A 57,671-nucleotide genomic window follows, 5' to 3' on the forward strand; every position below is an offset into this window, starting at 1 on the left:
AAGTTCTTTTTGGCTCAATGAATACTGACTCTAAATTACCTAGCTCCTATAAATAGAAGCGTAATTCAAAGCTATTATCGTTCCAACAGAACGATAATGAATTGACTGTGCCGATAGTGCTAAAAGCGCTATCAATTTGGTCACTCAGTTCATTGAAACCGAAGTGCTTATTGCTAAGCATTTTGATTATCATCAACGAGTGCCCACACAGATTGATTGGTTTAAATTGTTAAAGAGCTAGCTTGCGAATCTCTCGTTGAGCTTCGAAGCGGAGGTGAATTCTAGCGAGTTAATTTGAAGAGTCAAACACTTTTTCAAATTTTCTTTTTTAGAAGCTTTCCCTCAACCAACACTGCTTGAAGCCTTGCGGCGTCTGCCGTGTCAGTGAGGGCGCATTATAGGGAGTTCGTTTGGCTTGGCAAGTGCTTTTTATCAAAATATCTTTAAAAAACGCACAAGCGACCAATTATTGAACATCACTGTACGCATTTTAATCAATCGATGTCTTTTCTCATATAAACGCATAAGCATCGGCGAACATCCGCTCGCTGATTGCTTGTTTATGTTGGGTAAATTGATCTCTCGCTGCACCCGCCATATCAAATCGACCTGCTATATAGATATCAAATTCTGCTAATGAGTCAAAATCTGCCATCACCGCTTGTAATACATTGCCAATTTTGCCTGACCATTCTGCCGGTGCTTTTTCAACAACAGGAACAAAGTGAACATGGGCATATTGATCTGTTATCGTTTGTAGCTCTTGCAAAGCATAGAGCTGCGCTTCATCTCTGGCTCCCCAATAAAGATAAATCGGTGTGATATTGCCCAGTGCTAGACAGCGATCTAAAATCGAGCGAACATAACTAAATCCTGTGCCGCCTGCGATCAAGAGTAATGGTCGTTTCGCATCTTCTTGTAACCATGCCTCTCCGTGAGGCGCATCGATCGTTACTTCGCCTTGCTGTTCAAGTGCTTGTTGCATAACCTGCACCACTTCCTGTGCGTAAGCATTATGTTCGGCAGCGCCAATATGAAGTTCCAGCTCTCCATTATCACGGCATGGACTACTGGCTATTGAGAAAGGCCGCTTATCTTTTTCACCCATTACCACCATAAGGTACTGACCGGCTTTAAAAGCAACTGGTGTAGTCGGTTGCAGTAAAATCTGATAGGTATGATTGGCCAAAGGCTGAATCAACTTCACTTTACATTGAATGGTCATGACTTCCTCTTCCTTACTTAACCAAAGTAAGTGCTATATGACGTAAAAAGATTGAGCCAGTAACCTTTTACCTCAGCGACCTTTTCTTGGTAGGCATCCTTACTGAGGTGATGACTGACTTCACCGATAAAAATAATGAATGTTTGATAACCAGACCTGACAAATACGCAGACGATAGGTTAATCGATCTTTAACAAAGGCCACATTTGATCGACTTTAGCAACTAACTGAGGATCCTTCTTAATCGGAGTCCCCCATTCACGCTCGACTTCTCCAGCAAGTTTATTAGTGGCATCGAAACCTAACTGACTGACAAAGGTATTGTGATTCTTATCGCTCACCGTATCACGTGCAGGATCCATACGGGTGGTAATCGCCCAGATAACATCATTCCAATCACGAACATTAACATCATCATCACAAAGTACCACAAATTTAACGTGAGCAAACTGAGATAAAAACTGCCATACCGCTTCAAGTATCCGTTGAGATTGTCCAGCTTGGACTTTTTCCATTGCCACGAGCGCAAATTGATTGTGAGCACTTTCAGGCAAATACAGATCGATCACTTGTGGATACTGCTCTTTAAAAACCGCAATGTCTTGTTCTGTTAACGATGCAAAGGTATTGGATGGATTGGGTTTATCACTGACTGATTCTGCTGGCCATTTACGAGTAGCATCTAAGCCCATTTTAGAACCCAACCCCACCACCGGCGAAGCAAAATCTAGCGAATCGATGGGGGTGTTTTCAATCATCAAACTGTCGCGAACCGGATCCATATGCTCACACATCGCTTGAATGACCGACGACCAATTTCGAGCATCAACGCTTTCATCACAGACAATCACAAACTTCGTATACATAAATTGACGGAGAAACGACCAAACTCCCATCATTACTCGCTTAGCATGACCTGGATATTGTTTTTTAATCGTGACTATCGCCATGCGATACGAGCAACCTTCCGGAGGCAAATAGAAATCAACAATTTCAGGAAACTGTTTTTGTAGTATCGGGACAAACACCTCATTTAATGCAACCCCTAGTACGGCAGGCTCATCAGGTGGGCGTCCGGTGTAAGTACTGTGGTAAATCGGTTGTTGGCGCATGGTTACATGAGTAACCGTAAAGACGTGATGACGCTCAACTTCATTGTAATAACCGGTATGGTCACCATAAGGTCCTTCGTCAGCAAACTCATTAGGGTCAATATAACCTTCAAGGACAATTTCAGCACTCGCAGGGACCTCTAAGTCATTACTCACCGATTTAACCACTTCTGTTTTGCTACCACGTAATAAACCAGCAAAAGCATATTCAGATAGCGTATCAGGCACCGGAGTAACCGCACCAAGAATCGTTGCAGGATCAGCGCCAAAAGCGACCGAAATAGGAAAAGGCTCTCCCGGATGTGTTTCCATCCAATCTCGCAGATCGAGTGCACCACCACGATGCGCTAACCAACGCATAATAACTTTATTTTTAGCAATTTTTTGTTGACGGTAAATGCCTAAGTTCTGACGTTTTTTATTGGGGCCACGAGTAATCGTTAATCCCCAAGTTAATAAAGGTGCGACATCATTAGGCCAACAACTCATGACTGGGATTTTATCTAAATCAACCTCATCACCCTGCCAGATGATTTGTTGGCATGGTGCTTTTCGTAAACGCTTAACGGGCATATTAAGTACTTGCCGGAAAACGGGCAGCTTATCTAAGGCATCTTTAAAACCACGCGGAGGCTCAGGCTCTTTAAGATAAGCGAGCAATTTACCAACCTCACGCAAATCCTGTACACTTTCTCGGCCCATCCCCATGGCAACACGTTCGGGAGTACCAAATAAATTGGTCAATACTGGCAAGTCATAGCCAATTGGATTTTCAAATAACAGCGCTGGTCCGCCCGCTCGCAGTGTACGGTCACTGATTTCGGTCATTTCATAATGAGGATCAACCGGATGAGCAACGCGTTTTAACTCACCACGCTGTTCAAGATAGTCAATAAAATCACGTAAATCCTTAAAATTCATAAGCTTTCTTGTCGTTGATTACCTTGAACTTAGTATAACAAAAAAGCGCTTTATTTCAGCGCTCTTTCCACCATCTCTTTGTCTATTTAGTTAAAATCAACGTACGAGGTTGGATTTTTCCAAAAAAAAACACCACGCTAATAGTGTGGTGTTTTAGAGGATTTTACTTCACTTTATTGACGGCGCATCGCATCAAAGAATTCATCGTTGGTTTTGGTCATGGCCAACTTATCAATCAGGAATTCCATCGCATCAGTTTCACCCATTGGATGAACAATCTTACGTAGAATCCACATTTTTTGCAGCTCATCCGTCTTCGTGAGCAACTCTTCGCGGCGCGTACCTGAACGGTTAAAATCTATCGCTGGGAAGACGCGTTTTTCAGCAATTTTACGATTAAGGTGCAGTTCCATGTTACCTGTCCCTTTAAATTCTTCGTAAATCACTTCATCCATTTTTGAGCCTGTATCGACAAGAGCGGTAGCAATAATGGTTAAGCTGCCTCCCTCTTCAACATTACGCGCGGCACCAAAGAAACGTTTAGGACGATGCAAAGCGTTAGCGTCAACACCACCCGTCAGTACTTTACCTGATGAAGGGACAACCGTATTGTAAGCACGAGCTAAACGGGTAATGGAGTCGAGTAAGATAACGACATCTTTTTTATGCTCAACCAAACGCTTGGCTTTTTCGATTACCATATCAGCCACTTGTACGTGACGCGATGCTGGTTCATCAAAGGTAGAAGCAATCACTTCACCTTTAACAAGGCGTTGCATTTCCGTGACTTCTTCTGGGCGTTCATCAATCAGTAATACCATCAAAACACACTCAGGGTGATTGTTAGCAATACTCTGGGCAATATTTTGCAATAACATGGTCTTACCCGCTTTTGGCGGAGCAACAATCAAACCACGTTGTCCTTTACCAATCGGAGCGGCAAGATCAAGAACTCGAGCAGTAATGTCTTCCGTAGAACCATTACCACGTTCCATCACCATGCGTTCATTAGCATGTAAAGGTGTTAAGTTTTCGAAAAGAATTTTGTTGCGGGCGTTGTCAGGTTTGTCGTGGTTAACCGTGTTCACTTTAAGCAGTGCGAAGTAACGTTCACCTTCTTTGGGTGGACGGATTTTCCCAGCAATCGAGTCACCCGTGCGCAAGTTAAAGCGACGAATTTGGCTCGGTGACACATAGATGTCGTCAGGGCCAGCCAAGTAGGAGCTGTCTGCACTGCGTAAGAAACCAAAACCGTCTTGAAGAATTTCCAAGACCCCGTCGCCAAAAATATCTTCACCGCCTTTTGCATGTGCTTTAAGGATAGCGAAGATGATGTCTTGTTTTCTTAGACGCGCGAGGTTTTCAAGGCCTAGGCTCTCACCAAGTTTCACAAGATCAGACACAGGTCTGCTCTTCAATTCTGTTAGATTCATTGTGGTGGATACTTGTTTAGTCAAAATAGGATCTATTTTCTAGTTAAGATGGATTTGGTCTCAGGATTGACCAAGAAGTGAACACTTGTTTAATTAACGTGCGATAAACTAACACTAAAAATAAGCGTAGTCTAGAAAATGTTTTTTGCAAAAGAAAACCGCACGTGAGGTGCGGTTTTACACTTTGCGCTACAGATTGGCGTCCAAAAACTCTTTCAATTGAGTTTTAGACAACGCGCCAACTTTAGTTGCTGCAACACTACCATCTTTGAATAAAAGAAGGGTAGGAATACCGCGAATACCGAACTTAGGTGGCGTTCCTGCATTGTGGTCGATATTCAATTTACCGATAGTGAGTTTGCCTTGGTACTCTTCAGCGATTTCATCAAGAATCGGGGCGATCATTTTACATGGTCCGCACCATTCTGCCCAAAAATCGACTAGAACCGGGCCTGCAGCTTTGATCACATCGTTCTCAAAACTTTCATCAGAAAGCTGCAAAATTTTATCACTCATCTTCCACTCCAATGTGTTTTTCTGAACTGATTGCATAACAACCAGTAAATTAGATGCTCTATTGGAATGTATTTACTTCCGTATTGCAAGTGTAAGCTGATATTCTATAGCAATGAAAAAGACACACATCACAGAGCAAAAGTTCGCCGACTTCGGTTTACACCCGCAAGTCATTGAAGGATTGGATAAAAAAGGGTTTGAATATTGTACCCCGATCCAAGCCTTGGCGTTGCCGGTCCTGCTCACCGGCCAAGACATTGCAGGCCAGGCCCAAACGGGCACTGGTAAAACCCTTGCGTTTCTTACTGCTACCTTCAATCACTTACTGACGACCCCTGAAGCGGAAGGACGAAAACCTAACCAGCCTCGCGCCATCATCATGGCCCCGACGCGTGAATTAGCGATTCAAATTTATAACGATGCAGAATCATTAATTGCAACTACGGGCATAAAAACCGCGCTAGCGTATGGTGGTGAAAGCTACGATAAGCAACTGGCTAAAATTCAAGAAGGCGTCGATGTATTAATCGGTACCACCGGACGTATCATCGATTTCTATAAACAAAAAGCGTTCAACCTTAACCATATTCAAGCCGTTGTGTTGGACGAAGCCGATCGGATGTTTGATTTAGGCTTTATTAAAGATATCCGTTTCTTATTCCGCCGTATGCCCGAGCCTAAAGAACGTCTCAATATGCTCTTTTCTGCCACGTTGTCTTATCGTGTTCAGGAACTGGCCTTTGAGCACATGCATAATCCAGAGCATGTGGTCGTGGAAGCGACCCAAAAAACCGGCCACCGCATTAAAGAAGAGCTGTTCTACCCTTCAAATGAACATAAAATGGCCCTTTTACAAACCATTATTGAAGAAGAATGGCCAGATAAAGCGATTGTTTTTGCCAATACTAAACATCGCTGTGAACAGGTTTGGGGAAGTTTAGCCGCTGACGGACATCGAGTGGGTCTACTGACTGGTGATGTACCCCAGAAAAAACGTGAACGTATCTTAGAACAATTTACCCAAGGTGAATTAGACATTTTGGTCGCTACCGATGTTGCTGCTCGTGGATTGCATATTCCTTTAGTGACTCATGTTTTTAACTATGATTTACCTGACGATAGCGAAGATTATGTCCACCGTATTGGCCGGACAGGTCGAGCGGGAGAAAGTGGTTCTTCGATCAGTTTTGCCTGTGAAGAGTACGCCGTCAATCTACCTGCGATTGAAGAGTATATTGAGCACTCGATTCCGATGTCGGATTACGATCCAACCGCGCTATTGACCGATTTACCCAAGCCATTAACTCTGCGTTCTTCATCGCAGCAACGTCGGACTAACACCACAGGATCACGTTCAGGTAACCGAAAGCCACAACGTCGTCCACGTGCACCACGACCGAAAAAGGATTCGTAATTTATCTATGAGTCACCACACTTCTTCACCGCTCTATGCGGCTATCGACCTAGGTTCTAACAGCTTTCATATGTTGGTGGTTCGTCACGTCGATGGCAGTGTGCAAACCCTAGCGAAAATTAAACGCAAGGTTCGCTTAGCTGCTGGATTGGATGAACAGAATGCATTAAGTCAAGAAGCGATGCAGCGTGGCTGGGATTGTTTAAGTTTGTTTGCCGAGCGCCTACAAGATATTCCTGCACCACATATTAAGATTGTCGGTACCGCGACGCTACGCACGGCAATCAATGCTGAGCAATTCTTGCAAAAAGCAAATGCCATTTTAGGTCACCCTATCGAAGTTATTACCGGAGAAGAAGAAGCGGCAACCATTTATAAAGGTGTAGCTCATACCTCTGGAGGTATGGGTCGGCGATTAGTGGTTGATATTGGTGGTGCTAGCACAGAGTTGATTATTGGTGAAGGGTTTGAAGCTAATGCGTTAACCAGCTTAAAAATGGGCTGTGTTACGTGGTTAGAGCGACATTTTAAAGATCGCCAACTCAATACCAGTAACTTTAACAATGCCATTTATGCGGCAAAGCAAATGCTAGACCCCATCTTGGATACTTATCGCCAATTGGGTTGGAATGTCTGCGTCGGAGCCAGTGGTACCGTTCAAGCGCTACAAGAGATCATGTTGGCGCAAGGGATGGATGAGATCATCACCCTCCCGAAACTCAAACGCTTGCAAAAGCAGGCGATGCTAGCGGATCACCTTGAAGAATTGGATATTGAAGGTTTAACTTTAGAACGTGCTTTAGTCTTTCCGAGCGGCTTATCGATCTTAATCGCTATTTTTGAGTCACTCAATATTGAAGCCATGACACTGGCCGGTGGCGCATTACGTGAAGGGTTAGTCTATGAGATGGTCGAGACTCTTCGTCAAGAGGACATCCGCGCTCGCACCATTCAAAGCATCCAAAAACGCTATCAGATTGACAGTCAATACGCTCAACAGGTGGCCACTCTCGCCAGTCGACTGCTTGCCCAGTGTGGCGGAGAGAGCTGGGCTCCTGAACCACAAGCGGAAATGTTATTACGCAGTGCTGCACAATTGCATGAAATTGGTTTAGCGATTGATTTTCGCAAAGGGGGCGAGCACAGCGCGTACTTGCTACAACATCTCGATTTACCCGGTTACACCCGTGCGCAAAAACAATATTTAGCCGAGCTCACCCGTCGTTACCGAGAACAACTGACCTCACTACCCGAGCAGCATGCTCTTTCTGGAACCACGGGAAAACGTTTATTACGTTTGTTGCGTTTGGCGGTGCTGCTCAGCCACCGACGTCATCCGGCCTTAGAGCCTGAAGTGCTGCTTGAGGCGCAAGGCGATAATTTAACGTTAACCATCAATCAACAGTGGTTACAAGACAATCCGCTCACTCGTAGTGAATTGGAACTGGAAGCTAACCGTCAAACCGACATTGGTTGGCCATTAACGATCAATAGCGACCAGTAGCGCGAGCACTCCGTCAACTCATCCTACCCCCGACGACTCAGGGGTAGGATGATTTATCGGCACTGATTCAATAAAGCACGCAATTTCAAAGGTTTGATTGGCTTAGCCATAAAACTAAAACCTCCAGCTTGAATGCCTTCGACAATGTCTGGGTTACGATCAGCACTGATGATCACCCCAAAAAAACAATCGCCTAACCTTAAGCGGCACTGTTGCAAAACTTCTAAGCCGGTTCGGCCATGATCGAGTCGATAGTCGGATAAAATAACATCAGGAACCCATTGCTGTTCTAATGCTTGCAAGCTTGACAACAAATCAACGGCGGTTTTTACTTCACAGCCCCAACGCTCTAATAATTGTCGCATCCCGACTAAAATATCCGGCTCATTATCAACGCATAACACTCGCAGATAGCTCAGATCAGATAACGTTTCCGTCGCTTTCAGCCTAGGCGTTGGTACAGAGATCGCTTGCGAACGAGGTAAAGTAAGCGAGAAAACGCTGCCTTTACCTGGCCAAGAACGCATGGTAATAGCATGATCTAATGCCTGAGCAATGCCTTTTGATATCGCTAAACCTAAGCCGAGACCTTGATCAGAACGAATCTGCCCACCGCGATTAAACTCTTCAAAAATTTCCTGCTGTTTATCTTCAGCAATCCCAAAACCATTATCCCATACTTCAATACGCACCATGGTTTGACTGCGACGCACCCCAAGTACGACTCGCCCTTGCGGACTATAGCGAAAAGCATTAGTGAGAAAATTTTGAATGACGCGACGCAGTAACTTCGGATCCGACTGAACATATAACGAAGACGGCACCATATGAAATTGTACCTGCTGTTGCTTAGCCAACGCACTAAACTCGGCCTGTAAATGAGTTAACATGCTATGGATTGGAAACGTATGCTGATGAATATCTAACTTACCCGACTCTAAACGTGAGATATCCAGTAAATCACCAATTAAATCTTCCGCAGCGCTAAGCGCGCTTTCGATATGATGCGCTAACCGTTGAGACTCTTGCTCTTTAGCCACTTCAGATAAAGACGATGCAAATAAACGAGCCGCATTTAATGGCTGCATTAAATCATGGCTCACCGCGGCTAAGAAACGCGATTTCGATTGTGATTCACGCTCTGCTTTTTGAGTGGCGACAACCAACTGTTGGTTTAGTTTTTCTAACTCTCGCGTCCGCTCAACCACTCGCTCTTCCAAGTGTTCGTTGGCCTCTTTTAAGTTACGTTCAGCATTGCGAAATACCGTGATATCACTAAAGCTCATCACAAACCCACCACCGGGCATCGGATTGCCTTGCACTTCAATCACTCGCCCATCACTGCGCATTCTAGATGAGGTATGCCTTGAACCTTGTTGTAAATACTCGACGCGCTTTCGAACATGATCTTCAGGATCACCCGGCCCACATAATCCCTGTTGAGCATTATGACGAATAATATCGGCAATCGGCCGCCCAACTTGGATTAACCCAGCAGGAAAATGAAACAACTCTAAATAACGTTGGTTCCAAGCCACTAGCCTAAGCTGTTTATCGACTACCGCAATCCCTTGTCCGATATGCTCAATCGCGCCTTGTAGCAAACCCCGACTAAAATCATACAGCTCAGAGGCTTCATCAACGATGGTCGCCACTTCTTCCAACTGCATTTTTCGACCTTGTAGAGCCGAAGTCAGGACTAACTTAGCCGAAGAAGCACCAAAAACCCCCGCTAGCACACGTTCTGTATGGCGAATCAATCCTGCGGGCGCTTGTTGATTGGGCATTAAACTGACGTTTTGCTGAGCCCAAAACTGAGCAAAAGCACTGCGCACCCGGGAACGTCCGACAAAACGCGCCGCAAGCATTTCTAACTCAGCCACCGTAACCCGACTTTGGTAGAGGCTCATGTTTTCATTTTCAGGCAGTGGCGTGCCAATAAATGAAGCCGCTTGTAAGCGCTCACTTAAGCTGGAGCGAGTCACTAACGATACGACAACATAACACAGCGTATTGAGTGATACGCTGAGTAGCATTCCCCAATCGACGCGACTCATTCCCAGCTCATATAACCATGAAGGCGGAGTGATCAACCATAATAAAACGTTATTTTGCGCATCCCCAGCGAGCATTTGTGTTGCGCTCATGAGAGTGATAAGCCACAAGGTGAACCCAACCACTAACCCCACATAAACGCCTTTGCGATTGCCATCTCGCCAGTACATTCCGCCAAGCAAAGCTGGGGCAAATTGGGTAATGGCCGAAAAAGAAAGAAAGCCAATCGCAGACAGAGAAGGAATGCTATCGAGGGCAAGATAAAATCCCCACGCGCCCAATAGCAAGAATAAAATCAGGGTGCGACGAATAATCACCAATAAACCAGAGAAATGACGGTGGTTACGATGTGTTAAGCGCATGCGGCGTAACAACAGAGGCATAACAAGATCATTCGAAACCATGATCGCCAACGCTATCGTCGATACAATCACCATCCCCGACGCAGCCGAAGTACCGCCTAAAAAAGCCAATAAGGCAATCTGCTCAGCCCCGACGTGCATAGGAATACTCAGCACTAACGTATCGGCAGGAGCATTAGGTAGTAGCGCTTGGCCAACCCAAGCTATCGGTAAAACAAATAACCCCATCAACATTAAATACAGAGGAAAAAGCCAGCGGGCGGTGTGCAAATCTTGCGGTCGCTCATTTTCTACCACCATGGTATGAAATTGGCGTGGTAGGCAGACAATCGCCAGCATGGTTAACAGAGTATGAACCAATAATGTCGGCCAATTGGGGGCTTGATACGTTTGCTCGGCAATCGCCAACACGTCGATGTTGTGATCCGAAAAAATCACATAACCAACAAACAAGCCCACCGCCAAAAAGGCCACCAATTTCACTATCGATTCAAACGCAATGGCCATCATCATGCCACGATGATGCTCGGTATTATCAATATGGCGCGTACCAAACAACATGGTAAATAACGCCAACGCCAAAACCACAAACCAAGAAATATGGTCATCTTGATAGCCAAATTGAGCGTACAAATCTGGAGCAACCACATTCAGTCCCATGGTGATGCCACGTAACTGCAAAGCGATATAAGGCAATATTCCGGCAACCGCGATTAAGGTCACCGTGACGGCTAACCCTTGCGACTTGCCGTAACGTGCACCGATAAAATCGGCAATCGAGGTAATGTGCTCACGTTTAGCAATCAAGATCAGCCGTGCTAATACCCGCCAACCAAAAATAAACACCAGCATCGGTGCAAGATAGATAGGTAAAAAAGACCAAGGATTGGCACTGGCTTGACCGACCGTGCCATAAAAGGTCCATGACGTGCAATACACCGCAATCGATAGACTGTAAATCCAAGGCCGCCAGTGCGCTAACCAGCGCGTTTGTCTATCGCCATACCACGCAATCAAAAAGAGTACGCCTAAATACATCAGCGAAACTGGGATTACGATCCATCCATGCATTAGGAATCCTTTTTTCTGCGCCTAAAAAAACCTCTCCTTAAGGAGAGGTTATTTAACAAAGGATTCACTCACAACTCAATCACTGAGCATCAATTCTGTGCTTCAGGCTCAGCTTTAACCGCTTGTCCATCTTGTATAACTGAACTCGGTAACTCAACCTTAATCAATAGTGCTACCCCACCCATTGCTGCCATGACCCAAAACACTCCCGCACCAAAGTGATCGTATCCCCAGCCACTGAGCGTGGTTAGCAACGCAATAACCGCACCAAGAGGAATGGCGTTATACAGCGCTTGTAAAGCCACCATTTTATTTTGAGGCGAATGCTGAATATATTGAATCGCGGCAATATGCGCCATCGCAAATGTGACGCCATGCAGCAGTTGAATCGCGACTAACGCGATGATCGCCGTTGTCGAAGCAGTCAGCCCCCAACGCAACATGACCCCTAGGGCGGCCACCACGAACAACGCTCGTAGACTCCATCCGGCAAATAAACGCTTACTTAAGGCGAACACCAGAACCTCAGCGACTACCCCCAAGCTCCATAAATAGCCGATGATCGCTTCCGAGTGCCCAGCTTGCTTCCAGTGAATCGCACTAAAACTGTAGTAAGCGGCGTGGCTGCCTTGAATCAAAGCCATCAATAACAAAAACTTAATCACAGGTAATTCACGCAGTAACTGCGTTAATTTAGGGCGCACAGCGTGAGCGTGACTTTCAGTAACAGGCATCACCTGCGGGTTACGCAGACTGAACAGCAAAGTGATTGCCGCACCAAATAAGGCGGTATAGAGAATCATGCTACTGCCGTATAACGCCACCAAATAGCCAACTACTGTCGACCCGGCAATAAAAGCCACCGATCCCCATAAACGAGAACGACCGTAATCAAGTAATTGATGTTTCGCGTAAAAATTAGCCATCGCATCAGAAAGCGGAACAATCGGCCCACAACAGAGGTTAAATAACACCGTTGCCAAGGCCATTAGCCAAAAACTGCCGCCAGTAAAAAAGTGAAACGCGATAAATAATAACGCCGCTAAACTGAGCCAACGTAAAGCAGGTAACAAATGTTCGACTTTATGGATCCGTGGTGTAAACAGTAAATTCGCCACACAGCGGGTTGCAAAACCAATCCCAACTAATACGCCAATATCCGTCGCCGACACACCTTGATCGGCAAACCACAATGACCAAAACGGTAAATAAACCCCGTAAGCAAAAAAGAAACCAATAAAGTATTGGGATATCCACCCAAAAGGGGAAGGGTTCAACATAACAGATCCTAAATAATTCATCGCCCAAAGCGCAGGGTCCCTGCCAACGCGTCACTCGCCGCTAACCGCACTGAACATCACCCACAGAGAAAGCACATCGGACACCGATAATAACCGGCGATTATGCAATAAGTCCCTAAAACTAAAAAGGGATCTTTCATCGCCTTGACGATTTCCCTGTTGTTTGACAAACGCTAAGCGGTCAATGATTAGGGTCTGTTTATCTTTCGAGCTGATTTTTGCAGCAGTTTGTGGCTGCTTTATACAAGGCAGAGGCTTTGATATGTAGTAACTCTACCTGAGAAGCCGATAACGCCGTAGAAAGGAGCCACAAACGCTGCCCGAAGGGTTCGGCTAAAAGTGTTTTACTCTTTGTTGAGAGGTGTTTTGCCTAGAATAACTAGGCTACAAACCTCTCGCCGCGATTAAAACACTTTTATCTCGAACAAAATTTAACCGCGAAAGATAAACAGACCCTAGAATCTCAGAGGAGAAAAACAGATAACTGTCGATAGTCCATCGATTGTCGCCAATTCGATTGCACCAACATTAGACCAAAGTCGTCTGGAGAGCTTGAGAAAAGCAGCCACACTTATCGATAAGTGCGGCGGATTGATTCGCGTCGTAAAACAGACAGAACAAAGAGCAAGCATCCCACTTATCAAGGTGAGTTAACTATGCCGGACAAATTTAACATGCTCTCGCCTCCCTTTAGCAGCTTAACCGAGGCCCAACAACAGCGATTGCGCGCCGCTTTAGATATTGCTTACTATCGTGAGCACGACGTGTTGATCCAACAGGGACAAGCGTGTCATCAACTGTGGATTCTGATCAAAGGCACGGTAGAAGAGCGCTCGGTGGACGGTAAAACGCTCTATGCTCACTACACTAATGAAGATATGTTTGACGTGCGAGCTCTGTTTGAAACCTCCGCCAAGCATCAATACGTCGCACTAGAAGACACCTTAAGTTATTTGCTACCCAAAAAACTTTTTCTGGCTCTGTGCCGTGAAAATCACCAATTTTCGGCGTATTTCGAAACCAACTTGGCCAAGCGTCAAGAGCTGATTGAAGTCGCCCAGCAGCAGAAAAATCTGGCTGAGTTTATTCTGACCAAAATAGAACCTGAGCTCTACCTTGCGCCAACGTTGGTCAAACCCGATCAGACCTTAGCTGAAGTCACTCAAGAGATGAAAAGTCGCCGCGTGGATGCGGCCTTAGTCGAATGGCCTATCGGTGACCGACGCGCAGACTCCTCAGATACTCCCCCCTATGGCATCGTTACCCGCAGTAATCTTTTACATGCAATTATGTTAGAAGGTCATACACAACAGACTGAAGTCGGCGAGATAGCCACCTCTCCCATCCTGCATATCCAACAAGGGGATTTCCTGTTTAACGCAATGATCAGCATGACGAGGCACAAGGTCAAACGCTTGGTGGTCTGTGAAGGACGTAAAGCCGTGGGTATTTTATCGATGGTCCAAATCTTAAGTGCTTTTTCGACCCACTCCCACGTTTTAACGCTAACCATTGCTCGCGCCACGAGCATTGATGAGTTGGCTTTTGCGGCGAACAAGCAGCAGCAACTGGTCGAAAGCCTACTCAACCGAGGAATAAGAACGCGCTTTATCATGGAACTGATCGCGGCAGTTAATGAGCAGATCATCGAAAAAGCCTTCCAACTGATCGTACCCAGTGAAGCGCAACAGCAGTGCTGCTTTGTCGTCTTAGGCTCAGAAGGGCGCGGTGAGCAGATCCTCAAAACCGATCAAGACAATGCATTAATCATCGCCGATGAAGCTCAATGGTCTCACTCTACACCATGGCTAGAAACGCTCACCCACACTTTAGTCCAGCTTGGCTACCCACTGTGTCCAGGGAAAGTCATGGTCAATAATCCTGACTGGGTACAATCACAAACCGATTGGCGAACGACCATCAGCCATTGGATTCAGACAAGGCGACCCGAGCACATGCTCAACCTCGCTATCTTTGCTGATGCCTACCCAGTAGCAGGAAATAAAGCCTTACTCGCACCAGTAAAACACCATTTACAGACCCGCATCTACGGGCAATATGCGGTATTGGCTGAGTTTACTCGTCCAGCACTGAATTTTTCGCTACCCCTGACCTTATTTGGCCACCTTAAATCGAGTAAATCCGGCTTGGACATTAAGAAAGGGGGGATTTTTCCTATTGTTCATGGCGTGCGGGCGCTAAGTCTTGAATATCAAATCAGCAGCACGAATACCTTTCAACGCATTGAAGCACTGCAGGCACAACAGGCATTAGAAAAACAGACCGCTGATAACTTAAGAGAAGCGTTAAAACTGTTTTTAAAATTGCGTCTAGCGCAACAAATCACTAACCAACATCACGCCAATCATATTCAGCTTGGTCAGCTCGATCGCACTGAAAGAGACTTACTGCGTCACAGCCTGCATGTCGTGAAAAAGTTTAAGCAATGGTTGAGTTATCATTACCAAATTAGGGAGTAACGCTAATGAACTGGCTGGCGAGATATTATTGGCACCACAAATTAGCGGGGTCACCTTATCAAGATCTGTTTACCGCGCCCCTCAAAACCGAACTGATCTCTTTAGACTGTGAAACCACCAGCCTTGATCCACAACGTGCCGAGCTAGTCAGTATTGCCGCAACAAAAATCATCGACAATCGAATTCTTACCAGCCAAGCTTTCCATATTCGTCTCGCCGCTCCAACGTCCTTAGATTCGGGTTCGGTGCGCATTCATCAGTTACGTCATCAAGATCTCGCTAATGGTTTGTCGGAGCAGCAAGCCTTACAACAGTTGCTCGCGTTTATCGGTAATCGTCCATTGGTCGGTTATCACATTCGTTATGATAAAACGATTCTTGATATCGCCTGTCGTAAACAACTGGGCTTCCCACTACCTAATCCATTAATCGAAGTCAGCCAGCTTTATCATCAACAGTTGGAAAAACAGTTACCCAATGCCTACTTTGATCTAAGCCTTGCAGCGATTTGCCATCATCTCGACTTGCCAATGCAAAACAAGCACGATGCCTTGCAAGATGCGATTACCGCTGCATTAGTTTTTGTACGCCTCAGTAAAGGCGGATTACCGAAGCTAAAAAGCCCTTATCAGCACAGCCCAGCTCTTAGCTAATCGAGGCCTCATCCTAAAGTCTAATTGTGTAAATCTTGCTGGTGACTAACAGTTAAAGGCATAAAAAGCTTCCCATTAATGATGTTCAACCAGCCAGTTAAAGCGCTTTGATCAAACGACAGCACGGATCCTCAAGTTGGTCTCAGAGCACAAGGGAATTTACCGCTTACACAAGGAGAGTTAGTCATGAGTGATGCCCATATTTATCCGGTCAAAGAGAGTGTCAAAGCGTGTACCCATGCCGACAACGACACTTATCTCGCTATGTATCAACAATCGGTTACCGATCCGGAAGGATTCTGGCGTGAACATGGCAAAATTGTTGATTGGATAAAACCCTTCAGCGTAGTGAAAAACACCTCGTTTGATACCGGACACGTTGACATTCGTTGGTTTGAAGATGGCACCTTGAATGTCTCGGCAAACTGCCTTGACCGTCATTTAGCAGAGCGTGGCGATCAGGTTGCCATTATTTGGGAAGGCGACGATCCCGCGAATGATACCACCCTGACTTATCGTCAGCTCCATCAACAAGTTTGCCGATTTGCTAACGTATTAAAAGCTCAAGGAGTACGTAAAGGCGATGTGGTGTGTTTATACATGCCCATGGTACCGGAAGCAGCTGTGGCGATGTTAGCCTGTACCCGAATTGGGGCCGTACATACTGTCGTTTTTGGCGGATTTTCGCCGGAAGCCCTCTCTGGACGGATCATCGACTCCGATGCCACCTTAGTGATCACCGCCGACGAAGGCGTGCGAGCTGGCCGCGCTGTCCCCTTGAAGAAAAACGTCGATGAAGCGCTGACTCATCCTGAGATTAAAACCATTAATAAGGTGATTGTTTTCCAACGCACCGGCGGTCAAGTCGACTGGCACGAACATCGAGATGTCTGGTGGCATGAAGCCATGGCTAGCGTCTCTGAACACTGCCCAGCCGAAGAGATGAAAGCCGAAGATCCACTATTTATTCTCTATACGTCAGGCTCGACAGGAAAACCAAAAGGTGTATTGCATACCACTGGTGGCTATTTGGTGTATGCGGCGATGACCTTTAAATACATCTTTGATTATCAGCCCCAAGAAACTTTCTGGTGCACCGCCGATGTGGGTTGGATAACTGGACACACTTATCTCCTCTATGGTCCATTAGCCAATGGTGCCAAAACCCTTTTATTTGAGGGTGTGCCAAATTATCCCGACACTAACCGTATGAGCCAAGTGGTCGATAAACACCAAGTCAATATCCTTTATACTGCACCAACCGCGATTCGGGCTTTGATGGCAAAAGGTGATGAGGCCATTAAAGGGACGCACCGTAGCAGCTTACGCATCATGGGCTCGGTGGGTGAACCGATTAACCCTGAAGCTTGGCAGTGGTATTACAAAACGATTGGTAACGAGCAATCTCCGATTGTCGATACTTGGTGGCAAACGGAAACAGGCGGCATTCTGATCAGTCCTCTACCTGGCGCGACCGCTTTAAAACCGGGTTCAGCTACACGTCCCTTCTTTGGTGTTCAACCCGCATTAGTCGACAATATGGGTAACCTTATCGAGGGCGCAAGTGAAGGTAACTTAGTGATCCTCGATTCATGGCCAGGGCAAATGCGCACCGTCTACGGCGATCATGAACGCTTTGAACAAACCTACTTCTCTACTTTCCAAGGTATGTACTTTACTAGCGATGGCGCACGTCGTGATGAAGATGGCTATTATTGGATAACCGGACGAGTCGATGATGTCTTAAACGTATCTGGCCACCGAATGGGTACCGCAGAGATCGAATCGGCCCTAGTTGCGTTTGATAAAATTGCCGAAGCGGCGATTGTGGGCATCCCACACGATATTAAAGGGCAAGCGATCTACGCTTACATTACCCTTAATCATGGCGTCTACCCTAGCGCTGAGCTACACAAAGAAGTCAAAGATTGGGTGCGTAAAGAGATTGGCCCTATCGCCACACCAGATGTACTGCATTGGACCGACTCACTGCCGAAAACTCGCTCAGGTAAAATCATGCGCCGTATTTTACGTAAAATTGCCACTGGAGATACTAGCAACTTAGGCGATACCTCAACGCTTGCCGATCCAAGCGTGGTCGATAAGTTGATTGCCGAGAAAGCGCAGCTTTAGGTTCTAGGTCCTAGGTTCTTTGGCTCTTTAGGTTTGGAGTTTTGGGTTCTGGTGTTGTTTTTCCCCTAGGATCTAGGACCTGATTTTCCTAGGACCTGATCTTCCCTAGAACCTTGATCTTAATCTTTTTTTCCTAGGACCTAGGACCTGCTTTCCCCTAGGACCTAGTTCTTGATTTCCCTAGAACCTGCCTTTCCTAGACCCAGCCCTTTCCAAAGTTCTAAATTCCAGTCTCAGCCAGCAATAGTCGTTCAAAAAAACACCCGCCATAGTCATTAGACCAGTAAATTGCTGCCATTTGCGACGAATTAGCTATAATCGTGGTCAATTTCATAAAAACAGCGAACTTTTGACAAAAAAAGTAGGTCGAAAGTGCCATAATATGAAATTATCAGGTTACATCTCACGATAGAGGACGATAGCTACATAATGACCGCGAAATTACGCATTCTTGTCCTTAATGGTCCAAACTTAAACCTGCTGGGTTTACGTGAACCGGAACATTACGGCGCACAAACACTCAACCAGATCATCGATAAGTTGCGCCAACAAGCGGCACAGGCCGATGTAGCGTTAGATCACCTGCAATCGAACCGTGAGTATGAATTGATTGAAGCGATTCACCAAGCGCACAATAAGGTGGATTTCATCATTATCAATCCAGCCGCTTTTACCCATACCAGTGTGGCACTCCGTGATGCTTTACTGGGTGTCGCTATACCATTTATCGAAGTGCATCTCTCTAACGTGCATGCACGCGAACCGTTTCGTCATCATTCCTATTTGTCTGATAAGGCACAAGGCGTGATCTGTGGTCTAGGTGCACAAGGCTATGAATTTGCTCTGTTGGCAGCGATTCACGCACTGCAAACAAAGTAACGCACAACATTCTACAGTCCTAATAGGGCTGTCTTACTCACAAGATAAAAGAGAAAGAACCAATGGATATTCGCAAAATAAAGAAATTGATTGAATTAGTGGAAGAGTCTGGCATTTCTGAGTTAGAAATCTCTGAAGGCGAAGAGTCGGTACGCATCAGCCGTCATAGCCCAGCTCCAACCACTCAAGTTCATTATGCTGCAGCACCGGCTGCTCCTGTCGCTGCACCCGTAGCGGCTCCCGTTGCAACGGCTGAAGCGGCTCCTGTCGCCAAAGTGCCAACGGGTCATCAAGTATTGTCACCAATGGTTGGTACCTTCTACCGCTCACCAAGCCCAGAGTCAAAAAGCTTTATTGAAGTCGGCCAAAGTGTTTCCGCGGGTGATACCTTGTGTATCGTTGAAGCGATGAAAATGATGAACCAAATCGAAGCAGATAAATCTGGCGTCGTTACCGCAATTCTTGTCGAAGATGGTCAACCCGTTGAATTTGATCAACCTCTTGTCGTCATCGAATAATCGAGGCCAATGGTTATGCTAGATAAATTAGTTATCGCGAACCGAGGCGAAATTGCGCTTCGTATTCTTCGCGCTTGTAAAGAATTAGGGATTAAAACGGTCGCGGTTCACTCCACCGCAGACCGTGACCTAAAACACGTTCTCCTCGCGGATGAAACGGTCTGTATCGGCCCAGCAAAAGGCATCGATAGCTACCTCAATATCCCACGCATTATTTCTGCCGCAGAAGTGACGGGGGCGGTTGCCATTCATCCCGGTTACGGATTTCTGTCTGAAAACGCCGACTTTGCTGAGCAAGTCGAGCGCAGTGGCTTTATCTTTGTCGGCCCAAGAGCAGAAACCATCCGCTTAATGGGTGATAAAGTATCAGCCATTAACGCCATGAAAAAAGCCGGCGTACCTTGCGTACCTGGCTCGGATGGTCCTCTCGATGGTGACGAAGCAAAAAATAAAGCCCACGCGAAACGCATCGGCTATCCCGTGATCATCAAAGCCTCTGGCGGCGGCGGCGGTCGAGGCATGCGCGTGGTACGCTCAGAAGCCGAGTTGATCACCGCGATCAACATGACTCGTGCAGAAGCCAAAGGTGCCTTTAATAATGACATGGTTTATATGGAGAAATTCCTCGAAAACCCACGTCATATTGAGGTTCAAGTACTGGCCGATGGTCAAGGTAATGCGATTCATCTTGGTGAACGCGATTGCTCAATGCAACGTCGTCACCAAAAAGTGGTCGAAGAAGCGCCAGCACCGGGCATCAATGAAGAAGTACGTAAATACATTGGTGAACGCTGTACGCGTGCTTGTATTGAAATTGGCTATCGCGGCGCTGGTACTTTTGAGTTTCTGTATGAAAACGGCGAGTTCTACTTCATTGAAATGAACACCCGAATTCAGGTTGAACATCCCGTAACCGAAATGATCACTGGGGTTGATTTGATCAAAGAGCAATTACGTATTGCCGCTGGCCAACCACTCTCCTTTACGCAAGACGATATTAAGATCCGCGGCCATGCCGTCGAATGTCGTATTAACGCTGAAGATCCAGAGCGATTCTTACCTTCTCCGGGCACGATCACTCGTTTTCATTCTCCAGGTGGCATGGGCGTTCGTTGGGAATCGCACATTTACGCAGGTTATACCGTACCGCCTTACTACGATTCGATGGTCGGCAAACTGATCACCTATGGTGAAAACCGTAATGTCGCGCTAGCCCGCATGCGTAATGCGCTCGATGAAATGATTATTGAAGGGATTAAAACCAATATTCCTTTGCAAGAAATCATTATGAATGACGAAAACTTCCAAAATGGTGGCACCAACATCCACTATCTTGAGAAGAAACTCGGTATGAAATAATAGCCTCGCGCCTCAATTGCTATCATGCCCACTTCGGTGGGCATTTTTTTGCAGGCTACCACCCTCTTATCTCCCCTCGTAGGATGCTCATCAATCCCGTCCTTTCCGTCGAGATAACTTCAGGTAGGAAGCGAGCCGACAAACCTGCTAAACTCTGCGCCAATAACCGCGAATAAAAGAGAGCCCATGCCATGCCTTGGATTCAAATCAAACTGAATGCTACTAATGAAAATGCTGAAGCGATCAGCGATATGTTAATGGAAGAGACCGGTGCTTTATCGGTGACCTTGCTCGATGCAAAAGATACCCCTGTCTTTGAACCGCTACCGGGTGAGACTCGTTTGTGGGGCGATACTGACCTATTAGCCTTGTATGACGCCGAAGTCGATACCCCAAGTATCCTTGCTCAAATCCGTGACAGCCAACTCCTTGCCGACGACTTCTCGTATAAAATCGAGCAAATAGAAGACAAAGATTGGGAGCGGGAATGGATGGATAACTTCCATCCGATGAAGTTTGGTGAACGGTTATGGATCTGCCCAAGCTGGCGCGATATCCCCGATCCTAACGCCGTCAATGTGCTACTTGACCCGGGCTTAGCGTTTGGTACCGGTACACACCCAACAACCGCACTGTGCTTACAATGGCTTGATTCACTCGATCTGAGCGGAAAAACCGTGATCGACTTTGGCTGTGGCTCCGGTATTCTTGCGATTGCTGCGATTAAACTCGGTGCCGCGAAAGTGATCGGTATTGATATCGATCCGCAAGCACTGCAAGCATCCAGAGACAATGCTGAGCGCAATGGCGTCGCCGATAAAATTGAGGTTTACCTACCGCAAAATCAACCAGAGAATTTAGTCGCTGATGTTCTTGTTGCCAATATTTTAGCGGGCCCATTACGTGAGCTTTCTGCGGTAATTAAAAGCTTAATTAAACCTGGCGGACTGTTGGCAATGTCTGGTGTGCTGAACACACAAGCCGAAGACGTGGCGACCTATTATCGTGATCAATTAGACATAGACCCAATTATTGAGCAAGAAGAGTGGTGTCGGATCACTGGCCGCAAGCAAGATTAATGAAGAGTTTATCAGTTAATTGATTGAAATATGGGCAATTTACAAAAACAATTGCCCAATGCTCAAATATTAGTCTTTTCACACCGTAAAAAAATGCGTAAAATGCGCGCCCTTACTGGTATGAAGCTGTGAAGACGTTTTGAAAATCGGAAATCATCAACTTAACAATAACCTCATCGTGGCTCCGATGGCTGGAGTAACCGATAGGCCGTTTCGTGAGTTGTGTCTCCGTTATGGTGCAGGAATGGCCGTCAGCGAAATGATGTCCTCCAATCCCGCACTATGGAAAACCGATAAATCGAAAAACCGCATGGTGCATCAAGGCGAATCGGGCATTCGCTCAGTACAAATTGCAGGTAGCGATCCACAGCAGATGGCAGAAGCAGCACAGTTCAGTGTTGAAAACGGTGCGCAAATCATCGATATCAATATGGGCTGTCCTGCAAAAAAAGTGAATAAAAAGCTCGCGGGTTCTGCATTACTCCGTTATCCGGATGTGGTTGAACACATTCTTAAAGCGGTCGTCGATGCAGTCAAGGTTCCTGTCACCCTCAAAACCCGAACGGGCTGGGACACAGACAATAAAAACTGTGTTTATATCGCTCAATTAGCCGAAAACTGCGGCATACAGGCGTTTGCGCTTCATGGGCGAACTCGTACTTGTATGTACAAAGGAGAGGCAGAATACGACAGTATTAAAGCCGTTAAACAGGCGATCAGCATTCCTGTCATCGCGAACGGAGACATTGATTCTCCGCAAAAAGCGAAACAGGTGCTGGATTATACCGGTGCTGACGCTTTAATGATTGGTCGACCTGCCCAAGGTCGTCCATGGATTTTTCAGGAAATCCAACACTATTTGGAAAGCGGTACCACCATGCCTGAACTTCCGGCTCAGGAAGTAAAAGACATTTTGCTTGGTCATGTGCACGCTCTCCATCAGTTTTATGGTGAGTATTTAGGTCCTAGAATTGTGCGTAAGCATGTAGGCTGGTACCTAAAAGAACATGAACAAGCCAGTGAGTTTCGCCGTATCTTCAATGCCCTTGAAGCAGCTCCGCTGCAGATAGAAGCACTTGAAGGTTATTTTGATAACGTTGCATCATAATTAAGAGAAGAGCTAGACCGAATATGTTCGAACAAAATCTGACTTCAGAAGCTTTAACCGTAACTACCGTAACTTCACAAGATCAAATCACGCAAAAACCATTGCGCGACTCCGTTAAAGCGTCTCTTAAAAACTACCTTGCCCAGTTAAATGGTCAGGAAGTGACTGAACTCTACGAATTAGTTCTAGCCGAAGTTGAACAGCCACTATTAGACATCATCATGCAATACACTCGCGGTAACCAAACTCGCGCAGCAACCATGATGGGTATCAACCGCGGCACTCTTCGTAAGAAACTGAAAAAATACGGCATGAATTAATTTCAGCATCAGGCTACAAAATTCATCAAGGCTTACCACGGTAAGCCTTTTTTATTGATTCTTCACTTGCTCTGATAAGATAAATATTGTTATAACAATCCCTTATCTATATAACTGAAAAGCATGCCAAGAACTGGCGATGCCCGATGATACAGCCGAGTCAACCTCAGGAGATCACCCATGAAATTACAGCAACTGCGCTACATCCGAGAGATACAGCGCAATGGCTATAATATCTCGTTAACCTCAGAAAAACTGTTTACCTCACAGCCGGGGATCAGTAAACAGGTGGCATTACTTGAGGGGGAGCTCGGCGTACAAATTTTTGAGCGACAAGGTAAGCATCTGTCTGGTGCCACCGAAATTGGTCAACAAATTATTCAAGAAGCGAGCAAAATGCTCGAAATTGAAGAGAAAATTAAAGCCATTTCGGCCAGCGTTACCGCACCCGATCGCGGAAGAATGAACATTCATACCACCAACGCTATCGCGAAATTTTTACTGCCCGAAACCGTGCGCTACTTTATGAATAAATACCCTAAAGTCTCGCTGCACATGGGCACCATCGAACCTGATAGCCGTGGTAATACCCTACCAACAGGCCCGTATGACTTCTCTGTCGTTGCCCAAGAAATTGACGAGCAAGCCGATTTAACCGTGCTACCCGCCTATAAATGGTCACTGAGTTTAATTTTGCCACTCAACCACCCTTTGGCTGACGTCGAAAACATCACTCTTGAGCAACTGGCTCAAGAAAAATTAATCAGCTACGAATTAAAATCAACCGGTCGTATGGCCATCGATGACGCATTTGCCAAACGTGGGCTGACTCCGACGTATATCGTTACCGCCATGGATGCCGAAGTGATCAAAGAGTACGTCAGGCTGGGGGTGGGAGTCGGGCTTATCGCCTCTGTTGCTACCCACACGATGAGCGATAGTATTGTCGTTCGCTCTCTCGAAGGCTTAGTACCAGACTGCTATGCTTGGTTGTGCTACAGCAAAAACCTGTTTTTACAGCAATACATGTATGATTTTATTGCTAAATTCGCCCCTCACTTGACTCGAACAATGATCGAGCAAACCGCTCACCTTTCCAAAGCGGAGCTGACCAAATGGTTTGAAGATATGAATCTGATGACCTACCGCTAATGTTTCTCTGAGTCACGCAGCTCGGTGGTGTCGGCGCAAGATGCCACCGGATGTCGATATCATTGCCGCTTGATCATCACTCCCCCCTTGTCATCCATACACCGATCGTATTAATTAAGCCGCAAAGATAAATTAATACTTGAAATGTAAATAATAACAATTATTATTCACAACCTTATTATTAACCCGTTGATCATTACTCTTACACTACGTCGATAACTCATGACGTTAATACTTAGGCGAGTCAATAATCCTCACTCGTCGTCGATGACGTGGGTAAGAGATAAACAACTTTTTAGTCAGTACTTATATGCACTTTATCTCTCATTATCTTCGCCCAAGCTTGCTGTGCCTTGCGATTGTCGCAACCTTCACGCAAGCGGACACTCAACCTGAAACCATAACGATCACCAGTCAAAGTAGTCAACATCCAATCGTATCAACGGCGACGCGTACCGAAACCCCCGCTAAGTTGATACCACAGACCATCAATAGTGTATCTGCCGAGCAACTCACCGCCTTTGCACCAGCCTCGTTAAGTACCGCACTGGTTGGTACTCCTGGTATTGATGCGGTCAACGATACTCGTTTTGATAGCGTAATGATTCGCGGCTTTGGCGCCAGTAACGATTTTTATCTCGATGGTTTTCGTGATGATATGCAATACACCCGAGATTTAGGCAACATTGAAAGTGTGGAAATTCTGAAAGGGCCAGCGGCGGTACTCTATGGTCGAGGCAGTAGTGGCGGTATCATCAATCGGGTCAGTAAAACACCCCACAAAGGCCAAAAGTCCAGTATTCATGCTCGGATCGGTAGCCATGATTATCAACGTTTAGCCGTCGATTTAAACGGTGAGTGGCATGATGATGTACAAGTGCGTTTAAACATGGCGCAAGAGGATAACAACAGCTTTCGTGATGGCGTCAACAGCAAACGCACGCTCTTTGCGCCTTCGTTGGCTTGGACCATTAACGACGATCTTAACTGGTTAATTCAATATGAGCGCAACGCTCATGACCGAACGCCAGATCGCGGCATTCCTAGTGTTAATGGCCGCCCAGCAGAGGTCGCTAACCGTGCCGTATACAGTGATACCTCACGTGACTTTATTAACGACGTTAGTGAAGCGACTCGTTCACGTTTAACCTGGCAGATCAACGATAGTTGGCAACTGCGCCAGCAACTCAGTTACATCAAGCTCGATAGTGAATTTGATAACACCTATGTCGTGCAAGTCAAAGGCGATCAAGTGGTGAGAAACCGCTGGCAACAATTTCTCAAGGCGAACACTTTAACCAACCAACTCGAAATGGAAGGCCAATTTACGACAGGGCCAATCCGTCATCGTCTATTAACAGGTATTGAGCACAGTTGGCAAGAACGCACACCGACACTCTATCGTAATAAGCAATCCATCCCCGCTGGCGATCTCTACCAACCGGATCAATTGCCCACTTACCAAGGAGAGATGGCCTTATCGAGTGATGCTAAGCACAAGGTTCGTACCAGTGGCGTGTATGTGCAAGATCAGCTCAGTATCAACGATTGGCACCTATTAATGGGCCTGCGCTACGATGAGTTTTACGTCAATACACAACGTATTGATACCAACAAACAAGAGACCCAAACCTCTTATACACTCAGCCCTCGCTTAGGTTTGGTGTGGAATCCCGTCACCGATCACGCCCTGTACGTTTCTTACAGTAAAACCTTCTCACCGGTTGGCGGCGGATTGATTGGTATTACTCCGGGTAACCCAGCCAATGAACTCGATCCCGAGAACAGTCGCTTGTATGAAACGGGAGTAAAAAGTGATTGGCTCAATGGCCGAATCGCCACCACGTTATCGGTATATCGTTTAGAAATGTACAATCGGCGCATGAAAGATCCACTCGATCCTGAAGTGACCATCCTCACTGGTTTACAACGCACTGATGGCGTCGAGTTAGACATCAAAGCTTATCTTAACGACCACTGGTCACTGCGCGGCGGGATCGGCTGGCAAGATGCCAAAATCATCAAATCAGAGGCCAATACCCAAGGCAATCGCCCAAGTGCGGTATCCAAACTTAATGGGCAGCTTTTCCTTGCTTACCAACATGGGCAAGGTTGGTTTGGTGAAACCGGCATAACGGCAGTAGGCGATCGTTTTGTCGACACCAATAACACCACCACGTTGCCCGGTTACGCCCGCCTTGACGCGCGCATCGGTTATCAATGGCAAGATTGGAAAACGCAGTTGAGTGTCGAAAACCTATTGGATAAGGACTACTACGTCAGTGCCACCGGAGCCACGCAAATCATGCCCGGCGCACCACGTCAGTTTTACTTAAGTGCTCAATACTCTTTTTAACCATCTGAAATAGCGCACTAACTCTGCCCCTCTTTCCTCGACTGCACGGTTTAGCGTGCAATCGAGGAAACCTGAAAAGTCATTACATCATCATAAAACGGTTATGGATAAAGCTGGGGAAGAGCACTAAAAGTGTTTATGATAAACTCTCCAACCACCACTATTGAGGCAAAGAGAGTGAAGATCATTGCGGTAACGGCGTGCCCGACAGGGATAGCTCACACTTATATGGCGGCTGAAGCACTGCGTAAAGAAGCCACGAAACGTAACATCACCATCAAAATCGAAACCCAAGGCGCAATGGGCATTGAAAATCCGCTCACCCTTCATGACATCATGCATGCCGATCGTCGACTGATCGTCTCTGATATTGAGATCGATGAAAAAGAACGCTTCAAAGGCTGCGAAACCCTGACATTTTCAATTGAAGAAGTGCTGACCAATGTGCAACTTGTTATCGATCGGTGTTTAAAGTCTTAATGATGGTCAGTCGGATTAGTTTTATCCTTGAGGGAAATGGCTTTACAGCTTGGCAGCTCCATCAAATCAAGCAATTAACGAGTTACTTTCGCTCGATGTTTGTTTTATACAATATTACTCGCGATCAACAAGCAACGCTGAGTGATACTCTTCATGTATTAAGTATTGGCAGTTGTCGACATGATGTTTGCCAAATTGCGATTGAAGGGCTAGATGCCGAACTGGCTTGCATGGTGCTCACGGAATATCTACGCCAACATACAACGCTCTTTGCTAGCTCACATACCAAAAACGCATCGGCAGAAGCCATCTTGGCCAACCACTCAACGTTTAGCTTACCCTTTACCATACAATGGCACAGCTTATTAAAGGCTGAATTCGCCAATCAAAAAGACTGCTTACACTATATTGCCCAGCAAGCCAATTCTGCCGATGAGCCAGCGCTAATCCGTCAGCTCCTTGCCAGAGAAGCGATTGCCGCCACAACACTACCTCCGAGTATTGCGCTACCTCATGTTATTAGTGAACACATATCAACACCTTATCTTTGTGTACTCACGTTAGCTCAAGCGATTAATTGGGGGAGCACACAGGCAAAGACCCGATTCATTATTGGTTTAATTTTACCAAAGCGGAATCCCATCAAAAAAGAAGAAATCATGGCCGCCACTCGATTAACACGCTGGCTGATTGAGAGCCACCACCAACAATTGCTTTTTCAGCAACCCAACGAAGCCCATTTAAAAGGTCTTTTGTTACATATCATGGCTCATTGAATACGCGCCCGATATTGAGATGGCGTCATCCCTGTACGCTCTTTAAAGACCCGGAAAAAATAGTTCACATCTTGAAAGCCACACCGAGTGGCCACTTCATGCAGACGAAAATGATATTTTTTAAGCATAAATTTCGCGCGTTCCATGCGTACCCAAGTCAAATAATCAACTAACGTCATATGACCCTGCTGTCGAAAAAGGCGCGATAAATGGTTGGGGGAAATATTAAACCGTTGCGCAATACTATCTCGGGTGATCGTGCGGTGAAAATTCTCCTGGATATAGATGCAGATACCCTGATAAAGATCTTCTCCACGCTTTTTCGGCGCACCTTGTGAAGGCTCAAGAATTCGTAACGTATAGGCAAGCAGAGCACATAACAAATGCTCATCGATCGGCGACTTTTTAGGTTCCCTAGCGATGGCATTTAAGCTTTCTAAAATATTGTCCATCGCATAGCCAGTCCGAGTTTTGATACTGAATTTTTGGACATCGTAAAATCCGCTCTCTCCTTGACGTTTCGCAACAAAACTAAAGCCTAATTGTCGTCGACCAAATAATAGACTTAATACTGAGCACTCTTCTTGCCAATCGGGTTTATTCCAACAGTTGGGCGGAATATAAAGCGCATCCCCTGTAAAAATATCTACAGATTCAATGCCATGCACATCATCTTCGATCAAATTACGATAGCACCCTTTCAGCACGAGCTCTAAGCGAGGGAAATTGACCTGATAGCTAAAAGCAGGCGGCGTGTGATGATCACCAGCAAACCAAATTCTCTGGCCCTGCTCCCTCTCCGCCAAAATGGCTTCAATAATGTGACTGAATACCTGACTCATAGGCTACTCGAATAATGAAACAATAATCCTATTGTTTATTTTATTTAATGCGTTAAATTTCGCAGATACATTAAAAACAAAGAGAAAAACGACATTAAATAACTGTTTTATAAAAAATTAATACCATTAGACAATAAGAATATAACTATCAATAAAAATGGATTTGGATCACAGTTAATCAATGAAGTTACAATAATCCAGTAAATGTATTTTTAGGAGACTATAGCCGATCACTCTCTAGGTGCAAAATGTGACGACTAAAACAACATCTAGGTAAGGGAAAAACATGATCACTGAACTGATTAATCAACAGTTGATTAAGCTCGACCTTTCTGCGACCGATAAAAATGGCGTGCTGGAAGAGCTGGTCGAAATACTGGCGTCACAAGGACGTCTGTCTGATAAACAGCAATTTTTAGCCGATATTCATGCCCGAGAAGCGCTCGGTAATACTGGCTTTGAAGAAGGGGTTGCGATTCCACACGCGAAAAGTGCAGCAGTAATCCACCCAGCACTAGTGATCGGCGTCAGTCGTCAAGGGATCGATTATGGCGCAGAAGATGGCCTGCCCTCACAATTGTTTTTTATGATTGCCTCCCCTGATGGCGGTGACAATCACCATATTGAGGTGCTCGCTGAACTGTCCTCAAAACTGATTGAAGAAGGGTTTATTGAACGCTTTCTCGATGCAAAAACCGAGCAACAAGCTCTTGAACTGCTACTCGCCAAATCTCAACCTACCACCAGCATAACCGCCAATAAAGGCTTTCTGATTGGCGTCACTGGCTGCCCGGCTGGCGTTGCTCATACCTATTTGGCGGCCGAAGCGTTAGAAAAAGGCGCAGCCGAATTAGGCTATACGATTAAAGTTGAAACCAACGGCTCGATAGGGGTTAAAAATAGCCCATCGGCGGAGGAAATCGCTCGCGCGGAGGCGATCATTGTCGCTTGCGATAAGCAGGTCGATCTTTTGCGTTTTGCTGGTAAAAAACTGATTGAAACCGGTGTAAAAGAGCCGATTCGTAATAGCAAAGCCTTGATTGAGCGAGCCTTAGAAGCCCCTCATTATCAAGCGGATACTCGTGGTCATCATTCTCAAGATAATAAGAGTAAAGCATCGCAGGCACGCTCCGACCTGTATCGTTATTTAATGAATGGGGTATCACACATGATCCCCTTTGTCGTCACGGGCGGTCTACTGATCGCATTATCGTTAGCGATTGGTGGCCAACCCACCGAAGCGGGCATGGCGATTCCTGCCGATAGCATGTGGAATAAGGTGCTGGATGTCGGCGTTGTCGCCTTCACCTTAATGATCCCTATTTTAGCAGGTTATATCGCCTATGCGATTGCCGATCGCCCAGCGTTAACGCCCGGTTTAATTGGTGGTTGGATCGCCAATAATGGTTCTTTTTATGGCGCAGAAGCGGGCACTGGCTTTATCGGAGCGATCATTGCGGGCTTATTGGTCGGTTACTTTGTGAAATGGCTCACCAGCATTCACTACCATAAGTTTATTCAACCTTTAGTACCCATCATGATCGCCCCCATCGTCGGCTCCCTATTCATTTCCGGCTTATTTATCTTTATTATTGGCGCTCCTATTGCCAGTTTGATGGACAGCTTAACGGCGCTTTTAACCTCCATGAGTACAGGTAACGTCGTATTATTGGGTATTGTTCTTGGCGGCATGGCAGGTTTTGATATGGGTGGGCCTTTTAATAAAGTGGCTTTCCTCTTCTCCGTGGGAATGATCGCCAGTGGTCAAACGCAATTTATGGGCGCAATGGCTTGTGCGATTCCGGTTGCACCACTGGGTATGGGTCTGGCAACCGTATTAGGACGTAAATTGAATCTGTTTGAAGCGTCTGAAATTGAAGCCGGAAAAGCGGCGGGCGCAATGGGGTTGGTCGGCATCTCTGAAGGGGCAATTCCTTTTGCCGCGCAAGATCCGATGTCGGTGATCCCAGCTAACGTGATCGGCTCGATGGTTGCCGCGGTGATGGCCTTTTCTTTTGGCATCACCAATAGCGTTGCACATGGAGGCCCCGTTGTTGCGCTACTTGGCGCGATGAATAAGCCCCTACTAGCCATTATTTGTATGTTAGCTGGTACACTGGTCACCGCGATTGTCTGCCTTAGCCTGAAAAAAATGCGTCACTCGCAACGCTTAGCGGCCGCGGTTTAGCTTTTTAAAACTGATTCTCACGATGGTTAGGCCTCATTACTGGCATCAATCATCCACTGAATCGAGCAATAACAAAGAATCTCGGCGAGTGAAACCGTTGAACGCTCCACCAGCATAACCAGTAATCAATGATAGAATGTGGTTAAGTTTTCTTAACCACATTCATCACATTTAAACCACCAGCAAAAGCAACACCATCCGTTGTACTTCTGTTTCATCCCAGGAGTTTTTTTTCATAGGATTCAAACCAATGAGTGATATCGAAACTAAGCCTTTCTTTTTAATGAGTAATACCATTCAGCATTATGCTTGGGGTAGTATTGATTCATTCTCACAACTTTTTGATATAGCTAACCCTCAGCAGCAGCCGCAAGCTGAATTATGGATGGGAGCACATCCTAATGGTTGTTCACAAGTAGACTACCAAGGCCAAAAAACACGACTTAGCGACTTGATTGCTAGCGATCCAGCGTATTTTTTATCCGCTAACACCGAGCAAACCTTTGGTGAACTTCCCTATCTGTTTAAAATACTCGCCGCAGAACAAGCACTCTCCATTCAAGTTCACCCGAGTAAATCAGAAGCTGAACAAGGATTTGCTAAAGAAAATGCGGCGCAAATACCACTCACCGCCGCTAACCGTAATTACAAGGATCCCAATCATAAACCTGAATTGGTGTACGCACTGACCGATTATCAAGCGATGAACGGCTTTCGGCCGATAAACGAGATTGTTGAACATTTTCAACGGGTAGCGATTGAGACTTTGCAGCCTTTGCTTGAGCACCTACAACAACAGCAAACGGAAGTCGGATTAAAAAGCTTCTTTACCGAGCTGCTATCGTTTTCAGGTTCGGAAAAACAAGTGGCTATCGAACAACTCATGGCCTATGCGCATCGCCATCAGGAGCAGGCGCTTTTCCAGCTCATTCTCACCTTGGCAGAAACTTATCCTCACGATATTGGTTTATTTGCCCCATTAATACTGAATGTTCTCACCTTGAAACCTGGACAAGCGATGTATCTTGACGCTCGAACCCCTCATGCGTACCTGAAAGGCACGGGATTAGAGATTATGGCTAACTCAGATAATGTATTGCGAGCCGGATTGACCCCTAAACATATCGATATTACAGAGTTAGCGAAATGCACACGATTTGCCGAAAAGCCAGCATCCACATTACTCCTAACCCCGAAAATCACCGATGGTGCCTTACTTTTTCCGGTACCCGTCACCGACTTTAAATTTGCCATTTATCCGCAGCCAAAGCAGTGCCGAGTCAACGTATCAAGTGCGCAGATTCTGCTTGCGATTGACCATGACGCCACCTTAACCGCTGCTGATGGACAAAGTGTCACCATCCATAAAGGAGAATCGGTATTTATCCCTGCTTATACCGAGCACTACCAGTTAAGCTCTTTAGGTCGAGTAGCTAAAGCGTATAATTAAAGCAAAAAAATAACCAAGAGCCTGAAAAGACTCTTGGTTATATAAAAGGCCCTTCCTTAGTGGCTAGCGACCGCATTCACCGTCAATAGCCACCAAGGCATAAAGCTAGCTCACTAGGCTTTTAATACTTTCACCGTGTAAGTACCATCTTTTTGACGATACAGACCATGAATATCGGTATCAAACCCGGGATAATGGGCACCAATTTCACAGAGCATTTCCAAAAACTCTAAAACTGGACGAGAGTCTTCTGTCACCATCTCACCAGGCAGTACCAAAGGCACACCAGGAGGATAAGGTAGGATCATATTGGCACTAATCCGACCGACCATCTCATTGAGCAAAATCTCTTCCGTTTGACCACGTAACTCTTGTTGCCATGCCACGTGAGGCGTCAATTTCATTTCTGGTAAAACATCAAACGCCTTGTACATCAATTCTGGTAGTGAGTATTTATTGATCAAATGATGAATGCCTTGAGCCAATTCTTGGATACGCATTCCTTCATAAAAACTCGGGTCCTCTTGATACAATGCCGGTAAAATCGAGCGAATGGTTAAATTCAAATCATAACCACGTTTAAACTCAGTTAACGCACGTAACAGTTGCATCGCCTTGGATTTATCGATACCAATAGAAAATAAGAAGAGCAGGTTATACGGGCCCGTTTTCTCAACCACGATGCCGCGTTCATCAAGAAACTTAGCCACTAAAGAGGCAGGAATACCTGAGGCCTCAAGCTCACCTTGTTGATTCATTCCCGGGGTTAGCAACGTAATTTTAATTGGGTCAAGGTACATATGATCATCATCAATGCCCTTAAAACCATGCCAGTTATCGTTAGGGTCTAGCTTCCAACATTCTGTCGTATCAATATTCTCTGGCTGCCATACATCGAAGAACCAACTGTCACTTTCGCCTTTTAACCGTTTGATCTCTTTACGAAAACGCACTGCTCGATCAATAGAGTCTTGCATCAACTTGCGCCCCGTATTGCCGCGCATCATCGCCGCCGCCGTTTCGGTTGACGCCACAATCCCGTATTGAGGTGAGGTCGAGGTGTGCATCATAAAGGCTTCATTAAACGACTCTTTATCAAACTCGCCTTTGATGTGAATCATCGAAGCCTGTGAGAATGCGGCCAGCAGCTTATGGGTTGATTGTGTTTCATAGAACACTTTACCCGGCATCGCTTGCCCACTCATACCACACTTGCCGTCATAAATAGGGTTAAAGTTAGTGTAAGGCACCCAAGCACTGTCGAAATGAATGTGTTTACAATCTAACGACTCTTTGATGAATTGCGTGTTATAGAGTAAGCCATCATAAGTGGAGTTGGTAATAACAGCATAGCTTGGCGCGCTTGCACCCGGAGTTTTCGCCACTTTTTCTGCGATCACTTCGCGGCTAAATTCGCGTTGTGGAATACCACCTAAAATACCGTAAGCATTACGCGTCGGACGGAAATAAATCGGCGTGACATCGGTCATCATCATCAAATGGGTCAGAGATTTATGACAGTTACGATCCACCAACACCGTACTTCCTGCTGGTGCAGAATACATACCTACGATTTTGTTCGATGTCGACGTTCCATTCGTTACTATGTATGAACTATCCGCATTAAAGGTACGAGCGATATACTCTTCAGCTTCTTTATGTGGGCCAGAGTGATCTAATAGCGAGCCGAGTTCAGGCATCGAAATAGAGACATCCGCCTTAAAGGTATTCGGGCCATAAAAATCATAGAAAATGCTGCCCGCAGGGCTTTTTTGAAATGCCGTTCCGCCCATATGCCCCGGAGTACAGAAGGTATATTTCCCTTCTTCGACATATTTAAACAGCGCTTTGGTAAACGGAGGCATAATCGCATCTTTGTATTCTTGCGTCGCCTGATTAATTTTGATCGCGATATCATCGGCCATGCCTAATGCGTACTCAAAAAAGCTGACATTCAAACGCAAATCCGTCAGTGAAATATCCAAGGTGGATTGTTCGTTAGCAAAAGCGTGCACAGGCAGTTTTTCATTGACGTCGCTGATCCGCTCACAAAGCTCTAGAGAGTATTTATCCCAGTCAAATAGCACCCCACAAATTCGAGGATTCATCTCAATCAATTTGATCAGATCTTTATCATCAACCGGATAAACCACGTCATAACCAGCCTTTTCTAAAGCCGCATGCAGCTGACGAACTGGCTCTTCTTTAAAGAACACACCCATGTGGTTCAAAATAGCAAAAATATTCATTTGGACATCTCCAAGACGAAGAAAGGCGCTCCCTATCCGTTGTGATAGTGAGGAGAAGAAGCACCAAGGGGTAAATGAACGCTAGCTGTGGATGTTAACCATGACCTAGCGTGAGAAATTAAGCCGCTGACACGGGCTGATCGTTTTTATGTAATTCCATATACTGAGCCAGCCCTGCTTTTTTGCTGTAGAACATCAAAATGACCAGTGACATGATGAACGTGGCCGTTAGGGTCGTTCCTTCCGCTCCGGCTAACGCCACCATACAAAATGCGCAAGCCACACCGGAGAACAACATCACAAAGCCATTGCGAGTCGTCATACCTTCAAAACGAATCAAGTTAATGCTGGAATAGAAATACGGCAGCATGGTGAGTAACACCGCATCGGTTGTGAGTTGACTAAAGATATCGGCAGCGTGAGCCGTTTGAGAACTAAAGGTCATTAATACACACATCAGAGCCGTCATCTTAATTGATGCGAGAATTAAGCCTTTCTTCGGCACACCATTGTTATCAGTATCACCGTAAATTTTCGGGAAGTTGCCATCACTCGCGGCGCGTTTTCCCGCTTCGCCAACCAACATCATCCAAGAGCCTAATGACGTAAAGCACGCTAATGCGGTAAACGCAGAAACAAATGGCGCAGACCAACTGCCGAAGAGTGCTGTCGTGGCAAGCGCAAAAGGAGCACCGGATGCAGCCACTTCAGCAGCGGGGAACATACCACTGATCATTTGTGTAGAGAGAATATAAATAACCCCTGCTAACGCCGTACCCAACATGGTCGCTAATGGCACAGTGCGTTTAGGATTATGGACCATACCCGATGACACCGCGGCCGATTCGACACCGACAAAAGACCACAAACAAATCAGCACCGCACTAATAATGGCATGGTTATCGCTGCCAGCAGAGACGTTCCAGTTCTGTTGATAGGTCGCCATATCAAAGTGAGTCCAGCCTAGTAAAGCGGTGCCTAATACCGGAATAAGAATTAATGCCAAACCAAAGGTACATAAACGGCTAACCCAGCTCCCGCCTAATAGATTCACTAAGGTAAATAACCATACTGCAGCAATGGTCGCTAGACCGGCAGGAACAGGGTTGTTCAAAACGGGGAAGAAAACGGAAAGATAAGAGACCCCAGTGATGGCAATCGCTAAATTACCAATCCAGTTTGCATGGTAATAAAGCACCCCAGCTTGAAAACCAAACACCGGTGAGACTTCACCTGCATAGGCAATCGGACCACCTTGTTGTGGGTTTTTGGTCGCTAAGCGAGCAAACACAAACGCCAAACTCAGCGCACCAATAATACAAATGATCCAACTGAATAAAGAAATAGAGCCAACCGTAGCAAGACTTGAGGGTAACAAGGCAATACCACTGCCCATCATGTTACCCGCTACTACCCCGGTACAGGCGATGACGCCAATTTTTTTGGTATTCGATGACATAACGTCTCCCGATATTTTCTACGAGCGATGAGCTCAAACCATAATGAGCAAGAGTCGTGATTGGCGAATAAGCCACTGCAACGCCTTACTGAATTTGGCTGCAGCTTACGCCGAAAAGTCGCAGAAAAAATAAGGATATCGTTATCAATAAAACAATGACTGAATCCGTATGTTTTTAGATAAAGACAAGAAAAATAAAAATAAAAATCTATATTTTTCAAATAGATAATCACAATAACAACCAAGCCTCACAAAAGGTAAAAAGATAAAGATCAGGATAAAGGTCTTGCGCTACTGAGATAAGTTGACGTGATCAAGCGATTGAAAGGACAAAAAGGAAAATCATGTTCACCAAAACAAAACCGAACCGCGTTTTTCTGATGAGCATGATTTAGCGAAGAGAGATTAAGAGATAAGAGATAAAAGATAAAAGATAAAAGATAAGAACAAAGTAGAGAAAGGACAGCCGACGCCATCCCTAGGGTCTGTTGACCTTTCGCGATTAAATCGACGGTTTATCTGCGTTCGCCAATAATGGCCTCGCCGTAAAATCAACCGCCGAAAGCTCGGCAAATGCCTCTTGAGCCGGAATAATTTGCAGCTCCCATTCTCCACACTGCGCAGTGGCTTTTAAAACACGATAAACCGCATGATTACACAGCTCGAATGATTTCACAGGATCATGATTATTCAGATAATGCCCAGTAAACAGCGATGTGATTAAATCACCTACACCAACGGGTTGACGGGCAAAGTCCAGTAACGGCCGAGTAACAATAAACAATCCATCCGCACAGCCCATCAACATCGTAAATTCATCTTCTGATGCACTATGCAGATGTTTGACTAAGACAATTTTCGGGCCCATGGTCAAGGCGCGTTGACACGCCTTGATCGCCGACGACAAATCGGTAATTTCGAGCCCAGTAAAATGGGTTAACTCAAACTGGTTAGGTACAATAATATCCGCTTGTTTCATGATCCGCTCACAGAGCGCTTCCGTTACCTCAGGACTGACCACACAGCCCTTCATCGGATCACCCATGACGGGATCGCAGATATACAAAGCGTGAGGATTCGCCGCCTTCACGCGCTCAACGGTCTCTAAAATTTCATCAGCCTGCGTGCCGCTTCCCATATAACCAGAAATGATCGCTTTCACGTCGCGGGTCACATCAATACTGATTAATCCATTAATCAGCTCCGTGATGCAGCCCAATGGCATCACCTGGCCTGTCCAGCCCTGCGCGTATTGGGTGTGGTTGGAAAATTGAACCGTATGAATCGGCCAGACGATATGCCCTAAGCGTTGCAAAGGAAACACCGCCGAACTGTTACCGGCGCAGCCATAGACCACATGAGATTGGATAGAAAGAATACCTTGCATCATCGCCTCAAAAAGAGCACATCGCTCCTAATATAAATACATCAACATCACAATATACGTACTGACAACAGTGGCGATAAAGTCATTATTCATTGTGTTACTTAAATCTATGCCTTGTATTTATAGCACCGTCGTCACCGAAGGATGCACCGCACGATAAAGCGCATAATCTATCGATTTAAGGTTGCTATAAAAAGCTAAATTTTCACATAACAGGTACGTTTCGAGCGAAATATCCATATAAAACGCCTCACTGTAAGCTTCACTGGCACGCTCGGTATCGCCTTGTAATTCAGCAAGCTTACCCAATAACACATTACCAAACACCGATTCACGAACACTGAGCGCTTGTTGCAAATACGCATCGGCCCGCAGTGGATTGTCGCGGATAATTTCATGCAATGCTAAAGCTTCAAAAATACGTGGTTGCGACAAAGGGTGGCCCTGATCGACAGCAAGTAGTAACTGTTGGGTTAATTGATTAGCACGGTCAACACTCAGTGATTGTCTAGGGTCGAGGGCCGTTTGTACGTAATAGGCAACCAATAATTCCGCTTGTAAATAGTGATTGATTGGCTCCATTTGCAACGCCTCTTCGAGTAGTCGGATCCCCTCTTTAAAAGACGAAGGTTGAGAAACGTTCAAATAATGATGAGCACGAACAAGCTTCAGTAATGCTTGCTGGTTCTCAGGCATCGCCGCCATCAATAACGATGCTTTATTCTCTGCATCGGGTACGGCCAAAGCCTGCATTAATTCCGATGAGGCTTTCTCAATCACCTGCCTGATTTGCGGTAAGACCAATGGATATTGACGACTAAAAAGCGTAGTCCCTGAAGCATTATTTCGATACTCCACATCCAGATAAGTATGCCCCGCCTGATCCTGAATCTTCACCGTGACGGTCTTACCCGGTAAAACGCCCGCCACAAAACGAGCCTTACTCAGTCGCACTCGATAATGACTCACCTGGGCGATATCAGCCGCGAGTTTTTGGACTAAACCATCCGATAACTCGATATGGTCTTGATCCTGAATCAACGTCTCTTGGAAAGTAAACTCAATTAAGTGAGTATCCATTGCTTGAGTGATGTTGGTTTCGGATTGGTAGTAGGTAAATACCCCAAAAGCGATAATTAAGGCGCTGATCCAAAGTACATCAAAAGCTATTGATTTCCAGCGACGAATCTCAATTTTATCTCGCCGAGTGGCGGGCTTGCGGCTGTTTAATGCTCGAGTTAATGGCCCTGCTGGAAAGATCATATCCGTAGACCCAATATCCAACTCTTGATGCTGATGCGGTTCGACATCACGCTCTGAGTCATCATCTACAAGGGTATGATTGTCGTCAACGCTCGGCTCTGGGGCGATTTCAGTGACGCTGGCAACCAGTTTATAACCACGTTTGGGAACCGTGATCAAATAGTGAATACTTTCTTCTCGACCATCACGTAATAGCTTTCTTAACTCAAAAATAGATTGCGTGACCACCTGATCGGTGACAATCGCACCGCCCCAGACATGCTCTATTAACTGCTCACGACAAAAGACTTCCCCTGGATTTTTTGCAAGAAAATACAGAAGGTTAATTAATCTTGGCTCGACCGAAACTTCCCTATCTTGGCGATACAATTTATTTTCATCAACGTTTAATCTCCAATCGTTGATTTGAAAATGCATTCCAACCATGTGTGTACCATGAAGTATCAGTATCCCCCGTGGCTGTGGCGTTGGCTACGTTCACTCACTTGCCGCTGACCTGCTACATTCAGTCATTGGGGGATAGGCAATGATTAAGTGACATTTATGTCATTTAATCAAGAAGGGCGGGATTATATAAAGATTTAGATCAACCGACTAATTATCCGACAAACTAAAAATGCAAACTAAGGTTGGTTATTCCAACGCCGCTAAAATGGAACAGTGACTGGCATCATCATCGGTGTCACCACAGCAGGCATCATTGATCTTTTTTAATGCGATGCGAATACGCGTTAACTCAGCAATTTTCTCATCAATTAACGTCAGTTTCGCGCTGGTGATCGATTTCACTTCAGCGCAGCTGTGTTCGGTCGCTTCAAGCTTAATTTCCAGTAATTCTTTAATTTCGTCCAAACTCAAGCCCAGTGCTTTGGCTTTTAAAATAAAGCTCACTTGGCGCTGATTCGCCTCACTGTACAAGCGATAACCCGATTCGCTACGCCCCGCAGGCTTGATTAAACCGTTTTTCTCATAAAAACGTAGGGTATCGCTCGATACGCCACAACGCTTAGCTAACTCGCCGATCTGAAACATTGATTTTCCTCCGTAAAGCCAATGGATTTTTTACTTGAAAAAATGACTTTTAACGATTATTTTCCTCATGCCAAACGATTGCGCAAGACCTTTAACCAGAATTTGGCTAGAATATGCGCCATCTTCACACAAGAACAACGCTCATCATCGGCGCATGACATTACCGTGCTTGGGATGAGAAGGCGCTTTGTGGTAAAACATTTTGATTATACCCAAGTCATCCGTGATTGCTTGGGCAAATACACTCCATCAATGAAAGGAAAGTGGAAGCATGAACAACGCTCGCCCTATTCGCCGCGCTCTGATCAGCGTCTCTGATAAAACGGGTATTCTTGAATTCGCTCAAGCACTTGCAGAACGTGACGTAGAACTTCTCTCAACGGGCGGCACCGCTCGCCTTTTAGCCGAGCATGGCCTCACTGTGACAGAAGTGTCTGATTATACTGGCTTTCCAGAAATGATGGATGGACGCGTAAAAACGTTACACCCGAAAGTGCATGGCGGAATCTTAGGCCGTCGTGGTCAAGATGACGCCATCATGGCAGAACATGGCATTCAACCAATCGATATGGTGGTGGTAAACCTGTATCCCTTTGCTGATACCATTGCGAAAGCTGGTTGCACATTAGCCGATGCGGTTGAGAACATCGACATTGGCGGGCCAACCATGGTGCGTTCTGCGGCGAAAAACCATCAAGACGTAACGATCGTGGTCAATGCCCACGACTACTCACGTGTGATTGCAGAAATGGATGCTAACGACAATGCTCTAACTCTAGATACCCGTTTCGATCTCGCCATTGCTGCTTTTGAACATACCGCCGCTTACGATGGCATGATCGCCAACTACTTCGGCACGCGGGTTCCCTCTTATGGCGACAATCAAGAAGGGGATGAGGACTCCAAGTTCCCAAGAACTTTTAATGCGCAGTTCATCAAAAAACAAGACATGCGCTACGGCGAAAACAGCCATCAAGCGGCAGCGTTTTATGTAGAAGCTCACCCACAAGAAGCCTCAGTCGCGACCGCGCGTCAAATTCAAGGCAAAGCATTGTCGTACAACAATATTGCCGATACCGACGCTGCGCTTGAATGTGTGAAAGAGTTCGCTGAACCCGCGTGTGTGATCGTCAAACACGCGAATCCATGCGGCGTCGCCTTAGGCAGCGATATTCTTCAAGCCTACCAGCGCGCTTATCAAACCGATCCAACCTCAGCCTTTGGTGGCATTATTGCTTTTAACCGCGAGCTCGATGCGGACACAGCAACGGCAATTATTGAACGCCAATTTGTCGAAGTGATCATCGCTCCAAGCGTTTCTGAGCAAGCGGCTGAGATTATCGCGGCGAAAAAGAATGTTCGCTTACTGGCGTGCGGTGAATGGTCGAGTAAAACGACTGGTTTCGATCTCAAACGAGTTAACGGTGGCTTGTTGGTACAAGATCGCGACCAAGGTATGGTTACTGTTGATGATCTTAATGTTGTTACCACTCGTCAACCGACGGAAGAAGAGCTTAAAGATGCACTGTTCTGTTGGAAAGTCGCGAAATACGTTAAATCGAACGCGATTGTTTACGCCAAAGGAGATATGACCATCGGTGTCGGCGCAGGACAAATGAGCCGGGTGTATTCGGCTAAAATCGCCGGTATTAAAGCTGCTGACGAAGGTTTGCAAGTCGAAGGCTGCGTAATGGCTTCTGATGCTTTCTTCCCTTTCCGTGACGGAATCGATGCAGCAGCCCAAGCGGGAATCAAGTGTGTCATTCAACCCGGTGGTTCCATGCGCGATGATGAAGTGATTGCTGCCGCCAATGAACACGGAATGGCAATGATCTTTACCGGAATGCGTCATTTCCGTCATTGATTTAGGTTCTAGGCTCTAGGTCCTAGAGCCTTTAAAATTTAAGGAAGTCATTATGCAAGTTCTCGTTATTGGTTCTGGTGGCCGTGAGCACGCTCTGGGTTGGAAAGTCGCACAGAATCCTCAAGTTGAAACCGTCTTTGTCGCTCCGGGTAATGCGGGGACCGCGCTTGAACCTAAGCTAGAAAACGTCAATATTGCCGTAGAAGATATTGCCGGTTTAGTCGCCTTTGCTCAGCAAAAAAACATTGCCCTCACCATTGTTGGCCCTGAAATCCCTCTCGTGCTTGGCGTGGTTGATGCATTCCGTGACGCGGGACTAGCGATTTTCGGCCCCACTCAAGCGGCGGCGCAATTAGAAGGTTCAAAAGCCTTTACCAAAGATTTTCTCGCTCGCCATAATATTCCGACCGCCGCTTACGCTAACTTTACCGAGATTGAGCCAGCGCTGGCTTATGTACGTGAACAAGGCGCACCGATCGTCGTCAAAGCCGATGGTCTGGCGGCGGGTAAAGGGGTCATTGTTGCGATGACGCTACAAGAAGCTGAAGACGCCATTCAAGATATGTTGGCGGATAATAGCTTTGGCGAAGCGGGCAGCCGCGTCGTCATTGAAGAGTTTCTTGATGGCGAAGAAGCGAGTTTTATCGTTATGGTCGATGGTGAAAATGTGCTGCCGATGGCGACTAGCCAAGATCATAAACGCGTGGGTGATGCCGATACTGGCCCTAACACTGGTGGTATGGGCGCTTACTCCCCCGCTCCGGTCGTCACTCAAGACGTACACGATCGTGTGATGCGTGAAGTGATTTATCCCACTGTGCGCGGCATGGCGGCGGAAGGTAACCCTTATACCGGTTTTCTCTACGCCGGATTGATGATTGATGCCCAAGGCACCCCGAAAGTGATTGAATACAATTGCCGCTTTGGTGATCCTGAAACCCAACCGATTATGATGCGTCTGCAATCAGATTTGGTTGAGCTGTGTTTAGCGGCGCTGGATGGCAAACTTGATCAAGTAGAATCGAAATGGGATCCACGTGCATCAATTGGTATTGTGCTTGCCGCGGGTGGTTACCCAGCCGATTATCGTAAAGGGGATGTGATTTCTGGTTTGCCGACGGAAGAAGTCGCTGGAGAGAAAGTCTTCCACGCTGGTACCAGTGATCAATCAGGTGCAGTCGTGACCAACGGGGGACGAGTATTATGCGCCACGGCATTAGGAGAAAACGTCTTCCAAGCTCAGCAGCGCGCTTATCAGCTCGCTAAGCAAATAGAGTGGCAAGGCATGTTCTATCGCCATGACATTGGCTACCGAGCGATTGCTCGTGAGCAAGCAAAATAGACGTTGCGACCATTACTGATGACCAAGCCATAATCAAAAAGCCGGATCACCGGCTTTTTGATTTTCTGATTCTTGTCTCAATCAAGCATCTCTAACCGATGGTCTTTTTATCTAAGTATTTAATCGGCATCAATCAATGCTGGTTGAGTCATACAAGCTCTGTCAGGTTCTGCCACTGATAACACGCTGTCGACTTGCAACTGAGCACTGCTCACTCGACCCAACAAGGCAACATAATGAGGAGTTTTCAAACGTTCCATGACATGCTCTGGCGTAGTCAACGGCCAGATCACTTGCGAAAAACGACGTCCGGTACAGCTGGTTAAGCTTTGTCCGTCCCACACACCTTGATATAAAGACCAACCTTGACGAGCTTGCTGCTTGCTCATTGCTACCAGTTGCTGCGCTTGCTGCAAATACTCACTACGCTGCTCTAAGTTTAATGGCAACACTTTACCATCAACACGAAATTGCTGATAAACCGCTTCCCCTTGTTGGTTAAAGCGCACATGCACGCGGTAAGGGACCAATTGCGCGCCTCTTAGCTGCATGCCTTCACGCACCACTTCACGCACAGAACCAGACTCCCAGCGATAATTGGTTTGATACCAGCCATAGTCGCCCATTAGTACCTGATCAGCACCATGAGCCGGACGATTTTGATATTCGGTATACCAATAGAAATGCGTCGCATCGCCCATCGTTTGACCACCGACATAGTCACTACGTTGATCAAGATTGGCATGAGGAACCGAAGAAGCACAGCCGATAAGAAGCAGGGTAAGAAGAAGTGAGAGGAATTTTTTCATGATAGAGACGCCGAGATAGAATATCTCGGCGTAGTATAAATTACTTCAATGAATCTTTCAGTGCTTTCCCGGCAACAAATGCTGGAACATTAGCGGCTGAAATTTGGATCTCTTCACCGGTTTTTGGATTACGGCCAGTACGCGCCGCACGGTGATTAACTTTAAATGTACCAAAACCAATTAGTTGAACTTGGTCGCCCTCTTTAAGTGCACCTTCAACCGCACCAAGAGTCGCTTCAAGAGCAGCTTTAGCCTGTACTTTAGAAAGATCTGCTTTCTCTGCAATAAAGTCGATTAATTGGGTCTTGTTCATTAGGTTTCCCTTCTTATAGGTTATCAAATCGAACCCACTCTAAAACATAAATGCCCTATCTGGCAAAGGTTTGTCGTATCCGTTGTGCTTCTCTGACGTACTTTTAACCATAATATGAGTATTCACTCACAATTTACTGTATTTTCAAGCCTCGCCTGACCTTGTTTTAACCCACCAGCGCCTTTATTTATAGACAAAGACGATCAAACTCTCTACTGATTGGATACCCATAACTTGGAATAGTCAGCCAGTAGCAATGAACGAGAATCTTGACCTTGAAGTGAACAAGTATAGCGATATAGAGTAGCTATACTGTGTCAATAATCCGGAAAATGAACCTATTATTAAGGCTGTTATGCTGCTATTAAGCTTATACGTGACTATCGCGATTGGCGTTTCTTTTATTTGCTCCGTATTAGAGGCTGTACTGCTCAGTATCACTCCAAGCTACCTAGCTCAATTACGACAGCAAGATCACCCAAGTGCTGAAAAACTCTCGCTGATAAAAGCAGATATTGATCGCCCGTTAGCTTCAATCCTCACTTTAAATACCATCGCCCACACCGTCGGGGCAGCAAGTGCTGGTGCTCAGGCAAGCCTTGTTTTTGGTAACCAGTGGCTGGGATTATTTTCGGCATTGCTAACCTTAGCTATCTTAGTCTTATCTGAGATTATCCCCAAAACCTTGGGTGCCACCTATTGGCGTCAATTAGCACCTATCTCTGCCAATGTATTGCATTGGATGATTTGGGCTTTAAGCCCCTTCATTTGGTTTTCACAACAGATCACGAAACGTTTAGCCCCTCAACAACCATCGATAAAATTGCGTGATGAACTCTCCGCGATGGCATTAATGGCTAATGAAAGTGGCGAGTTAGCCGAAGGAGAGTCGAAAATACTCAACAATCTGCTCTCCATTAGCGATGTTCCCGTCACTCAAGTCATGACACCGCGAACGGTACTTTTCAGAGTCAGTGCCGATATGAGCATTGATGAGTTTTTGAATGAACACAGTGACACGCCATTTTCACGACCACTGATTTATAGCGGAGAGACGGATAATGTGATTGGTTTTGTGCATAGGCTAGAGCTATTCAAATGGCAACAAAACCATCAAGGCGCTCAGAAGCTCGGTAATGTGATGCGCCCGTTGCATGTTGTGCTTAACACACAAACCTTACCGAAAGCATTTGATCAGATGATGAAAAAACGTCAGCAGCTCGCGTTAGTCGTCGATGAATATGGCAGCGTGCAAGGCTTGCTAACCCTAGAAGATGTGTTTGAACACCTTGTCGGTGAAGAGATCCTTGACGAAGCAGACAAAGTCACCGACATGCAGCAACTAGCCACTGAACGCTGGGAGCAATGGAAAGAGGCACATGGCGTTATTGAAAGCCGAGACGAGGATGAGTCAGATCGTCGATAATGTCTCATCCTCTGACGGCTAAGCTCGATGATGTGATCTTGGCCTTAGGATGCTTTTTGCCATTGGCGGAAATCGTTGCCTGTCGGAGCTTGGGATACGCGCAGACCAAATTCGGGTAAGACCGCATAAAGGTGATCAAAAATATCCGACTGAATGCGCTCATACTCAACCCAAACGGTCGTGGCAGTGAAACAGTACAGCTCTAAGGCAATGCCTTCATGGGTCGGTGCAAGCTGACGGACCATCAAGGTCATATGCTGATGAATCTCTGGATGAGCCCGTAAGTAACGCTCTAAGTAAGCGCGAAAACTGCCTAAGTTCGTTAATCTTCGGCCATTAATAGGGCTACTTTCATCGACGTGATGCTCACGATTATAAACGGTAATTTCTTGTACTTTTTGCTTAATATACGGTTCTAATAACTGGGCATGAGTTAAGCGCTCAATAGCCTGTTCCGTTAAAAACTGAACACTCGTCGCATCCACTAAAACACTGCGCTTAATGCGTCGACCACCAGCCTCACGCATCCCCTTCCAGTTCTTAAAAGAGTCGGAGATCAGCGCATAAGTTGGAATAGTGGTGATGGTACGATCCCAGTTTTGCACTTTGACCGTGGTTAAGCTGATGTCAATCACATCGCCATCTGCGCCATATTTAGGCATCTCTAACCAATCACCGACACTGAGCATTTTATTGGCTGATAACTGCACCCCCGCCACTAAGCCCAAGATCGGATCTTTAAACACCAACATGATCACCGCGGTCATGGCACCGACACCACTGAGAAGCAGTACCGGCGACTTACCGATTAATATCGAAGTGACTAATAACGTGGCAATAATAAATAAAATGATTTTGAGGCTTTGGTTTAACCCTCGTAATGGCATCGTGCGGCCAACGGCGGTTCTCGATAGCAAGATTTCCAACACATTAAGCAACGAGTAAAAGGCTAACAGCCCATATACCACCACCCATAACGCCACCAAGGTCAGTATCACCTCACGTAAAGCACTGTCTTGTGATAACCACAGTTGGGTTTGAACACCGATGACCGCACCTTGGATCAATAAAGCAATGCGACTGAATAAATTGCCAGCAAACAGCACATGTCGCCAAGAGGCTTGAGAGTCATCGGCATGTTGTTTTAACCATCTCACCACGCCCCGATGAAGGAAAACATGAATCGCAACAGCAATCAGTACAATCAATCCCAAAGCCTCAGCAATAGGGATAATTCTTGATAATTCAATATCATACTGACTCAGCCATTGAGCCATTGATTCCAGCATGGGGCACTCCTTAAAATTGAGGTTGGATGATGAATATCGCTCGCAATACTCAAACGACGTAGCGCCGTAAATAAACAGAGTATCGGGGGTAACTAGCCTAACGTTAAGCCAATATTGCTCATACAGTCATCACGTAGTTCATGGCGCAGGTCTTTAATCAACTCAATATCTCGCTCGGTAACTTCACGCAAGGGTCTAAAAATCGCCCATTGCACATCCCATTCAGCGCACACCGCTTCATTGCTCTTTTGGTTGTCATTGGTGATCACTTCACCGGTTTGCGCCTCTTCTAACTGAGCCACCGTACGCACCGAAATTTGACTGACTTTTTGCATCGATTCATAAAGGTCATCTCGGTCAAGCAAACCATGCAATAACGTCGCCAGTGCTTCACAAGCGTCAATCGCCGGATAGACTAAATACAGCTCAAACGCTTCCGTCGTTGGGATCAATTCTTCGAGCTTCTCTAGCTGACGATCAAAGTCAATCTTGGCATTTTTAACGGTCATTAATTCCCAAACGCTATCCAAAATATCACGATAACGACGCGCATCCGCAAATTCTGTTTGCTGACAAAATAGAGCGTAATTAGGGTACATGCGCTCACAAAGGCAAGCCATAAAGGTAATCTGTTGCCAAGGTTCAAACTTCTCAAGACGAAGCTGCAAAGGGTTCTGTAACATAGTCACTCTAATGATTGAGGAAAAAAGACCTTGAAAGTGTACTGGATAACGAGAGAGGAAAGCAACAAAGCACCTAGGATGGCAGAAAAAACCGAGAGCGGGAATCAACAAAGGTCACTGGTACTAACTACACCTCTTTAGTTGCCGCAAAGAAGCCTAGGTCATATCAAACCTAGGCTTAGTCGACTCACAACTTAAAGCGGTTAATCTCGCTTTGTAGTTCTTTAGATAACTTCGATAGCAGCGACGCTTGATGCGATGCTTCTTTGGCTTCATTGGCGAGACCATCAGACACATCACGAATGGCTTGTGTATTACGAGTAATTTCTTCGGTGACAGAGGCTTGCTCTTCTGCCGCAGTGGCTATCTGAGTCGCCATATCGCTGATCGTACCAACAGAAGCACTGATTTGCGCCAAACTTTGCGCAGCAACATTGGCATCTTCAACACTACTTTCTGATAGCTTACTGCTGTCATTCATGATGCCCACTGCTTGGGCTGTTGTTTTCTGTAATGTCTCAATAGTTTTCTGGATTTCTTGGGTTGAGTCATGGGTTCTTTGGCTCAGAACTCGAACTTCATCAGCCACCACCGCAAAGCCACGGCCTTGCTCACCCGCCCTTGCCGCTTCAATTGCCGCATTCAGTGCCAACAAATTGGTTTGCTCCGCAATCCCTTGAATCGCCGATAATATGGCATTAATGTTTTGTGCATGTTGATTGAGGTTTTCAATGACACCTTTCGCCACCAAGACTTCTTTAGAAAGATTGCCAATCGATGCTTGCGTATGCTCAACTTGCTCTGCACCATGCTGAGATATTTTCACCGTATCCAATGCGGTAGCGGCAGTATTATCCGCATTACTGGCGATTTCTTGAGTGGCTGCCGCCATTTCATTAATCGCTGTCGCAACCATGTTAATCTCGTCTTGTTGTACGGTGATCCGTAAGCTTCGCTCATGAGCTTGTTCTGCCGTACTCTCCGCTTGTAAATTTAAGCCACGCGATACCTCTTGTAATCGGGTGATCATGCTATGCATGTTATTAACAAATTTATTAAAGTTATTGGCTAATGCACCAACTTCATCCTGATAACGAGGCTCAATACGCTGAGTTAAATCCGCATCCCCTTCAGCGATTTCGGCCAACGCACTTGATACCCGGTTAAGATCTCGAAACAGAAAACCGACTAACCATGCAACGAGGATGGCCACCAAACCGGTAATAATAACGGCCGTGATGATCAATTGACGCATTAAGCTACTCATCGTGGCCAGTTCAACGGACTTATCAAGTTCAATGCCCAATAACCACTCGGTACCCGGTACTTTGGCGAAAAAGAAAAACTTATCAACGCCGCCGACTTTCACTTCTTGAACCTGATTATCCTTAATGGATTGGTTAATCACAGCCATGGTTAGGTTCGAGCTGTAAGTATTGAGCGGTTTTAAAATCAAATCAGCATTACGATGAGCAATAATATTGCCTGTATTACCATTGACCAATAACGCCGACGATTTTGCACCCGCATCGATAGCAATCACATCTTTAACCAGTTGATCAATCAATACATCGGCACCAATTACCCCAAATAGGCGTCCATTACGAGAAATAGGTTCGGCAATTGTCACCATTAATTGACGAGTGATCGCATCAGCATAAACGTGAGTCAGTATCTGTCGATTCTGCGCTTTCGCATCGCGATACCAGCCGCGAGTACGAGGATCATAACTGGTATCAGAAGCCCCACGCTCAGGAATCGAGCGATGCATACTGCCTTGCTCAGTACCAAAATAGAGTAAATCAAATCCGCCCGCCTGCTGGCCTTGCTGTAAGAAAGGTAAGGTATTTTCCTGCGCGGTATGCGGAATCACCGAGGTAACAATACTGCCACGAATGCTTAACCATTGGTTAATTGCGCTGGTAGCGGATTTGGTGATGCCATTGACTCGAGCCTGCAAGCTAACAGCCGTTTCATGCTTTAGTTGATTGACAGCAAGCATAGTTAGTACGACGGCCATAAAAGCAACCGCGAGAACGCTAGTGCCAATCAGTTTACTTTTTAACGACAGACTCACAATTCACCTCCTTGGTGAACAAACGAATTTCGAAATGTGGGATAACAACGATGACGGTATTTATGTGGTTCTTATAAACGTAGGCTATTTTTTTAAAATCACCTGAGGTTTTTTACTTCTTAGGACTAACAATTTAGTCTAATTCTCAAATTGTTTTTCTTTTTGCAGTCTGATATTCAAGAAAATTGGCAGCAAGTGAATGGACATACTCAAACAACTTGGAGTTGCAGGTAGGCGGCAAGTGAGTGAATCCCCATGAGCGTAGGCAAGCTCTATGATTGGGGTGAACGAACGTAGCCAACACAGCTACAGCTTCAAATAGGAAGAGTATAGAGGTGTTTATTTTGGGTAACATAGAGATAGTATTTGCTAAAAAAGGGCAATCAGATGATTACCCTTTTTCTTACCGATTAGCTGATTGAAGACGACTTAGGAAGTAAAAAAAGTCCACTGGCATTAATGCTGAGATAAGCATGATGAATCAACTGCTCGTTAAACTGCGCTGAGTTTAATTGCAACAGTAACTCCTCTCCATGCCAGTTAACCGTCACTTCATACATAGACCCCATATAAACCACTTTTTTCACATCGCATAACTGGCTCATTTCGCCGTGGTCTTGCAATAAAATCGCTTCTGGACGCACCCCAATTTGATATTCACCGGGCTCTTTATTAGCCGTCACCACTTTGTCTGCTGTGATGGCATAACCATGAATCGAGATGTTTTCACCATCAAAATGCCCTTGGAAGATATTCGCCTCGCCCATGAAGTTTGCCATGAACATTGAGGTCGGTGCTTTATATAGCTCTTGAGGCGCTCCAATTTGCATAATATCACCGTCTTTCATAACGATAACCGTATCTGAAACCGCAAATGCCTCAGCTTGGTCATGGGTTACATACAATGAGGTAATATCAAAACGTTGCTGCAGTTCACGAATGGTTTCACGCATGCTACGACGCAAGTTAGCATCTAAATTACTCAATGGTTCATCAAACAATAACACTTTAGGCTTTAATACTAACGCACGCGCCAAAGCCACTCGTTGTTGTTGCCCTCCTGATATTTGGTCAACATAACGATCGCCCATCGCTTCTAAGCCAACAATTTTTAACGCCTCTTCAACGCGTTGACGAATCTCACTACTCGGCAACTTAAGCATTTTTAAGCCATAAGCGACATTGTCATATAACGACATATGAGGAAACAGTGCGTAAGACTGAAATACCATACAAATATCGCGTTGTTGAATCGAACGCTCAGTAACGTCCTCTCCATCGATAAAAATTTGCCCAGAAGTCGGCTTTTCTAAACCGGCCACGAGTCGCAAAACCGTCGTTTTACCACACCCGGAAGGACCCAATAAGGTGACAAGGGTGCCTTTTTTAATCGCCAGATCGAGATTACCAATGACCGTATTATCGCCAAAGCGTTTGCAGACATTTTTGAGTACAACAAAATTTTCTTTTTCCATGGTCACTCTCCACTAGGATTCTTGGTTATTCGAGCGTGAGCGAGCGACACGCGCCTCACCAACCCAAAAGTCAAACAGTAAGATAATTGCCAACATCACAACGATCAGAACAGAGCCATACGCAATCGCTATCCCATATTCACCATCTTCGACACGGTTTAAAATATACGATGTCGCGACCCGAGTTTCTGGTGTCACCAAAAAGATAATCGCGCTCACCGTGGTCATTGCACGGACAAAGCTATACACCAATGTCGATAAAATCGCAGGCCTTAATAGCGGTAAAATAATATATCGAATAGTCTGCCAAGAACTCGCACGTAAACTTAACGAGGCCTCATCTAACGATTTATCGAGCTGTCCTAAACCTGCGATACCTGAACGAATGCCCACAGGCACATTGCGCATTACCATAGATATAACAACTATCGCTGCCGTACCGGTTAAATAGATGGGAGCATTATTGAACGCCAAGATATAAGAAACACCAGCGACCGTTCCCGGAACAGCAAAACAGAGCATGGTGGAAAATTCGATCACTTTCTTACCATAAAACTGCTGACGAACCACAACATAAGCAATCAACAAACCAAATAAGGCGGTCATCGGTGCCGCAATACCCGCGTAGATCATCGTGGTGATTAAAGAAGGCCACGCACCATCCGACATCCCATTACCGAATAAATTAATATAATTATTAAGAGTCAATGTGTAATCGACGCCCCAATTAACGGTAAAGCTGCCAAAGAAAATGCTGCCATACAGTAAAATATTAAAGAACATCCATCCATACAACACTACCGTGACAAACCATTTCAATGAGGTAGGGATCGCCTGCACATCACCACGATAAGACTTACCCGAAATCGTCACGTATGAACGCTGACCAATCCATAAATACTGAATAACAAAAATACCCAAAGAAAAAACTAAAAGTATCGAACCGAGTGTACTTGCTGAAGCGTAATCAAGCTGGGCACCAACAATATAGAAATAGATTTGGGTCGCGAGGACATCAAAACTTCCCCCTAGCACTAACGGGTTACTAAAGTCAGCCAACGATTGCACAAAAATAATCAGAAATGAGTTTGCCAAAGCCGGTTTTAGTAATGGCAAAATGACTTGAAAAAACGTTTGATAGCGGTTGGCACGCAAACTATAGGAGGCTTCCTCTAAAGAAGGATGAAGTGACTTCATCGCGCCATCGAGAATCATAAACGACATGGGAGCAAAAGCCAGAACTTGAGCTAACCATATTCCCGAAAAACCATATAGCCAGTTGGTTTGCTGTAATCCAAACCAATCCACCATCCATTCTGTCACGTAGCCGGAGCGACCTAACATTAATGTTACCCCTAAGCCAACAATAAAAGGTGGGGTCACAATGGGTAAGATAGAAAAAATCCGGGCAATGAATGCAGAGCGTTTAGCTATACGTGTCGTGTAAATAGCAAACAACAAACCAAAAAAGGTAGCGCCGACGCCAACGGCAATCCCAAGTAAAATTGAGTTACGAATAATATTTAAAATATGAGATTGCGAGAGAATATCCCAAAACTGCCAAGCCACCCACTGTCCACTGCTGTTTTGAAACATAGGAATAAAAATCGCTATGCTTGGGAAAATAATAAAAGCTGAGATCAACAGAACAATGGTAATTAATGCGCTGATCACAAAATAATCGCCGCCTAAATATTCTAATCGAGCAAAAGCTAACGTCATCACAGCAATAAATACGATAAAAAGTGGGATAGTGGCATAACCTAATCCTTGATAAGTTAACCAAGAAGAAAGCAAGATAACCCCCATACTGGCTAAACTGTAGCCGATATCGACATAGTGACGAATGACTTGACTGCGCTTAGGTACCCCCCACCTCCTAACTAATAGCCCAAGTGGTAAAACAAACCATAACCAAGCGATGCTTGGCTGACTCCATCCCATCGCTTCGTAAAACTCATCTGAGGTTGAATCAAACAAACCATAATCAAGGGCAAAAGAAGGGAGCAATATAAATGCCGCGATGGCTAAACCGATCCAATAAAAAACAGGATCAGTGTTATGAATAGCACCCGTATTTTGCTTCATGGACGTAATATTCTCAGTCATAACTCTACTCCGAGAAAAAAAATGATCGACCACCTAGTATTTAGGCAGCACAACATTAACCGGCACTGGATGACGGTAAAATAAATCGATTGATAGAATTAGGCAGCTCGGATTCAATCACCGAGCTGCGAGGGGAGATTAATTACCCATTTTGACATCACTGACCCATTTCGTGATCAGTCGCTTACGCTCATCTGCCGAACCATAGGTTTCCATATCATAGTCAATTAAGGTCAATGCCTTCGGATCGAGCGCTGCAGGAGACTGTTCTGCTAAGGTATTGGTTAAAATTTGGTAAGACTGCCCTTCTTTCCAAGCCAATTCCTGACCTTCTTTTGATAGTACCCAGTCAACAAAGCGCTTAGCATTGTCAAGATTACGTGCGCCTTTAATAATACTCACACCGCCAATCTCATAGCCTGTACCTTCACACGGTGCAATCAGTTCTAATGGAGCACCTTTATCTTTCTCTAGTGAATAATCATGTAAAAAGCCAATACCAATCGCTATTTCCCCACGAGCAGCATTACGAGATGGAGCAATACCAGACTTAGTATATTGCGATACGTTTTTATCCAACGCAGTGAGGTAATTAAACGCCTTATCTTCATCCCATAATTGAATAAAGGTCGCTAACGCGGTGTAGGCGGTCCCCGAGCTTTGTGGATCGGCCATTTGAATTTCGCCTTTATATTCAGGTTTGGTCAGATCAGACCAACATCGAGGGATGTCTAACCCTTTTTGTTGTAAACGCTCCGTGTTGACACCAAAGCCTAAAATTCCCATATACACAGCAGAGGAATAATTCCCTTTACGTTTAGCCGGATCTCGAAATTGCTCCATAATATTAACCAGCTCTGGTGACTGATAAGGAGTGAGGAGATCCATCTCTCCCGCCTGAGATTGAGGATCAAGCGTTCCACCGTACCAAACATCAGCACGAGGGTTGTTTTTTTCCGCTTCAATTTTAGCAAAGGTACTTCCCGAGCCGTTGCGAACCACGGAAGTGCGTACATTGTATTTTTCAGAAAACGCTTTGGTTTCAGCCTCACACATTGCATTAGTAGCGCTACAATACACCACCAAACGACCCGCCGCACTCGCCTGTAAAGGGGAAAGTAAAGCGCCCGCTACGCACAATCCAAGCAAGCTACGTTTTATATCAACTTTCATCGTCCATTCCTTATTATTATCTTCCGTTAAGTATCCTCAACGGTAGGTTTCACGTTATCGTCAAGGTCATAATTCATCCTGACGAGGATGCTCTGAAGCAGTTCGACAAACAGATAACCGATGATTTGGATGAGCTCATCAAACTGGTAAGAGTCACTTTTATTCCATTTGCTGTGCTTTAATAAAAGGCAGTAAATGTAAGCTGATTAACGCAGCGCACACCGTGAGTAGACAAAAGAAGCCTTCCCACCCCCACGCTTCAATCAGCAATGATAATGGGTAACCCGTTAAAGCCGCACCAAGATAACTAAACAGGCCAATAAAACCCGTTGCTGTTCCTGCTAAATCTTTACGTGAACATTCAGCCGCAGCCATACCTATCATCATTTGAGGGCCAAAAACAAAAAAACCAATCGAAAAAAAACAACCTGATAAAAACCAAACATGATTAATAGGCGTTAACCATAGTGCTGTTACTGAAATAAAAATTCCCAAAGCAAACAACAAATTCATTGGCGCTCGATTACCACGAAAATATTTATCTGAACCCCAACCACCAAATAATGAACCGAGAAAACCGCCGACTTCAAATAAAGAGACAGAAAGGTTGGCAGTTAAAATATTATATCCATGTCGTTCAACTAAATAGAGAGGCCCCCAATCATTGATTGCCATACGAACCATATAAACCAACAAATAAGATCCGCATAACAGCCATAAGTATCGATTGAATAATACATAACGCATCACTGCGGTTTTAAATTTTAAAGCTTGTCCTTCTTTCTCATGAGCAAGCTCTAACTTATCTTGTCGCCATTGTCCGACGGAAGGAAGCCCTAATTCCATCGGTTTAGGTTGAATACGGTAACAAAGCCAAACCCCAACACAGACAGCAATACAGCCTGGAATAATAAAACCATAACGCCAACCAAAAGCGAGACTAATAGAACCAATGGCTATCGGAATCAACGCCCCACTTAAATTATGACAAGTATTCCAGATTGACCACCAAAAACCACGCTCACTTCTTGAATACCATGTGGTTAAAATTTTTGCACAGGCAGGCCAACCCCATCCTTGAAAAAAAGCATTACTCATCCACAACACAGAAAACAATAACAACGATGAGCTAAAACCAAATAAAATATTGATGATACCTGTTGCGATTAACCCTAACCCCATAAAATATCGAGAGCCTGAGTGATCGCTTAATAATCCTGATAAAAACTTTGAAATACCATAAGTCAGATAAAATAACGTGCCCAGAAAACCAATATCAGAATAGCGTAGGCCTAAATCATTGAGCATTTCTGGCATCGCAAAGTTCAGACTCTTGCGAGTGAGATAAAATACACCATAACCTAAATACATCGACACCATTAAATGCCAGCGCCAATAACGGTAACGTATTGCTACCTCACTATCATGAGTCTGCGCTGTACTTATCATCTGGTCGCCCATCCTCGCGCTTGACCTTGCCTCATCCTAGACAATGAAACGACAAAAAACATGAGACCTCACTTTAATTGACTAGGAATAATTCCTATTTTTGGATAACCAATGACTATTTTGTGGGCAAGTTAACAACAATATGCATGCCTTGACCGCTTCGTTGACTGGTTAACACAGAAAAATCGCCACCTAGTGCACTCACACGTTCGCGAATACCAATCAAACCATGCCCTCTTATGGACCAGTCATCAGGCAAGCCAATACCGTTATCTTTGACTTCTAAAGTCAAATCACTACCAGGAAAAAGGGTAATTTGCACTTCGCTTGCTTGAGCATGCTTAGCAATGTTGTTGAGTAATTCTTGCAGCATTCGAAACAGCGTCACTGACGTCATATCATCGAGTTTATGGCTGTCTAAGCCAATATTGAGCAACACGTTAATTCCATGTTCGGCAAAACGCATATCTTGAATAAGCTGTCGTATCGCAGATTCAAGTCCTAGCTCATCTAATAGATGAGGCCTTAACCGTTTTAGTAATTGGCGGGTGGCTTGATGGATATTCATTGCAATGTGATGAATTTGGCTAGCGCTTTGCCGTACTGGGTCTGTCGACGCCAAACGTTCGGTTAACCTTGCTTGGATCTGAATTGCGGTAATATTTTGTCCAATATCATCATGCAGTTCACGAGCAACCGATTTACGAACCTCTTCCTCGATAGTGATCAACTGCCTCGCGAGACGCTGCTTATCCATTAGCTGAGTCGCTAAACGCTGATTGGCTTGCTGTAACGCCTTCGCCAAACTATGCTGACGGCTGATAGCGATCCCTAATCCCAATCCCACTAAGGATTGAGAGGCCATAAAGATCAAAAGCTCCTGCTCAGACGAAAATGAGCCACTCACCTGTCTCGCTGCAGCCAGTAAAATGGAATTCATGACACTAGCCAGTACCCCTCCCTGCCAACCATACCGATACGCCAAGAAAATATTTGGCAAAATAATGATCAGTAGAGCTAATGGTTTCATCTGCTCCAGCAAAACCAGCTCAGCCAATAACCCCAAGCTAAAAAAGAACAGACTCCACACTAAGACCCAAGGACTTAAGCGAACGTCTTGGTGAATGAGACTTGGAGTGAGAGGTAGCCAAATTTGATGTTTTAAATAATCAGATAATAAATAAAGAAATGGCGTTACCACTACAGCGCCGGTTAAGGTCACCACAGAGGCGTTGATCATATCAATGAAAGAAAGTGCTAATGGTTTGGATAACAAAAAAAAGACGATACCAACGAAGAGGGCATGGCTAATCATCAATCCCATCAGTAGTAAAAGTTTCTGCCAGTAATGAAGTAAAGCCGCTTTATATAAACCGCATATAGCCGCAAGGCTAAAACTCAAGATTGGAAAAATAAACATAAAATAGGTCACTGGCGTGGCAGATAATAACCATAAAATCACCCCAGCGAGTAACAAATCTGTCCCTAAGCAAACCCAACGCACGAAGTTAGGGGCTAATAATCCTACTGCAAGCCTCAAACCAGACGGAAAGAGTAAATATGCCATCAAATGATCCGTCGTTAG

Annotated in this window: 43 protein-coding genes (1 of these 43 running past the window's edge); 21 read left to right on the forward strand and 22 right to left on the reverse strand. The window is 45.5% G+C overall.

Going from position 1 to position 57,671, the window contains the following annotated elements; genetic code table 11:
- Nucleotides 1-511: 511 nt before the first annotated feature.
- The 4 genes from fre to trxA form a co-directional block, all read right to left on the reverse strand.
- Nucleotides 512-1,225 (reverse strand): NAD(P)H-flavin reductase, encoded by a 714-nt coding sequence (gene fre, locus FKN88_RS14335; protein ID WP_154169373.1) that lies wholly within the window; start codon nucleotides 1,223-1,225, stop codon nucleotides 512-514.
- A 179-nt stretch (nucleotides 1,226-1,404) separates the two neighbouring features.
- On the reverse strand, nucleotides 1,405-3,258 hold the full coding sequence (gene ubiD / locus FKN88_RS14340; RefSeq protein WP_306687623.1) for a 4-hydroxy-3-polyprenylbenzoate decarboxylase: 1,854 nt from the start codon (nucleotides 3,256-3,258) through the stop codon (nucleotides 1,405-1,407).
- 173 nt (nucleotides 3,259-3,431) lie between these two features.
- A complete protein-coding gene (rho, locus tag FKN88_RS14345; protein WP_040905638.1) occupies nucleotides 3,432-4,691 on the reverse strand; it encodes a transcription termination factor Rho in 1,260 nt (419 codons plus the stop codon).
- A gap of 189 nt (nucleotides 4,692-4,880) precedes the next feature.
- Nucleotides 4,881-5,207 carry a thioredoxin TrxA gene (gene trxA, locus FKN88_RS14350; protein WP_004397310.1) on the reverse strand — a complete coding sequence of 109 codons (327 nt, stop codon included), beginning with the start codon at nucleotides 5,205-5,207 and terminating at the stop codon, nucleotides 4,881-4,883.
- A 112-nt stretch (nucleotides 5,208-5,319) separates the two neighbouring features.
- Here trxA and rhlB point away from each other — a divergent pair, with 112 nt between their 5' ends.
- On the forward strand, nucleotides 5,320-6,621 hold the full coding sequence (gene rhlB, locus FKN88_RS14355) for an ATP-dependent RNA helicase RhlB (protein WP_004397313.1): 1,302 nt from the start codon (nucleotides 5,320-5,322) through the stop codon (nucleotides 6,619-6,621).
- A 7-nt stretch (nucleotides 6,622-6,628) separates the two neighbouring features.
- Complete coding sequence (gene gppA / locus FKN88_RS14360; RefSeq protein WP_306687622.1) at nucleotides 6,629-8,125, forward strand: guanosine-5'-triphosphate,3'-diphosphate diphosphatase; 1,497 nt, start codon at nucleotides 6,629-6,631, stop codon at nucleotides 8,123-8,125.
- A 53-nt stretch (nucleotides 8,126-8,178) separates the two neighbouring features.
- Here gppA and FKN88_RS14365 read toward each other — a convergent pair whose 3' ends face one another.
- On the reverse strand, nucleotides 8,179-11,613 hold the full coding sequence (locus tag FKN88_RS14365) for a hybrid sensor histidine kinase/response regulator (RefSeq protein WP_306687621.1): 3,435 nt from the start codon (nucleotides 11,611-11,613) through the stop codon (nucleotides 8,179-8,181).
- Nucleotides 11,614-11,702: 89 nt separating this feature from the next.
- A complete protein-coding gene (locus tag FKN88_RS14370; protein ID WP_186461174.1) occupies nucleotides 11,703-12,893 on the reverse strand; it encodes a 3-phenylpropionate MFS transporter in 1,191 nt (396 codons plus the stop codon).
- Nucleotides 12,894-13,570: 677 nt separating this feature from the next.
- On the opposite strand from FKN88_RS14370, the gene FKN88_RS14375 reads away from it, so the two are divergent.
- The 13 genes from FKN88_RS14375 (at nucleotide 13,571) to FKN88_RS14435 (ending at nucleotide 28,207) form a co-directional block, all read left to right on the forward strand.
- Nucleotides 13,571-15,394: a DUF294 nucleotidyltransferase-like domain-containing protein gene (locus FKN88_RS14375; protein WP_306687620.1), complete on the forward strand. Its 1,824-nt coding sequence runs from the start codon at nucleotides 13,571-13,573 to the stop codon at nucleotides 15,392-15,394.
- A 5-nt stretch (nucleotides 15,395-15,399) separates the two neighbouring features.
- On the forward strand, nucleotides 15,400-16,047 hold the full coding sequence (locus FKN88_RS14380) for a 3'-5' exonuclease (RefSeq protein WP_306687619.1): 648 nt from the start codon (nucleotides 15,400-15,402) through the stop codon (nucleotides 16,045-16,047).
- Between the two features lie 186 nt (nucleotides 16,048-16,233).
- Nucleotides 16,234-18,180, forward strand: coding sequence for an acetate--CoA ligase (gene acs / locus FKN88_RS14385; RefSeq protein WP_158144364.1), 1,947 nt, complete (start codon nucleotides 16,234-16,236; stop codon nucleotides 18,178-18,180).
- A gap of 429 nt (nucleotides 18,181-18,609) precedes the next feature.
- Entirely contained in the window at nucleotides 18,610-19,059 is a 450-nt protein-coding gene (gene aroQ / locus FKN88_RS14390) for a type II 3-dehydroquinate dehydratase (RefSeq protein WP_158137709.1), read from the forward strand.
- 62 nt (nucleotides 19,060-19,121) lie between these two features.
- Entirely contained in the window at nucleotides 19,122-19,577 is a 456-nt protein-coding gene (gene accB, locus FKN88_RS14395) for an acetyl-CoA carboxylase biotin carboxyl carrier protein (protein WP_154169385.1), read from the forward strand.
- 15 nt (nucleotides 19,578-19,592) lie between these two features.
- Complete coding sequence (accC, locus tag FKN88_RS14400) at nucleotides 19,593-20,936, forward strand: acetyl-CoA carboxylase biotin carboxylase subunit (protein ID WP_040905716.1); 1,344 nt, start codon at nucleotides 19,593-19,595, stop codon at nucleotides 20,934-20,936.
- 191 nt (nucleotides 20,937-21,127) lie between these two features.
- Nucleotides 21,128-22,015, forward strand: a complete 888-nt coding sequence (prmA, locus tag FKN88_RS14405) for a 50S ribosomal protein L11 methyltransferase (RefSeq protein WP_004397330.1) — start codon at nucleotides 21,128-21,130, stop codon at nucleotides 22,013-22,015.
- Between the two features lie 139 nt (nucleotides 22,016-22,154).
- A complete protein-coding gene (gene dusB / locus FKN88_RS14410) occupies nucleotides 22,155-23,123 on the forward strand; it encodes a tRNA dihydrouridine synthase DusB (RefSeq protein ID WP_158137708.1) in 969 nt (322 codons plus the stop codon).
- A 23-nt stretch (nucleotides 23,124-23,146) separates the two neighbouring features.
- Nucleotides 23,147-23,443: a DNA-binding transcriptional regulator Fis gene (gene fis / locus FKN88_RS14415; RefSeq protein ID WP_004397332.1), complete on the forward strand. Its 297-nt coding sequence runs from the start codon at nucleotides 23,147-23,149 to the stop codon at nucleotides 23,441-23,443.
- 180 nt (nucleotides 23,444-23,623) lie between these two features.
- The gene (locus FKN88_RS14420; RefSeq protein ID WP_158137706.1) at nucleotides 23,624-24,595 is read left to right on the forward strand and encodes a LysR substrate-binding domain-containing protein; all 972 of its coding nucleotides are present in this window, start codon (nucleotides 23,624-23,626) and stop codon (nucleotides 24,593-24,595) included.
- Between the two features lie 310 nt (nucleotides 24,596-24,905).
- Nucleotides 24,906-26,951 carry a TonB-dependent receptor gene (locus tag FKN88_RS14425; RefSeq protein ID WP_373567186.1) on the forward strand — a complete coding sequence of 682 codons (2,046 nt, stop codon included), beginning with the start codon at nucleotides 24,906-24,908 and terminating at the stop codon, nucleotides 26,949-26,951.
- Nucleotides 26,952-27,128: 177 nt separating this feature from the next.
- Entirely contained in the window at nucleotides 27,129-27,431 is a 303-nt protein-coding gene (locus tag FKN88_RS14430; RefSeq protein WP_158144365.1) for a PTS fructose transporter subunit IIB, read from the forward strand.
- A complete protein-coding gene (locus FKN88_RS14435; protein ID WP_306687618.1) occupies nucleotides 27,416-28,207 on the forward strand; it encodes a PTS sugar transporter subunit IIA in 792 nt (263 codons plus the stop codon). Before FKN88_RS14430 ends, FKN88_RS14435 begins: the two co-directional genes overlap by 16 nt.
- Here FKN88_RS14435 and FKN88_RS14440 read toward each other — a convergent pair.
- Nucleotides 28,201-29,049, reverse strand: a complete 849-nt coding sequence (locus tag FKN88_RS14440) for a helix-turn-helix transcriptional regulator (RefSeq protein WP_158137700.1) — start codon at nucleotides 29,047-29,049, stop codon at nucleotides 28,201-28,203. The genes FKN88_RS14435 and FKN88_RS14440 overlap by 7 nt on opposite strands.
- A gap of 286 nt (nucleotides 29,050-29,335) precedes the next feature.
- Here FKN88_RS14440 and FKN88_RS14445 point away from each other — a divergent pair, with 286 nt between their 5' ends.
- Both FKN88_RS14445 and manA read left to right on the forward strand, forming a co-directional pair.
- Nucleotides 29,336-31,237: a fructose-specific PTS transporter subunit EIIC gene (locus tag FKN88_RS14445; protein WP_170906404.1), complete on the forward strand. Its 1,902-nt coding sequence runs from the start codon at nucleotides 29,336-29,338 to the stop codon at nucleotides 31,235-31,237.
- A gap of 250 nt (nucleotides 31,238-31,487) precedes the next feature.
- Nucleotides 31,488-32,687, forward strand: coding sequence for a mannose-6-phosphate isomerase, class I (gene manA, locus FKN88_RS14450; protein ID WP_306687617.1), 1,200 nt, complete (start codon nucleotides 31,488-31,490; stop codon nucleotides 32,685-32,687).
- Nucleotides 32,688-32,800: 113 nt separating this feature from the next.
- On the opposite strand, the gene FKN88_RS14455 is transcribed toward manA, so the two are convergent.
- From FKN88_RS14455 to zntR, 5 genes are all read right to left on the reverse strand, one after another.
- Nucleotides 32,801-34,936, reverse strand: coding sequence for a lysine decarboxylase CadA (locus FKN88_RS14455; RefSeq protein ID WP_306687616.1), 2,136 nt, complete (start codon nucleotides 34,934-34,936; stop codon nucleotides 32,801-32,803).
- 118 nt (nucleotides 34,937-35,054) lie between these two features.
- Entirely contained in the window at nucleotides 35,055-36,395 is a 1,341-nt protein-coding gene (gene cadB / locus FKN88_RS14460; RefSeq protein ID WP_306687615.1) for a cadaverine/lysine antiporter, read from the reverse strand.
- A gap of 502 nt (nucleotides 36,396-36,897) precedes the next feature.
- Nucleotides 36,898-37,782: a pyridoxal kinase PdxY gene (gene pdxY, locus FKN88_RS14465; RefSeq protein WP_306687627.1), complete on the reverse strand. Its 885-nt coding sequence runs from the start codon at nucleotides 37,780-37,782 to the stop codon at nucleotides 36,898-36,900.
- Between the two features lie 120 nt (nucleotides 37,783-37,902).
- Nucleotides 37,903-39,471 (reverse strand): lysine decarboxylation/transport transcriptional activator CadC, encoded by a 1,569-nt coding sequence (gene cadC / locus FKN88_RS14470; protein WP_158137696.1) that lies wholly within the window; start codon nucleotides 39,469-39,471, stop codon nucleotides 37,903-37,905.
- Between the two features lie 207 nt (nucleotides 39,472-39,678).
- Nucleotides 39,679-40,077 (reverse strand): Zn(2+)-responsive transcriptional regulator, encoded by a 399-nt coding sequence (gene zntR / locus FKN88_RS14475; protein WP_004397353.1) that lies wholly within the window; start codon nucleotides 40,075-40,077, stop codon nucleotides 39,679-39,681.
- A 21-nt stretch (nucleotides 40,078-40,098) separates the two neighbouring features.
- On the opposite strand from zntR, the gene FKN88_RS17530 reads away from it, so the two are divergent.
- From FKN88_RS17530 to purD, 3 genes are read left to right on the forward strand one after another with little or no spacing between them, the layout of a single operon-like run.
- Entirely contained in the window at nucleotides 40,099-40,395 is a 297-nt protein-coding gene (locus FKN88_RS17530; protein WP_233268193.1) for a hypothetical protein, read from the forward strand.
- Nucleotides 40,349-41,941, forward strand: a complete 1,593-nt coding sequence (gene purH / locus FKN88_RS14485) for a bifunctional phosphoribosylaminoimidazolecarboxamide formyltransferase/IMP cyclohydrolase (RefSeq protein ID WP_306687614.1) — start codon at nucleotides 40,349-40,351, stop codon at nucleotides 41,939-41,941. The genes FKN88_RS17530 and purH overlap by 47 nt, the downstream gene beginning before the upstream one ends.
- Before the next feature lie 52 nt (nucleotides 41,942-41,993).
- Nucleotides 41,994-43,283: a phosphoribosylamine--glycine ligase gene (gene purD, locus FKN88_RS14490; protein ID WP_217528940.1), complete on the forward strand. Its 1,290-nt coding sequence runs from the start codon at nucleotides 41,994-41,996 to the stop codon at nucleotides 43,281-43,283.
- Between the two features lie 119 nt (nucleotides 43,284-43,402).
- Here the strand turns inward: purD and FKN88_RS14495 are convergent, their stop codons facing one another.
- Nucleotides 43,403-44,092: a DUF1481 domain-containing protein gene (locus FKN88_RS14495; protein WP_217516066.1), complete on the reverse strand. Its 690-nt coding sequence runs from the start codon at nucleotides 44,090-44,092 to the stop codon at nucleotides 43,403-43,405.
- A gap of 40 nt (nucleotides 44,093-44,132) precedes the next feature.
- Nucleotides 44,133-44,405 (reverse strand): nucleoid-associated protein HU-alpha, encoded by a 273-nt coding sequence (gene hupA / locus FKN88_RS14500; RefSeq protein ID WP_004397369.1) that lies wholly within the window; start codon nucleotides 44,403-44,405, stop codon nucleotides 44,133-44,135.
- Nucleotides 44,406-44,760: 355 nt separating this feature from the next.
- Here hupA and FKN88_RS14505 point away from each other — a divergent pair, with 355 nt between their 5' ends.
- Nucleotides 44,761-45,831: a CNNM domain-containing protein gene (locus tag FKN88_RS14505; RefSeq protein WP_217528936.1), complete on the forward strand. Its 1,071-nt coding sequence runs from the start codon at nucleotides 44,761-44,763 to the stop codon at nucleotides 45,829-45,831.
- Nucleotides 45,832-45,875: 44 nt separating this feature from the next.
- On the opposite strand, the gene FKN88_RS14510 is transcribed toward FKN88_RS14505, so the two are convergent.
- The 8 genes from FKN88_RS14510 to uhpB all read right to left on the reverse strand — a co-directional run.
- Entirely contained in the window at nucleotides 45,876-47,120 is a 1,245-nt protein-coding gene (locus FKN88_RS14510) for a mechanosensitive ion channel family protein (protein WP_186463798.1), read from the reverse strand.
- A gap of 92 nt (nucleotides 47,121-47,212) precedes the next feature.
- Nucleotides 47,213-47,803 carry a YjaG family protein gene (locus tag FKN88_RS14515; protein ID WP_004397372.1) on the reverse strand — a complete coding sequence of 197 codons (591 nt, stop codon included), beginning with the start codon at nucleotides 47,801-47,803 and terminating at the stop codon, nucleotides 47,213-47,215.
- Between the two features lie 187 nt (nucleotides 47,804-47,990).
- Nucleotides 47,991-49,880, reverse strand: coding sequence for a methyl-accepting chemotaxis protein (locus FKN88_RS14520; protein ID WP_306687612.1), 1,890 nt, complete (start codon nucleotides 49,878-49,880; stop codon nucleotides 47,991-47,993).
- Between the two features lie 410 nt (nucleotides 49,881-50,290).
- The gene (gene fbpC / locus FKN88_RS14525; protein ID WP_154169412.1) at nucleotides 50,291-51,355 is read right to left on the reverse strand and encodes a ferric ABC transporter ATP-binding protein; all 1,065 of its coding nucleotides are present in this window, start codon (nucleotides 51,353-51,355) and stop codon (nucleotides 50,291-50,293) included.
- 12 nt (nucleotides 51,356-51,367) lie between these two features.
- Nucleotides 51,368-53,464 carry an iron ABC transporter permease gene (locus FKN88_RS14530; RefSeq protein ID WP_306687611.1) on the reverse strand — a complete coding sequence of 699 codons (2,097 nt, stop codon included), beginning with the start codon at nucleotides 53,462-53,464 and terminating at the stop codon, nucleotides 51,368-51,370.
- 138 nt (nucleotides 53,465-53,602) lie between these two features.
- Nucleotides 53,603-54,637, reverse strand: coding sequence for an ABC transporter substrate-binding protein (locus FKN88_RS14535; protein WP_040905659.1), 1,035 nt, complete (start codon nucleotides 54,635-54,637; stop codon nucleotides 53,603-53,605).
- A gap of 159 nt (nucleotides 54,638-54,796) precedes the next feature.
- Nucleotides 54,797-56,086 (reverse strand): MFS transporter family glucose-6-phosphate receptor UhpC, encoded by a 1,290-nt coding sequence (uhpC, locus tag FKN88_RS14540; protein ID WP_004397388.1) that lies wholly within the window; start codon nucleotides 56,084-56,086, stop codon nucleotides 54,797-54,799.
- A gap of 115 nt (nucleotides 56,087-56,201) precedes the next feature.
- Nucleotides 56,202-57,671 carry the 3' portion of a signal transduction histidine-protein kinase/phosphatase UhpB gene (gene uhpB / locus FKN88_RS14545; protein WP_187985417.1) on the reverse strand. The gene runs 90 nt beyond the window's last position, so the window shows 1,470 of its 1,560 coding nt (coding positions 91-1,560); its start codon lies off the right edge, out of view; it ends in the stop codon at nucleotides 56,202-56,204.

The organism is Vibrio sp. 2017_1457_13, assembly GCF_030851525.1.
Classification (GTDB): domain Bacteria; phylum Pseudomonadota; class Gammaproteobacteria; order Enterobacterales; family Vibrionaceae; genus Vibrio; species Vibrio metschnikovii.

Excerpts from the sequence above, each read along its gene's own strand:
- fre (WP_154169373.1), bottom strand. The coding sequence starts at position 1,225 with ATGACCATTCAATGTAAAGTGAAGTTGATTCAGCCTTTGGCCAATCAT.
- ubiD (WP_306687623.1), bottom strand. The coding sequence starts at position 3,258 with ATGAATTTTAAGGATTTACGTGATTTTATTGACTATCTTGAACAGCGT.
- rho (WP_040905638.1), bottom strand. The coding sequence starts at position 4,691 with ATGAATCTAACAGAATTGAAGAGCAGACCTGTGTCTGATCTTGTGAAA.
- trxA (WP_004397310.1), bottom strand. The coding sequence starts at position 5,207 with ATGAGTGATAAAATTTTGCAGCTTTCTGATGAAAGTTTTGAGAACGAT.
- rhlB (WP_004397313.1), top strand. The coding sequence starts at position 5,320 with ATGAAAAAGACACACATCACAGAGCAAAAGTTCGCCGACTTCGGTTTA.
- gppA (WP_306687622.1), top strand. The coding sequence starts at position 6,629 with ATGAGTCACCACACTTCTTCACCGCTCTATGCGGCTATCGACCTAGGT.
- FKN88_RS14365 (WP_306687621.1), bottom strand. The coding sequence starts at position 11,613 with ATGCATGGATGGATCGTAATCCCAGTTTCGCTGATGTATTTAGGCGTA.
- FKN88_RS14370 (WP_186461174.1), bottom strand. The coding sequence starts at position 12,893 with ATGTTGAACCCTTCCCCTTTTGGGTGGATATCCCAATACTTTATTGGT.
- FKN88_RS14375 (WP_306687620.1), top strand. The coding sequence starts at position 13,571 with ATGCCGGACAAATTTAACATGCTCTCGCCTCCCTTTAGCAGCTTAACC.
- FKN88_RS14380 (WP_306687619.1), top strand. The coding sequence starts at position 15,400 with ATGAACTGGCTGGCGAGATATTATTGGCACCACAAATTAGCGGGGTCA.
- acs (WP_158144364.1), top strand. The coding sequence starts at position 16,234 with ATGAGTGATGCCCATATTTATCCGGTCAAAGAGAGTGTCAAAGCGTGT.
- aroQ (WP_158137709.1), top strand. The coding sequence starts at position 18,610 with ATGACCGCGAAATTACGCATTCTTGTCCTTAATGGTCCAAACTTAAAC.
- accB (WP_154169385.1), top strand. The coding sequence starts at position 19,122 with ATGGATATTCGCAAAATAAAGAAATTGATTGAATTAGTGGAAGAGTCT.
- accC (WP_040905716.1), top strand. The coding sequence starts at position 19,593 with ATGCTAGATAAATTAGTTATCGCGAACCGAGGCGAAATTGCGCTTCGT.
- prmA (WP_004397330.1), top strand. The coding sequence starts at position 21,128 with ATGCCTTGGATTCAAATCAAACTGAATGCTACTAATGAAAATGCTGAA.
- fis (WP_004397332.1), top strand. The coding sequence starts at position 23,147 with ATGTTCGAACAAAATCTGACTTCAGAAGCTTTAACCGTAACTACCGTA.
- FKN88_RS14420 (WP_158137706.1), top strand. The coding sequence starts at position 23,624 with ATGAAATTACAGCAACTGCGCTACATCCGAGAGATACAGCGCAATGGC.
- FKN88_RS14425 (WP_373567186.1), top strand. The coding sequence starts at position 24,906 with ATGCACTTTATCTCTCATTATCTTCGCCCAAGCTTGCTGTGCCTTGCG.
- FKN88_RS14440 (WP_158137700.1), bottom strand. The coding sequence starts at position 29,049 with ATGAGTCAGGTATTCAGTCACATTATTGAAGCCATTTTGGCGGAGAGG.
- FKN88_RS14445 (WP_170906404.1), top strand. The coding sequence starts at position 29,336 with ATGATCACTGAACTGATTAATCAACAGTTGATTAAGCTCGACCTTTCT.
- manA (WP_306687617.1), top strand. The coding sequence starts at position 31,488 with ATGAGTGATATCGAAACTAAGCCTTTCTTTTTAATGAGTAATACCATT.
- FKN88_RS14455 (WP_306687616.1), bottom strand. The coding sequence starts at position 34,936 with ATGAATATTTTTGCTATTTTGAACCACATGGGTGTGTTCTTTAAAGAA.
- cadB (WP_306687615.1), bottom strand. The coding sequence starts at position 36,395 with ATGTCATCGAATACCAAAAAAATTGGCGTCATCGCCTGTACCGGGGTA.
- pdxY (WP_306687627.1), bottom strand. The coding sequence starts at position 37,782 with ATGCAAGGTATTCTTTCTATCCAATCTCATGTGGTCTATGGCTGCGCC.
- cadC (WP_158137696.1), bottom strand. The coding sequence starts at position 39,471 with ATGGTTGGAATGCATTTTCAAATCAACGATTGGAGATTAAACGTTGAT.
- zntR (WP_004397353.1), bottom strand. The coding sequence starts at position 40,077 with ATGTTTCAGATCGGCGAGTTAGCTAAGCGTTGTGGCGTATCGAGCGAT.
- FKN88_RS17530 (WP_233268193.1), top strand. The coding sequence starts at position 40,099 with ATGGATTTTTTACTTGAAAAAATGACTTTTAACGATTATTTTCCTCAT.
- purH (WP_306687614.1), top strand. The coding sequence starts at position 40,349 with ATGAACAACGCTCGCCCTATTCGCCGCGCTCTGATCAGCGTCTCTGAT.
- purD (WP_217528940.1), top strand. The coding sequence starts at position 41,994 with ATGCAAGTTCTCGTTATTGGTTCTGGTGGCCGTGAGCACGCTCTGGGT.
- FKN88_RS14495 (WP_217516066.1), bottom strand. The coding sequence starts at position 44,092 with ATGAAAAAATTCCTCTCACTTCTTCTTACCCTGCTTCTTATCGGCTGT.
- hupA (WP_004397369.1), bottom strand. The coding sequence starts at position 44,405 with ATGAACAAGACCCAATTAATCGACTTTATTGCAGAGAAAGCAGATCTT.
- FKN88_RS14505 (WP_217528936.1), top strand. The coding sequence starts at position 44,761 with ATGCTGCTATTAAGCTTATACGTGACTATCGCGATTGGCGTTTCTTTT.
- FKN88_RS14510 (WP_186463798.1), bottom strand. The coding sequence starts at position 47,120 with ATGCTGGAATCAATGGCTCAATGGCTGAGTCAGTATGATATTGAATTA.
- FKN88_RS14515 (WP_004397372.1), bottom strand. The coding sequence starts at position 47,803 with ATGTTACAGAACCCTTTGCAGCTTCGTCTTGAGAAGTTTGAACCTTGG.
- fbpC (WP_154169412.1), bottom strand. The coding sequence starts at position 51,355 with ATGGAAAAAGAAAATTTTGTTGTACTCAAAAATGTCTGCAAACGCTTT.
- FKN88_RS14530 (WP_306687611.1), bottom strand. The coding sequence starts at position 53,464 with ATGACTGAGAATATTACGTCCATGAAGCAAAATACGGGTGCTATTCAT.
- FKN88_RS14535 (WP_040905659.1), bottom strand. The coding sequence starts at position 54,637 with ATGAAAGTTGATATAAAACGTAGCTTGCTTGGATTGTGCGTAGCGGGC.
- uhpC (WP_004397388.1), bottom strand. The coding sequence starts at position 56,086 with ATGATAAGTACAGCGCAGACTCATGATAGTGAGGTAGCAATACGTTAC.